At 55.3% G+C, this 56,803-nt stretch carries 54 protein-coding genes and 2 pseudogenes (1 of these 56 cut by a window edge); 27 read left to right on the top strand and 29 right to left on the bottom strand.

Translation table 11 applies throughout. From position 1 onward, the window contains the following. The 3 genes in view from merA to merT are tightly spaced (at most 13 nt apart) and all read right to left on the bottom strand, a layout consistent with a single transcriptional unit that may run on beyond the window. On the bottom strand, positions 1 to 1,314 hold the 5' portion of the coding sequence (merA, locus tag V8L71_RS01900) for a mercury(II) reductase (RefSeq protein ID WP_085682210.1). It extends 90 nt beyond the left edge of the window; the window shows 1,314 of its 1,404 coding nt (coding positions 1-1,314); it begins with the start codon at positions 1,312 to 1,314; its stop codon lies beyond the left edge, outside the window. Between the two features lie 5 nt (positions 1,315 to 1,319). Further along, a complete protein-coding gene (merP, locus tag V8L71_RS01895) occupies positions 1,320 to 1,616 on the bottom strand; it encodes a mercury resistance system periplasmic binding protein MerP (RefSeq protein ID WP_085682209.1) in 297 nt (98 codons plus the stop codon). 13 nt (positions 1,617 to 1,629) lie between these two features. Next, positions 1,630 to 1,992 carry a mercuric ion transporter MerT gene (gene merT / locus V8L71_RS01890; RefSeq protein ID WP_085682208.1) on the bottom strand — a complete coding sequence of 121 codons (363 nt, stop codon included), beginning with the start codon at positions 1,990 to 1,992 and terminating at the stop codon, positions 1,630 to 1,632. A gap of 164 nt (positions 1,993 to 2,156) precedes the next feature. Between merT and V8L71_RS01885 the strand changes: the two genes are divergently transcribed. From V8L71_RS01885 to V8L71_RS01860, 7 genes and pseudogenes are all read left to right on the top strand, one after another. Continuing rightward, complete coding sequence (locus V8L71_RS01885; RefSeq protein ID WP_198556035.1) at positions 2,157 to 2,831, top strand: MerR family transcriptional regulator; 675 nt, start codon at positions 2,157 to 2,159, stop codon at positions 2,829 to 2,831. Positions 2,832 to 3,059: 228 nt separating this feature from the next. Beyond that, positions 3,060 to 4,514, top strand: a complete 1,455-nt coding sequence (locus V8L71_RS01880) for a cytochrome D1 domain-containing protein (RefSeq protein ID WP_101146398.1) — start codon at positions 3,060 to 3,062, stop codon at positions 4,512 to 4,514. A 73-nt stretch (positions 4,515 to 4,587) separates the two neighbouring features. Continuing rightward, a complete protein-coding gene (locus tag V8L71_RS01875; protein ID WP_083024703.1) occupies positions 4,588 to 5,172 on the top strand; it encodes an RNA polymerase sigma factor in 585 nt (194 codons plus the stop codon). Then, positions 5,165 to 5,302, top strand: a pseudogene (locus tag V8L71_RS20720) (zf-HC2 domain-containing protein); the annotation flags it as partial. The gene V8L71_RS01875 and the pseudogene V8L71_RS20720, both read left to right, overlap by 8 nt. Before the next feature lie 156 nt (positions 5,303 to 5,458). Continuing rightward, positions 5,459 to 5,980 (top strand): hypothetical protein, encoded by a 522-nt coding sequence (locus V8L71_RS01870; protein ID WP_241524640.1) that lies wholly within the window; start codon positions 5,459 to 5,461, stop codon positions 5,978 to 5,980. A gap of 27 nt (positions 5,981 to 6,007) precedes the next feature. Next, positions 6,008 to 6,487: an MFS transporter gene (locus tag V8L71_RS01865; protein WP_198556036.1), complete on the top strand. Its 480-nt coding sequence runs from the start codon at positions 6,008 to 6,010 to the stop codon at positions 6,485 to 6,487. Between the two features lie 18 nt (positions 6,488 to 6,505). Then, a complete protein-coding gene (locus V8L71_RS01860) occupies positions 6,506 to 6,883 on the top strand; it encodes a YkvA family protein (RefSeq protein ID WP_101146399.1) in 378 nt (125 codons plus the stop codon). Here the strand turns inward: V8L71_RS01860 and V8L71_RS01855 are convergent. Further along, complete coding sequence (locus tag V8L71_RS01855; protein ID WP_157826481.1) at positions 6,874 to 7,035, bottom strand: hypothetical protein; 162 nt, start codon at positions 7,033 to 7,035, stop codon at positions 6,874 to 6,876. The genes V8L71_RS01860 and V8L71_RS01855 overlap by 10 nt on opposite strands. A 165-nt stretch (positions 7,036 to 7,200) precedes the next feature. Beyond that, positions 7,201 to 7,983: pseudogene (locus tag V8L71_RS01850) on the bottom strand (ISL3 family transposase); the annotation flags it as partial. 244 nt (positions 7,984 to 8,227) lie between these two features. Between V8L71_RS01850 and merR the strand changes: the two are divergent. Further along, positions 8,228 to 8,692 (top strand): mercury resistance transcriptional regulator MerR, encoded by a 465-nt coding sequence (gene merR / locus V8L71_RS01840; RefSeq protein ID WP_063091985.1) that lies wholly within the window; start codon positions 8,228 to 8,230, stop codon positions 8,690 to 8,692. A gap of 160 nt (positions 8,693 to 8,852) precedes the next feature. On the opposite strand, the gene V8L71_RS20715 is transcribed toward merR, so the two are convergent. Next, on the bottom strand, positions 8,853 to 8,975 hold the full coding sequence (locus V8L71_RS20715; protein WP_422822249.1) for a hypothetical protein: 123 nt from the start codon (positions 8,973 to 8,975) through the stop codon (positions 8,853 to 8,855). Between the two features lie 232 nt (positions 8,976 to 9,207). Between V8L71_RS20715 and V8L71_RS01830 the strand changes: the two genes are divergently transcribed. Beyond that, positions 9,208 to 12,180 carry a Tn3 family transposase gene (locus tag V8L71_RS01830; RefSeq protein ID WP_317507698.1) on the top strand — a complete coding sequence of 991 codons (2,973 nt, stop codon included), beginning with the start codon at positions 9,208 to 9,210 and terminating at the stop codon, positions 12,178 to 12,180. A 219-nt stretch (positions 12,181 to 12,399) separates the two neighbouring features. Next, positions 12,400 to 13,440 (top strand): DNA-binding protein, encoded by a 1,041-nt coding sequence (locus V8L71_RS01825; RefSeq protein ID WP_336273066.1) that lies wholly within the window; start codon positions 12,400 to 12,402, stop codon positions 13,438 to 13,440. A gap of 102 nt (positions 13,441 to 13,542) precedes the next feature. Here the strand turns inward: V8L71_RS01825 and nfuA are convergent, their stop codons facing one another. Beyond that, positions 13,543 to 14,166, bottom strand: a complete 624-nt coding sequence (gene nfuA / locus V8L71_RS01820; RefSeq protein WP_336273065.1) for a Fe-S biogenesis protein NfuA — start codon at positions 14,164 to 14,166, stop codon at positions 13,543 to 13,545. Positions 14,167 to 14,459: 293 nt separating this feature from the next. Between nfuA and metH the strand changes: the two genes are divergently transcribed. The 4 genes from metH to V8L71_RS01800 all read left to right on the top strand — a co-directional run bounded on the left by metH (position 14,460) and on the right by V8L71_RS01800 (position 21,870). Further along, complete coding sequence (gene metH, locus V8L71_RS01815) at positions 14,460 to 18,155, top strand: methionine synthase (protein ID WP_336273064.1); 3,696 nt, start codon at positions 14,460 to 14,462, stop codon at positions 18,153 to 18,155. A 54-nt stretch (positions 18,156 to 18,209) separates the two neighbouring features. Next, positions 18,210 to 19,481, top strand: a complete 1,272-nt coding sequence (locus V8L71_RS01810) for an MATE family efflux transporter (RefSeq protein WP_336273113.1) — start codon at positions 18,210 to 18,212, stop codon at positions 19,479 to 19,481. A 180-nt stretch (positions 19,482 to 19,661) separates the two neighbouring features. Next, positions 19,662 to 21,314 (top strand): nitrite/sulfite reductase, encoded by a 1,653-nt coding sequence (locus tag V8L71_RS01805; protein WP_336273063.1) that lies wholly within the window; start codon positions 19,662 to 19,664, stop codon positions 21,312 to 21,314. Further along, positions 21,307 to 21,870, top strand: a complete 564-nt coding sequence (locus V8L71_RS01800; RefSeq protein WP_336273062.1) for a DUF934 domain-containing protein — start codon at positions 21,307 to 21,309, stop codon at positions 21,868 to 21,870. The genes V8L71_RS01805 and V8L71_RS01800 overlap by 8 nt, the downstream gene beginning before the upstream one ends. A gap of 70 nt (positions 21,871 to 21,940) precedes the next feature. Here V8L71_RS01800 and smrA read toward each other — a convergent pair whose 3' ends face one another. Continuing rightward, on the bottom strand, positions 21,941 to 22,531 hold the full coding sequence (gene smrA / locus V8L71_RS01795) for a DNA endonuclease SmrA (protein ID WP_008957944.1): 591 nt from the start codon (positions 22,529 to 22,531) through the stop codon (positions 21,941 to 21,943). A gap of 225 nt (positions 22,532 to 22,756) precedes the next feature. Between smrA and V8L71_RS01790 the strand changes: the two genes are divergently transcribed. Genes V8L71_RS01790 through V8L71_RS01780 form a run of 3 tightly spaced genes read left to right on the top strand, consistent with a single transcriptional unit; the run spans position 22,757 to position 24,295 of the window. Then, on the top strand, positions 22,757 to 23,227 hold the full coding sequence (locus tag V8L71_RS01790) for a gamma-glutamylcyclotransferase family protein (RefSeq protein ID WP_336273112.1): 471 nt from the start codon (positions 22,757 to 22,759) through the stop codon (positions 23,225 to 23,227). A 58-nt stretch (positions 23,228 to 23,285) separates the two neighbouring features. Next, positions 23,286 to 23,909 (top strand): NAD(P)H:quinone oxidoreductase, encoded by a 624-nt coding sequence (gene wrbA / locus V8L71_RS01785; protein WP_336273061.1) that lies wholly within the window; start codon positions 23,286 to 23,288, stop codon positions 23,907 to 23,909. Then, positions 23,906 to 24,295: a DUF2069 domain-containing protein gene (locus V8L71_RS01780; RefSeq protein WP_008957941.1), complete on the top strand. Its 390-nt coding sequence runs from the start codon at positions 23,906 to 23,908 to the stop codon at positions 24,293 to 24,295. The genes wrbA and V8L71_RS01780 overlap by 4 nt, the downstream gene beginning before the upstream one ends. A gap of 7 nt (positions 24,296 to 24,302) precedes the next feature. Here the strand turns inward: V8L71_RS01780 and V8L71_RS01775 are convergent, their stop codons facing one another. After that, a complete protein-coding gene (locus V8L71_RS01775; RefSeq protein WP_008957940.1) occupies positions 24,303 to 24,989 on the bottom strand; it encodes a cytochrome b/b6 domain-containing protein in 687 nt (228 codons plus the stop codon). A 237-nt stretch (positions 24,990 to 25,226) separates the two neighbouring features. On the opposite strand from V8L71_RS01775, the gene pdxH reads away from it, so the two are divergent. Continuing rightward, a complete protein-coding gene (gene pdxH, locus V8L71_RS01770; RefSeq protein ID WP_008957939.1) occupies positions 25,227 to 25,871 on the top strand; it encodes a pyridoxamine 5'-phosphate oxidase in 645 nt (214 codons plus the stop codon). A 58-nt stretch (positions 25,872 to 25,929) separates the two neighbouring features. Here the strand turns inward: pdxH and V8L71_RS01765 are convergent, their stop codons facing one another. Further along, positions 25,930 to 28,677, bottom strand: a complete 2,748-nt coding sequence (locus V8L71_RS01765; protein ID WP_336273060.1) for a bifunctional acetate--CoA ligase family protein/GNAT family N-acetyltransferase — start codon at positions 28,675 to 28,677, stop codon at positions 25,930 to 25,932. A 103-nt stretch (positions 28,678 to 28,780) separates the two neighbouring features. Here V8L71_RS01765 and V8L71_RS01760 point away from each other — a divergent pair, with 103 nt between their 5' ends. Beyond that, positions 28,781 to 29,722 (top strand): histone deacetylase family protein, encoded by a 942-nt coding sequence (locus V8L71_RS01760; protein ID WP_176302147.1) that lies wholly within the window; start codon positions 28,781 to 28,783, stop codon positions 29,720 to 29,722. 96 nt (positions 29,723 to 29,818) lie between these two features. Beyond that, entirely contained in the window at positions 29,819 to 30,451 is a 633-nt protein-coding gene (locus V8L71_RS01755) for a helix-turn-helix domain-containing protein (RefSeq protein ID WP_336273059.1), read from the top strand. Between the two features lie 17 nt (positions 30,452 to 30,468). Here V8L71_RS01755 and V8L71_RS01750 read toward each other — a convergent pair whose 3' ends face one another. The 5 genes from V8L71_RS01750 to V8L71_RS01730 form a co-directional block, all read right to left on the bottom strand. Next, a complete protein-coding gene (locus V8L71_RS01750) occupies positions 30,469 to 30,819 on the bottom strand; it encodes a TusE/DsrC/DsvC family sulfur relay protein (RefSeq protein ID WP_336273058.1) in 351 nt (116 codons plus the stop codon). A 3-nt stretch (positions 30,820 to 30,822) separates the two neighbouring features. Further along, entirely contained in the window at positions 30,823 to 31,113 is a 291-nt protein-coding gene (gene tusB, locus V8L71_RS01745; RefSeq protein ID WP_336273057.1) for a sulfurtransferase complex subunit TusB, read from the bottom strand. A gap of 10 nt (positions 31,114 to 31,123) precedes the next feature. After that, a complete protein-coding gene (gene tusC / locus V8L71_RS01740) occupies positions 31,124 to 31,489 on the bottom strand; it encodes a sulfurtransferase complex subunit TusC (protein ID WP_176302150.1) in 366 nt (121 codons plus the stop codon). A gap of 11 nt (positions 31,490 to 31,500) precedes the next feature. After that, entirely contained in the window at positions 31,501 to 31,890 is a 390-nt protein-coding gene (tusD, locus tag V8L71_RS01735) for a sulfurtransferase complex subunit TusD (RefSeq protein ID WP_336273111.1), read from the bottom strand. Between the two features lie 102 nt (positions 31,891 to 31,992). Beyond that, a complete protein-coding gene (locus tag V8L71_RS01730; RefSeq protein ID WP_336273056.1) occupies positions 31,993 to 32,673 on the bottom strand; it encodes a Bax inhibitor-1/YccA family protein in 681 nt (226 codons plus the stop codon). 173 nt (positions 32,674 to 32,846) lie between these two features. Here V8L71_RS01730 and V8L71_RS01725 point away from each other — a divergent pair, with 173 nt between their 5' ends. Next, entirely contained in the window at positions 32,847 to 33,605 is a 759-nt protein-coding gene (locus V8L71_RS01725; protein ID WP_336273055.1) for a dienelactone hydrolase family protein, read from the top strand. 47 nt (positions 33,606 to 33,652) lie between these two features. Here V8L71_RS01725 and V8L71_RS01720 read toward each other — a convergent pair whose 3' ends face one another. Further along, positions 33,653 to 33,823, bottom strand: coding sequence for a hypothetical protein (locus V8L71_RS01720; protein WP_198555995.1), 171 nt, complete (start codon positions 33,821 to 33,823; stop codon positions 33,653 to 33,655). Between the two features lie 150 nt (positions 33,824 to 33,973). Between V8L71_RS01720 and V8L71_RS01715 the strand changes: the two genes are divergently transcribed. Further along, complete coding sequence (locus tag V8L71_RS01715; protein ID WP_336273054.1) at positions 33,974 to 34,162, top strand: hypothetical protein; 189 nt, start codon at positions 33,974 to 33,976, stop codon at positions 34,160 to 34,162. 88 nt (positions 34,163 to 34,250) lie between these two features. Here the strand turns inward: V8L71_RS01715 and V8L71_RS01710 are convergent, their stop codons facing one another. Next, complete coding sequence (locus V8L71_RS01710) at positions 34,251 to 34,433, bottom strand: hypothetical protein (protein ID WP_101145552.1); 183 nt, start codon at positions 34,431 to 34,433, stop codon at positions 34,251 to 34,253. A 144-nt stretch (positions 34,434 to 34,577) separates the two neighbouring features. Between V8L71_RS01710 and V8L71_RS01705 the strand changes: the two genes are divergently transcribed. The 3 genes from V8L71_RS01705 (at position 34,578) to V8L71_RS01695 (ending at position 36,257) form a co-directional block, all read left to right on the top strand. Further along, a complete protein-coding gene (locus V8L71_RS01705; RefSeq protein ID WP_139041550.1) occupies positions 34,578 to 34,904 on the top strand; it encodes a hypothetical protein in 327 nt (108 codons plus the stop codon). Next, a complete protein-coding gene (locus V8L71_RS01700) occupies positions 34,901 to 35,044 on the top strand; it encodes a hypothetical protein (protein ID WP_008957925.1) in 144 nt (47 codons plus the stop codon). Before V8L71_RS01705 ends, V8L71_RS01700 begins: the two co-directional genes overlap by 4 nt. 151 nt (positions 35,045 to 35,195) lie before the next feature. After that, positions 35,196 to 36,257, top strand: coding sequence for an ion channel (locus V8L71_RS01695; protein WP_336273052.1), 1,062 nt, complete (start codon positions 35,196 to 35,198; stop codon positions 36,255 to 36,257). A 29-nt stretch (positions 36,258 to 36,286) separates the two neighbouring features. On the opposite strand, the gene V8L71_RS01690 is transcribed toward V8L71_RS01695, so the two are convergent. The 12 genes from V8L71_RS01690 to V8L71_RS01635 all read right to left on the bottom strand — a co-directional run bounded on the left by V8L71_RS01690 (position 36,287) and on the right by V8L71_RS01635 (position 54,523). Then, complete coding sequence (locus V8L71_RS01690; RefSeq protein WP_336273051.1) at positions 36,287 to 36,451, bottom strand: hypothetical protein; 165 nt, start codon at positions 36,449 to 36,451, stop codon at positions 36,287 to 36,289. An 84-nt stretch (positions 36,452 to 36,535) separates the two neighbouring features. Continuing rightward, entirely contained in the window at positions 36,536 to 36,730 is a 195-nt protein-coding gene (locus V8L71_RS01685; RefSeq protein ID WP_101145546.1) for a hypothetical protein, read from the bottom strand. Between the two features lie 238 nt (positions 36,731 to 36,968). Continuing rightward, positions 36,969 to 37,694: a hypothetical protein gene (locus V8L71_RS01680; protein WP_336273050.1), complete on the bottom strand. Its 726-nt coding sequence runs from the start codon at positions 37,692 to 37,694 to the stop codon at positions 36,969 to 36,971. Between the two features lie 57 nt (positions 37,695 to 37,751). After that, positions 37,752 to 38,885: an endonuclease/exonuclease/phosphatase family protein gene (locus V8L71_RS01675; protein WP_336273049.1), complete on the bottom strand. Its 1,134-nt coding sequence runs from the start codon at positions 38,883 to 38,885 to the stop codon at positions 37,752 to 37,754. A 292-nt stretch (positions 38,886 to 39,177) separates the two neighbouring features. Continuing rightward, positions 39,178 to 40,314, bottom strand: coding sequence for an NAD(P)/FAD-dependent oxidoreductase (locus tag V8L71_RS01670; RefSeq protein ID WP_008957919.1), 1,137 nt, complete (start codon positions 40,312 to 40,314; stop codon positions 39,178 to 39,180). Beyond that, positions 40,314 to 41,030, bottom strand: a complete 717-nt coding sequence (locus V8L71_RS01665; RefSeq protein WP_336273048.1) for a methyltransferase domain-containing protein — start codon at positions 41,028 to 41,030, stop codon at positions 40,314 to 40,316. Before V8L71_RS01665 ends, V8L71_RS01670 begins: the two co-directional genes overlap by 1 nt. Before the next feature lie 7 nt (positions 41,031 to 41,037). Beyond that, on the bottom strand, positions 41,038 to 42,090 hold the full coding sequence (locus V8L71_RS01660) for a type III polyketide synthase (protein ID WP_336273047.1): 1,053 nt from the start codon (positions 42,088 to 42,090) through the stop codon (positions 41,038 to 41,040). 263 nt (positions 42,091 to 42,353) lie between these two features. After that, the gene (locus V8L71_RS01655) at positions 42,354 to 43,094 is read right to left on the bottom strand and encodes a Crp/Fnr family transcriptional regulator (protein WP_336273046.1); all 741 of its coding nucleotides are present in this window, start codon (positions 43,092 to 43,094) and stop codon (positions 42,354 to 42,356) included. A 245-nt stretch (positions 43,095 to 43,339) separates the two neighbouring features. After that, complete coding sequence (locus tag V8L71_RS01650) at positions 43,340 to 44,683, bottom strand: HlyD family type I secretion periplasmic adaptor subunit (RefSeq protein ID WP_336273045.1); 1,344 nt, start codon at positions 44,681 to 44,683, stop codon at positions 43,340 to 43,342. Positions 44,684 to 44,692: 9 nt separating this feature from the next. Next, a complete protein-coding gene (locus V8L71_RS01645; protein WP_336273044.1) occupies positions 44,693 to 46,645 on the bottom strand; it encodes a calcium-binding protein in 1,953 nt (650 codons plus the stop codon). Continuing rightward, positions 46,642 to 48,390, bottom strand: coding sequence for a type I secretion system permease/ATPase (locus tag V8L71_RS01640; protein ID WP_336273043.1), 1,749 nt, complete (start codon positions 48,388 to 48,390; stop codon positions 46,642 to 46,644). Before V8L71_RS01640 ends, V8L71_RS01645 begins: the two co-directional genes overlap by 4 nt. Before the next feature lie 88 nt (positions 48,391 to 48,478). Continuing rightward, positions 48,479 to 54,523 (bottom strand): peroxidase family protein, encoded by a 6,045-nt coding sequence (locus V8L71_RS01635; protein WP_336273042.1) that lies wholly within the window; start codon positions 54,521 to 54,523, stop codon positions 48,479 to 48,481. Between the two features lie 1,060 nt (positions 54,524 to 55,583). Here V8L71_RS01635 and V8L71_RS01630 point away from each other — a divergent pair. Together V8L71_RS01630 and V8L71_RS01625 are read left to right on the top strand one after the other, a co-directional pair. Beyond that, the gene (locus tag V8L71_RS01630) at positions 55,584 to 55,874 is read left to right on the top strand and encodes a hypothetical protein (RefSeq protein WP_336273041.1); all 291 of its coding nucleotides are present in this window, start codon (positions 55,584 to 55,586) and stop codon (positions 55,872 to 55,874) included. A 16-nt stretch (positions 55,875 to 55,890) separates the two neighbouring features. Beyond that, positions 55,891 to 56,184: a hypothetical protein gene (locus V8L71_RS01625; protein WP_035586807.1), complete on the top strand. Its 294-nt coding sequence runs from the start codon at positions 55,891 to 55,893 to the stop codon at positions 56,182 to 56,184. Positions 56,185 to 56,803 lie beyond the last annotated feature (619 nt).

The following is a 56,803-nucleotide window of genomic DNA, read 5'->3' as shown; positions in this document are numbered from 1 at the left end:
CAGCTCATCGGCAATCTCGTTGACGGTCATGCGGGCGCGTAGCGCCATCACCGCGGTCTGGATCAGTTCGCCGGCCTCACCCGCCACGGATTGCACACCCAGTAACCGCCCGCTTTCACGTTCCGCGACCATTTTAATGAAGCCTCCGGTATCAAAGTTGACCAGGGCCCGTGGCACATTGTCGAGGGTCAGGGTACGGCTGTCGGTGACGTAGCCACTTGCCTCGGCGTCGGCCTCGGATAAACCGACGGTTGCAATCTGTGGCTCGGTAAAGACCACCTCCGGCATGGCGCTGAGATCCAGGCGGGCATCGCCGCCGGTCATATTGATCGCGGCCCGGCTACCACCCGCTGCCGCCACATAAACAAACTGGGGCTGATTGGTACAGTCGCCGGAAGCGTAAATGCCCGGCACCCGGGTCTCGAGTTGCTCATTGACGATAACGGACCCGCGATCAGTCTCGACGCCGATAGACTCCAGGTTCAGCCTGTCTGTGTTCGGTGTGCGTCCCACGGCCACCAGCAGCTGATCGGCCCGCAGTTCCCCGGCGTTCGTGTCGAGCACGAATTCCTCGTTGGTATAACTGATCTGGCTCGCCTGGGTGTCATTCAGAACCTTGACACCCTCGGCTTTGAACGCGGTTTGAATGGCCTCGTCAACAGCCGGGTCCTGCCGGGATAACAGTCGACTGCGCGCCAGGATGGTCACCTCGCTGCCCAGTCGGGCAAACGCCTGTGCCAGCTCCACTGCCACGACGGATGCCCCAATGACAATTAGTCGATCCGGAATGGTGTCACTGGCCAGTGCCGTGGCGGACGTCCAGTACGGCGTATCGGACAGGCCCGGAACCGGGGGGATGGTAGGCCGCGCACCGGTACCAATGAACGCTCTGTCAAAGCGTACCTCGCGTTCCGTACCATCAGGTGTAGTAACCTGCACTGTATTGGCATCGATAAAACGGGCCTCACCCCGCAGGACAGTAATCGCCGAATTGTCGTCGAGAATGCCCTCATACTTGTCGCGACGAAGCTCATCGACCCGGGCCTGTTGCTGGGCCAGCAACCGGGGCCGGTCAATGGTCGGCTCGACTGCCGCAATGCCCTCGTCGAACGGACTGCGGCGGCGCAGATGGGCCACGTGAGCGGCGCGGATCATGATCTTCGAGGGCACGCAGCCGACATTGACGCAAGTGCCACCGATGGTACCACGCTCGATCAGCGTCACTCGGGCTCCGCGTTCCGCCGACTTCAAAGCGGCGGCCATGGCACTGCCACCACTGCCAATCACGGCAATGTGCAGATCGTTATCACTCATAAACACTACTCCTGTTTCGCCCCGGACTGTATCAGTGTGGACGGGTAGCCCGCGTTGGTCGTGGCTTGAGTTATTGCGTCGACAGAGGTTTTGTCATCGTAGAAAGTAACCGTCGCATCACGTTCCTCATAGCGGACCTGGACAGAACTCACCCCATCAACTCTCTTGAGAGCGGCTTTGACGGTAATCGGGCAAGCCGAACAGGTCATTCCGGGAACAGACAGGGTCACCGTCTTTTGCTCCGCCAAGGCAGGCATGCTGAACAGCGTAAACAGTACGGCAGTGATCAGGGACTTTCTCATGGTGTATGGCCTCTCAGTAAAATAACGGTAAGACGAAAGGGAATGCCAACGCGATCAGTACGAGCAACGCGACGATCCAGAAAGTGATCTTGTAAGCGGTGCGCACTTGCGGTACTGCGCAGACCTCGCCCGGCTCGCAATCCTGTGCAGGCCGGTATATCCGACGCCAGGCAAAGACCATCGCCACCAGAGCAGCACCAATAAACCACGGCCGGTAAGGCTCCAGAGCGGCAAGATTGCCGATCCAGGCACCGGAAACACCAAGGGCGATCAGGACCAGGGGGCCAAGACAGCAGGCCGATGCGAGCAATGCTGCGACCCCGCCTGCAATTAATGACCCGCGACCGGATTTGGACTCTGATTTCAACTCTGACATTGCGACGGTTCCTTTCATGACTTTGCTGGCTATCTTCAAAATACTTCCGTAGTCGGCTACGGAGTCAAGCCCCACACTCCTATAAAATGTTCAGCACTCTTGACCCCGTACCGTGGTACGGGCACTAATCTTATTATTCGGATCTACTGGGTGGGAGTTCTGCCATGACAGACATGACCATTGGCAAAGTGGCTGACGTGGTGGGTGTTGGTGTCGAGACGATTCGTTTTTACGAACGCCGCAAGCTCATTGAACAGCCGCCACGTCCCAGGGAAGGTGGCTATCGGATTTACTCGGACGCCACGGTAAGGCGACTGCATTTTATTCGTCGAGCGCAAGAGCTGGGCTTCTCACTGCGTGAGATCGCTGAGCTGCTCGCGTTGCGTGATGCCGAAAGCAACCAGGCAGACGCAAGTGATGTACGCCAGCGGGCGATGGCAAAGCTGCACGACGTAGACCAGAAAATTGAACAGTTACGGCGAATCCGCCAGGGGCTGGCGGCACTTGTGGACTGTTGTCCCGGACAGGGGCCGTTGCAGTGTTGTTCCATATTTGACGCCCTGGAGCAGAATGCGGGGCCTACAGGCGAGCCGATCATAAGTGAGGAGACAGACATGCAGACAATCAGGCTTTCAATCGGCGGCATGCACTGCGGTGGGTGCGAGGAAATTGTTCGTCATGTTCTCGAACAGCAAACCGGCGTCAAGGGGTGTTCCGTCTCCCATGAAAGCGGTGAAGCCCGGGTGGCAGTTGACGAATCAAGGATTTCGGACGAACAACTTGCGGAGGCTGTGCGTGGTGCGGGGTACTCCGCAAACATCATGAACACGACAGAATAACCCCTTGGAATTCTCGGCGGCCTTGCCCTTGGCCGCGAGCCTCGGGTTACTGGCCTTCGTTGAGCCTTGGTCCGCGGGTAGGGGGCCGGGCCGAAAGTTTCGGGAATAAATCCCGGCCCGGTGACGCCTTTGGCTTCACAGATCGTTTTCGACCGGTGCTTTGCTGGCAAGAGGTCTTGCCAGCACATGAGTCCGGCCGAACTTCTTTTAGCCTTTGGAGTTTGTAATATGCGTCCACCGATCCCCCATGCCATCACATCATTCGTCGCCGCAACCCTGCTCAGTGTCAGTGTGCCCGTGAGCGCGGCGGAAAACACCCGCTTTGAGCGCGGCAGCGAGGTGTACAACCAGCAGTGCGCTGCCTGCCATCAGGCTCAGGGTCAAGGCATACCGGGGTCGTTTCCCCCGCAAAAAAACCACACCGCTCAAATGTACAATGCCACTGACGGTATCGGTGGCCGCCGCTATCTGGGGCATGTGCTGCAGTACGGCCTGACCGGCCCCATCAAAGTCGACGGCACAAGCTACAACGGCAACATGCCGGCCTGGGGCGGTGCGCTCACTAACCAGCAAATGGCGGATGTGCTGAATTACGTGCTGACGGCGTTCGGCAATGAAAAGCGGGTTGCTGGTGAGTTTCAGCCCTACACCCCTGAAGAAATCGAAGCGATTGCGGGTAAGGACCTGTCCGGCAAGGATGTTTACCAGCTGCGGCAGACCCTGCTGGGCCAATCGCCTGAGCAGTCGCGGACCAAAGCCACTCCCGTGCGGTCGGCGCCCGAACTAAGCCTGGAAAAGTCCATTCGCGACCCTCTGTATGTGGCGGTCCAGAACAGCGGCATCGTGAAAGTCCTACCCTCAAAGCAGGCCTGGCCCGGCGTCGCGGGCGCTCACTACAATGCCCTGAGTCCTGATGGTTCCCGGCTGATGGTGTCCGGCTTCAAAACCGGCAATGTCTACGTTTTGAATACCGCCAGCGGTGAGGTGATGGCCAGCGTACCGATCGGTGAGGTGGCCCAGGGCGTAAAAATCTCACCGGATGGCCGTTACGGCCTCGCCGTGGCGCCGACCCAAGGCGACGTTGCGGTGATCGATATGAATACCCTTGAACTGGTCAGGAAAATTCCAGTGGGCAAGGTACCCCACAACCTCGTTTACAGCGCCGACGGCACACTCGCCTACGTCACGCTGCAGGGCGAAGGCGCGCTGGCGGTAGTGGATATGCGGGCCCTGGAAAAACAGCGTCAGATCCCCACTCCGGGTCTCAAGACGCCTCACAACATTGACATCAGCGCCAACGGTCAACGGCTATGGCTGCGCGACTTTACCGGCAACGTGGGGGTACTGGACCTGGCTAGCGAAACCATGCTGAAAACTTTTAAAGTGGGTAGTGGCCATGGCGGCATCGACGTGGTGCCTGGCGAGCAATACGTCGCAACCGGTGCGATTTCTGCGTCCGTGGTCACTATAATCGACTCCGAGAGCCTTAAAATTGTCAAAAATGTCGACGTGGGCGTTGGCCCCCACGGCGTTCGGGCAAGCCGCGATGGCCAGTTCATTTACGCGTCGGTCACGGCGGATAACCACATTGCCGTTATTGATACCCAGTCCCTCGAGGTGGTCCGCCGGGAGCCGGTTGGAGGCCAGTTCCCCTTCTGGCTCGCGGTACCGGGCAATCCATAAAAAAGTCGGGAATAAAAGGCGACCCGGTGACGTCCTCCAGTGAAGTGACCATAAATAGGTAGCGGGCAGCCCCATGCGCAGCACCGGAAGCAGGCAGCAATTCGACACACTGGTACGGCCCTGGCGCTACCGCCTGTACGGTGTTGCGCAACGCCAGGCCCCCTCACAGGAAATGGCGGAGGACTGGACCCAGGAGACCTTGCTCCGGGCCTGGCGGGACTTTGACCAACTGGACGATCACGTGGCGGCCTACGCCTGGCTGCTAAGGATTCTCAACCGGGTGGTTGCCGATGACTATCGGCGGGATGGGCGCCGGCAGCAACTGGCTCCGGTGCTGACCACCGGTGACGCGGTGTTGAATGAGTATCCCTGCAGTGCCCCGGGCCCCTTCGATCAGCTCCTGAAAAACCAGAGCGATGCGCAGGTCATGGCTGCGGTTCACGCCCTGCCGGACAGCTTTCAGCAGGTCATTCTGTTGCGGGACTTTGAGGAGCTGAGCTATCAGGATATCGCACAAATTCTGGACCTGGCACCGGGGACGGTCATGAGTCGCCTGTCACGCGCGCGGCGCCTGCTCGCTAAGCGACTGATCAAGGCAAGCCCGAGGTCCCTGGCTGCCAGCCACACAAAATACACATCGGTGAATTCCCATGAGTGATCTCAAAAACACAGACGCCCACGAATGGTCCGACCTGCACGCCGAAATCCAGGATTGGCTGGCGGGCTATGCCGATGGTGAGTTGGATGAGCATCACACCGCCCTGGTCGAGGCCCATCTTGCTGGATGCGAGACCTGCCAACACGATGTTGAACGTCAGCGAATTCTTTCCGAACGACTGCAGATGATACCCACTCCGGGACTGTCCGCCGATTTTGACGGGCGGCTCGATATCGCCCTTGCGAACGCCCCCGCCGGTGGCAAGCGCCCATCCGGTCGTCGCCGCATGACGAATCTGAAACGCTGGCTGAGCAGCCTTCGCCCGTCGGTTGTGATTGGCAGCGGCGGTTGGGCCGTTGCCCTGGTACTGGCAGCGGTACTGCTGATGCCCAGCCTGACGCCGGATAATATCAACAGGATTCCCATGGTCAGTGACGTGCTGAGCGATTATCAGCGTGTCGCCCTTGAGGAACTGCCTCGCCAGGCCGGCGGCTCGGAAGTGTCTCCGCCATTGCCGTGGGCAAACAGCCGGGTGCTGGCAACCTGGATGACCCGAGTGGGGGGCGAGCCTGCCCAGGCGTACGCCATGCGCCAGGGTAACAGCCTAGTCATCCAGTATCGTATCTCGGAGCGCGTATTCTTCCGGGATCCGGATGTGCGACAGGCGGTGGCCCGAGCCGGCGACTTTCGTACCCGGGCCGATCAGTTGGAGGTGCTCGGGCTACCCATGGAGGACTCGGGATTGCTGGTGGTTGCGCCAGCCGGGAATATGCCGGCGGTAAGCGAAGCCACGACGGGGGCCTCCTGACACGCTGTCAACGGTGATTATTTGACCATGACCTACTACACTGAATCAAAATCAGGTTTGTCACGAATTCATGGCACCGATGACCACCGTCGGCAAGTGCAGGTCGCGATGTCCTACCCGGTCGGCGCTATGGCGGATCGCCTCGGCCATCTCCCCATGCTGGTCGGCGGGTATGTTCTGGGAACGCTCACGGCCGTTTTGACAGCACTGGCCTTCTGGCTTTCGGTAGACAGCGTGCCGCTGCTCGCCGTCATCTTCTTCGTCGCTGGCTTGTACGTCACTGTCGAGGAAGCGTTGGAGTCCACGGTGACAGCCGAAATGGTGCAGGCCGACACCCTGATGATCAGCTATGGTGCGCTGGGGACGGTCAACGGGACGGCCAAGTTCGTCTCCAGCGCCACGGTCGGTTTGGTGTGGACCGCAGTCTCGCCGACTCTCGGCTTTGGCTTGGCGGCCCTGCTGATGGCGGCCGGGACATTGGCTATGCTCCGCGTCCGTAATGCGTAGCGTACAGAGACACTTACTATGACAATAAAACTGGTTTCGAACGCCAAGCAATGGGCACGAACCATCAAGCGTGACGTACACGCGGTCTGGCTTTCCGCTCGTGATCCCTGCACCCCGTGGTTCGCAAAGGCGCTTGCGGTGGTTGTCGCGGCCTATGCTGTCTCGCCCATCGACTTGATCCCCGACTTCATTCCCGTGCTCGGCTACGTGGATGACATCATCATCGTGCCGCTCGGAATCATGCTGGTCGTGAGGCTTATCCCGCCAGAGGTAATAAGCGAGCACCGAGAAACCGCCGCCAAAGCCACCGAGCGTCCGGTAAGCCGCATGGCAGCGGGGGTATTTATCACCCTATGGATCGTCTGTGCAGCCCTTCTAAGCGCCATCTACTTGTGATTAATTATAAACACCGGGAGGGCGAGTTGTACTTGGCGGATGACGCTGGCCACTGCCCAATTCTGGGGGCCGCGCACGCTCTCCAAGAATTTACCCCGGAGAACATCATCCAGGCCAGCACATACAATGGTGACCGCATAATTGTTGCTCACCTTCGTCCTCCGTTACCCAGCATTGAAGTGTGAGCCATGATAAATTATCCGAGTGTCATACATGACGCTATTGCGCATCTCATTTGAGATACGGTCAAGCTGTGGCCATTAGAAAATGGGTATCCGGATTAATTGGTTGACGATCCCTGTAGGCCCACCGATATCTTAATTTTCCCAGAAGGTTGATAGATCGACACCGAAGTTCTTCTCGGGCTCGGGTAGACCCATGCCGTAGGTCATGGTGGCCTTGCCCAGGAAGGGGGATTCCTTGGTCTGCGGCACCTTCTTCTTGTGCTTGGTGGTGTAGAGCATCCGGGCCCGCATCACCTCGAATGAGTAGCCCCGGCCATCGCGGTTCTTGTCCTTGGCCAGCCGGTTGATCGACTCCGTGAAGGCATTGGTGACTGGGATGTCGTCAATCCAGGCAGCCAGCGCCTGCTCAGCATCTCGCCGGCTGGCACAGTCCCAGATGTGGTAGAACCGCTCCTTGTGCTCGTAGGCTGCCAGGAGCTGGGGGAAGGCCCCCATTCAGGTTTCCATGATGAGACGTTCGCGGTCGGAGACGTCGTGAGCCCGCTTCAGCAAGGTCTTCCGGTCACCCTTGAGGGTTCGGCGTTGGTTGGCCTTCAGCTCCTTCCTGAGCCCCTTGCGGACCTTCTCCAGGGCTTCGTTGGCCATACGCACAACATGGAACTTATCGACCACGATGCGGGCCTGTGGCAGCGCCGCCTGGACGGCACGGCGATATGGCTTCCACATGTCCATGCTGACGATCTCGATCTTGTCGCGCTCGGTCATGCTCATGAGCCGCTTCGTCACTGCCTCCTGCTGACGACCGGGCAGCAGGTCTAACAAGGTACGCTCCTCCAGGTTGGTCAGGATGCAGAGGTAGCGGCGGTTCAGGTACAGCTCGTCGATACCTAGGTAGCGGGGTGTCTCGAAGCGGTGCGCACTTGCGGTACCTCGCAGACTTCGCCAGGTTGCCGATCCAGGCACCGGAACCCCCCAGGGCGATCAGGGCCAAGGTGCCCAGACAGCAGGCCGACGCGAGCAGGCTGCAACCCCGCCTGCGATTAACGACTCGCGACCGGATTGTGACTCGGAATTCAACTCTGATATTGCAATTACACCTTCTACGGCCTTGTTCGATAGGTTAAGCTTGAGGCCGTAGTCAACTACGGAGTCAAGGCAAATGCCGGATGAAATGAACTCATTGACCATCGGGGGGCTGGCTAAGGCGGCGAACGTCTCAGTTGAGACCATCCGCTACTACCAGCGACGTGGGTTAATACCTGAGCCCCAGCGTCCTCTCGGGGGTATTCGACGCTACGGTCCCAGCGATATCGGCAGGTTGAGCTTTGTGAAAACATCGCAGCAGTTAGGCTTCAGTCTCGATGAGGTCAGCGACCTGCTCCGACTCGAAGACGGCACCCACTGCCAGGAAGCCAGCACTCTCGCGGAGCGCAAGTTGCACGACGTACGTGGGAAGATCGAAAAGCTACAGCAAATTGAGGTTTTACTGAGCGCCATGGTTGATCGGTGCTGCGCCCAAGAGGGCAATATCTCGTGCCCCTTAATTGCGTCATTACATGAAGGGGTTGGGCGAAAATTTTGTACCTACCCTAGCCAGAGTGGGCCCCCTGCCAAACCTCAGTGACAAAGGGCAACCCCGCAGGCCCTCAGAATGTCCAGTGTGACCAGCAGAGTACGGCGGGGAAGTTTTTGGGCAACAGCCCCAAACAGAGGTGCTATTAGGGCGTAGGCAATCATCTTCAGGGCCAGCGCAATGCCGAGCACCTGGCCCGCACTGCCGCCCGTCAGTCATGGGCCAGCGGCGCCAGCGCCACCGTCGTTAGCCCGGTCCCTGCCAGAGCGATTAGCTGGGCACTAGAAAGGCGTTGGTAGGTGTGAATGATCAGTGGGGGGGGAAAGATGCTCAATGGCCATAGCTCGAATCAGTCTGCGGTGTGGTGTAACGATTCAATAAATCGGGGAACCGGCGATCGATGACCGAATAATCCCGTAACGTAAAGCGAGCGTGGCGTTCACAAAATAACGGGCGGTTCCTTTGGTCTTGACGAATTGCTGCCTACTATAAGCAATGCCCCCCTCAAGAGCGAAAGTACTGTGGGCTAATGCCTTTCACTGGAACCCCATAGCGAAGGACTGCGTATGAGTAGCCTCCATGAAACCGCCTATCCGCGATTGAAGGCGGTGGTCTCGGATCAAGAACTGGCAGAAATTTATACACCCTCTACCCAGGAACGATCCTTTGCCCGAAAGCACGGTCGAACTCCGGCTGCTCGTGGCGCCCTACTCATTCTCCTGAAAACAGTGCAGCGTCTGGGCTACTTTGTCCATCTCAAAGCCGTTCCCCAATCCATTACAACGCACATTCTGGCGTGCGACGACCTTTCACATCTCGCATTGAGCCAGCTCAGGGTCTACGACCGCAATGGCGGCGCCCGTCAGCGGATGCTGGAGACGGTTCGTCAACAGGTGGGCATCAAGGCGTTCACCGTTGAAGGCAAGGCAATTGTACGGGAACTAGCGCGTGAAGCGGCCACCACCAAGCAGGACCTGGCGGACATCATCAATGTGGTGATTGAAGAGCTGGTGCGCCAGCGTTTTGAGTTACCGGGTTTTTCAACGTTGCAACGGACCGCGCGTCAGGCTCGCAGCACGGTCAATACCGGTTACTTTCGGACGCTCAATGTGGGTTTGACAGCGCATCAAAAAAACGAATTTGACCAGTTGCTGCAAGTGCCGGATGATTCCCCTCATACCAGTTGGCATAAGTTGAAACAGGAACCCAAAAAGCCGACCAATACGGAAGTGAAGAAGTATCTTCAGCACCTGGAATGGCTTCAGGGTTGGTGTCAACAATTGCCCGCTGTTGATCACATTCCCGCCGCCAAATATCACCACTTCATACTGGAAGCACGAGCGCTGGGCGCGGCCAACATCAAGGCCATGCAAAGCACCAAACGCTACGCTTTGATGGTTCTGCTGGTCCATGCCCAATTGCGTCGCGCGATGGACGATGCGGTCGACATCTTTGTTCGCAAGATGCGCAACATCAAGACCAAGGCAGAAGCCAACCTGAACCAGTATCACCTGGATCACATGAAACGCATGGACAGGCTGGTGGCTCAACTGCGTGACGTACTGACCGCCGTCCAGGAAGCGCCAACGGACTCCGAGCGAGGTGCCCGAGTGGCGGCTGCCATCCAGAGCGATCCTGATGAATTACTGGCAGAGTGTGAGGAACACATGGCCTATGCTGGCAATAACTTCATCCCGTTCATGCTGCAACCCTACCGCCCGTTACGCCCCCTGTTATTCAATTGCCTTGAACTACTGGATCTGGCGGCAACCAGCCACGATCAATCTTTGATTGAGGCGATTGCGACTCTGAAAAAGCACCGGCACAGCCGTAAGGAATGCCTTGTGCTCAGTACTCAACCCGTCGACGTGTCTTGGCTACCGGAGCGTTGGCGCCGTTTGGTATTGGGGTCGGGGCCAAGCCAGCTACCGCCCGGCATGGTCTACCGGAAGTATTTCGAGCTGGGCGTACTGACACAGGTGAAGCGTGAACTGATTTCCGGCGATCTCGCGGTCGCGAACAGCGACCAGTATAGTGACTACCGCGATCAGCTGGTGGATTGGAAAGTCTATGATGCCCAGATAGCGGACTACAGTGCGATGATTGATATCGAATCCGATCCAGCCGCTTTTGTGGCACAAGCCCACTCTCGGTTGAGCGAAACGGCCGACCGCATTGACCGTGGCTTCCCGGAGAATGAATACGCCGTCTTCCATGGTGAAGAGCTGGTGATCCGGAAGCACCGTCGTACGGCGCCTCCGGATGGGTTAGCTGAGATCGACAAGCAGTTATCCCAGAATTTGCCCGAAAAGAATATCCTCGACATCCTGGTGGAAGCCGAAAAATGGCTGGGCCTCCACAAACGCTTTGGACCACTTTCCGGGTTTGAGAGCAAGCTGGAAGACCCCCGTACCCGCTTTGTTTCGACCTTGTTTTGCTATGGCTGCAATCTCGGGCCAACTCAGACCGCCCGATCCATCACGACACTTAATCGCCGGCAGGTGTCCTGGCTCAACCTGCGGCATGTCACCGAAGAGCGCTTGGAGCAGGCCATTGTGCAGGTTATCAATGCCTACAACCGCTACCGGCTGCCGCGACACTGGGGAACTGGCCAGCGGGCTGCCGCCGATGGCACAAAATGGAACCTGTACGAACAGAATCTGCTATCGGAATACCACATACGGTACGGTGGCTACGGCGGGGTGGGCTACTACCACGTCTCCGACAAATACATCGCGCTGTTCAGCCACTTCATCCCTTGCGGCGTTTATGAGGCCATTTACATCCTTGACGGGCTAATCAAAAACGATTCCGATATCCAGCCTGACACCTTGCATGGCGATACTCAGGCGCAAAGTGCGCCCGTCTTCGGGTTGGCTTACCTGCTGGGTATCAACCTGATGCCCCGCATCCGGAATCTGAAGCAGCTGGTGTTCTACAAGTCTGACAAACGCCAACGGTATGAGCACATCAATGCTTTGTTCAGCGAGACTATCAACTGGAAACTGATTGAAACCCATGTGCCGGACATGCTCCGGGTGGCGCTATCGATTAAGGCTGGAAAAATCGCACCGTCCACGGTACTGCGACGTTTAGGTACCGCAAGCCTCAAGAACAAACTCTACTTTGCTTTCCGGGAACTGGGGAGGGTCGTTCGGACAACCTTTCTTCTGGACTACATTGGCAGCGTGGAGTTGCGGCGAACCATTCATGCGGAGACGAACAAAACGGAAGAGTTCAACCAGTTCGTGAAATGGCTGTTCTTCGGCGGCGAGGGGGTGATCGCCGAGAATATCCGTCACGAGCAACGGAAGGTGATCAAATATAACCACTTGGTGGCCAACCTGGTCATTCTTCACAATGTGGAGTCGATGACGTTAACCCTTAAAGATCTCAAAGAGCGCGGTCATCATATTGATCACGATATTCTCAAAGGGCTGGCCCCATACCGCACGGACCATATCAACCGATTTGGCGATTATACGCTTGATTTTGATCGGCAGGTTTCACCCATGAGCTACAACGCCAAAATAATTTAAATACAATAGGTTAAGGCACATTTTGGAGGATTTCGTCAGAATCGTTGCCGACCCTCAGAGTGTGCCGTTGTAGCGGCATAAATTCAAGATAAGACGGGTAATCTTGAATTTATAGCCTATTTAATAAATAAAATTACGTATTATGTAATACGTAATAATTGCTTTTTAAACCTTAAGTACCGACAATGGCGGCTATAAAATTCCCAGCAAGGATGTCATATGGCCCGCAACGGCATTCAGTACAGCGATGTTCAACACGCCATTGATGAGTTGCTCGCCCGTGGTGACACACCCAGCGTGCAGCGTATCCGCGATGTGTTGGGCACTGGCAGCTTTACAACGATTAGTGATCACTTCCGCCTTTGGCGCAGCGAGCGCGAAAAAAATCGTGATGTGCCGCCACCCAAAGGTGTGCCGGAAGTGGTCGTCACCATGGCCAGCGAGCTGTGGCGTGAGGCACAAAACGTGGCCAATCAAACGCTGCTCCACTACCGCGAAGATGCCAATCGACAGGTAGAGGACGCTCAGCGATTAGCGGAAGAAGCTAAACAGCAGGCGGCAAACGCCGAGCAGCGTGAAAGCGCCCTGGCCGAGCACTTACGTCACATTGAGCAACGAATGGAGGCACTTAATCGTGAACTAGCCGCCAGCCAAACCAATGAACGCCACTGGCATCAGTTGGCCGAAGCGTCGCAAGGAGAGGCCAAACAACTCAAGCAAGTTCAGCAACAGTTAGAGAGTCAGGCAGAAGCGCAGCGCGAAGCCCATCACCTTGCTCTCAACGAACAGCAAGCAGCCTGGGAACAGCGACTGTTACAAGAAGAGCAGCGTCACGAAGCGGCTGAAGGGAGGTTGATGGCGATGCTGGATAGCGCCCAGCAGGCACGTGCACAAGAAGAAAAGAGTTTCCAGAAACGGCTCCAGCAGGCAGAGCAGCGGATTGAAGGATTAAGCCAAGAGTTAAAATCAAGGCAGCAGGCATTACATAAACTACAGCTGGAAGCCGGCGAGCGGGATCAGCAGCTTAGTGAGGCTCAGCAGCAAAACAGCGCGTTGGAAAAGCAGCAACAGGCACTTGCAAAGCAGTTTGAGGAAGCGCAGTCGGCGTTAAAACGCCAAGCGCAACAGCATGCAGATCAGGAAACAGCGCTACAACACGCCTGGCAGGAGAAACTTTGGGCACGAATGGAAGCACTCCAGCAGCAGTTAACTGATTTGCCCTCCTCGTTGGAAGATAAACAGCCAACGCCAAAGCGTTAATATAGCTAGCAAACTTTAGCCAAAACCGTAGGCTCGCGCACAAAAAAAGCCCAGCACGAGGCTGGACTTTTCTGATTTGGTATCGTGGTATTGCATTTAAATTTAGCGGTAGTAGGCGTTGGTGGTATCGGTATGGTCGGTCACGTCGCGAATACCCGCAAGCTCAGGGATTCGCTCCATTAACGTCTTCTCAACGCCATCCTTAAGGGTTAAATCAACCGCTGCGCAGCCCTGGCAACCGCCGCCAAAAGCTAAGACAGCATATTGCTGTTCAGTCAGCTCAACCAGCTTGATTTCCCCACCGTGGGCCGCGAGCCCTGGGTTAATCTCGCTGTAAAGCACGTAGTTAATACGGTCTTCCAGCGGACTATCCGCATTTACCTTGGGCATCTTGGCGTTGGGCGCCTTGATGGTTAGCTGGCCGCCCATACGGTCGGCGTTGAAATCCACCACCGCGTCTTCCATAAAGGCCAAGCTGTTTTTGTCGAGATAAACATTGATCTTCTCGAGTTCTAGCAGCACATCCGTCGGCTCTTCTTCACCCGGACGGCAGTAAGCCAAGCAGGTCTCTGCGTAAGGCGTGCCCGGCTGGGTAATGAAGATGCGTACGGCGATACCTTCAACATTCTGCTTTTCCAGCAGTTCTGCCAAGTATTCTTGCGCGCTATCTGTAATATCAATACCTTGGGTATCGATTTTAGTATCTGCTTCACTAGTCGTGGTCATGAGGGCTGTCTTCCTCCCGTGGTAGTGGCGGACGCCACTTCACATGTCATTTGTCACTATGGTAAGCAAAACGGCGCGCTGACACAATCCCGACTGTTTTAGTAGACTATTTAAATGCTGTTTCTCAAATGCGTGTATTGATTGTCTTTGCTTATGCACCGTATAGCGCTCCCTGGGGGCGCCTTTTGCTATGCCTTTTGTTATCATTATGCGCCTTATTACGACAGATACTGCTTTTCCGACGATAACAACATCCCCTTTGACGACTGTGACGCTGGAGAACTCCCCCTGCCATGGCTGATAGTGCTTTGACCGCAACCCTCACCCAACGCCTTGCCGAACGTATCCTAATTCTGGACGGCGGCATGGGCACCATGCTGCAGAATGCCCAGCTGAGCGAGGAGGATTTTCGTGGCGAACGGTTCAGTGACTGGCCCTCGGATCTCAAAGGCAACAACGACCTGCTCGCGCTCACCTGCCCTGATGTTGTCACGCGGATTCACCGCGACTATTTAGAGGCCGGTGCGGACATCATCGAGACCAATACTTTTAACAGCACCCAGCTGTCTCAGTCCGATTACGGTATGGAAGCGCTGGTGGTGGAACTCAACCGCGAGTCAGCGCGTCTCGCCCGCGAGGTGTGTGATGCTGTTGCCGCCGAAACCGGCGTGCCCCGCTATGTCGCTGGGGTGTTAGGCCCCACTTCGCGCACCGCGTCGCTATCGCCGGATGTTAATGACCCGGCCAAGCGCAATGTCACCTTTGATGAGCTGCGCGAGAACTACTACGAAGCCGCGGAAGCCCTGATTGCTGGCGGTGCCGATCTGATCATGATTGAAACCATCTTCGATACGCTCAACGCCAAAGCGGCTATCTATGCCCTGGAAGAGCTGTTTGACGCTCGCGGCGAACGCTTGCCGGTAATGATCTCCGGCACGATTACCGATGCTTCAGGCCGTACCCTATCCGGCCAAACCACCGAAGCGTTCTGGAACTCGGTGCGCCACGCCCAGCCGTTATCCGTTGGCTTGAACTGTGCCTTAGGCGCCGAAGAGCTTCGCCCTTACCTGGAAGAGCTTTCCACCAAGGCCGACACCTTCGTCTCAGCGCACCCCAACGCGGGTCTTCCCAACGAGTTTGGTGAGTACGACCAAACACCGGAAGAGATGTCCGAGATCGTCAGTGAGTTCGCATCTAGCGGGCTGGTCAATATTATCGGCGGCTGCTGTGGCTCCACACCTGAACATATTCGCGCGATTGCTGATTCCGTTCGGGATATGGCGCCGCGCTCTATTCCCGAGCGCAGCCGCGCCTGCCGTTTATCCGGTCTTGAGCCGTTCAATATTGAGGCCGACTCACTGTTCGTCAACGTAGGCGAGCGTGCCAACGTCACCGGCTCGGCGCGCTTCAAGCGCCTGATTGTAGAGGAAGACTTCACCACCGCCTTGGAAGTTGCCCTTGAGCAGGTAGAGAACGGCGCCCAGATCATCGATATCAATATGGATGAAGGCATGCTCGAGTCCAAGGCAGCCATGGAGCGCTTCCTTAACTTGATCGCCGGTGAGCCCGATATCGCCCGTGTGCCGATCATGATCGACTCCTCCAAGTGGGAGATCATCGAAGCCGGCCTGAAGTGCGTTCAAGGCAAGGCGGTGGTGAACTCCATCTCGCTCAAAGAAGGAGAAGACGCCTTCCGTGAACAGGCAACCAAATGCCGTCGCTTTGGTGCTGCCATTGTGGTGATGGCGTTCGATGAAGAGGGCCAGGCAGACACCTTTGCGCGAAAAACCGAAATTTGTCAGCGCGCCTACCGCCTTTTGGTCGATGAAATTGGCTTCCCCGCCGAAGATATCATTTTCGACCCGAACATCTTCGCCATCGGCACCGGGATCGAAGAGCACAATAACTACGCAGTCGACTTTATCGAAGCCACTCAGTGGATTCGCGACAACCTGCCCCACGCCATGGTATCTGGCGGCGTTTCGAACGTCTCGTTCTCGTTTCGTGGCAACAATCCGGTGCGCGAAGCGATTCACTCAGCGTTTCTTTATCATGCGATCCGCGCTGGCCTCACCATGGGGATTGTTAACGCGGGCCAGCTCGCCGTTTATGACGACCTCCCCGCCGAGCTGCGCGATGCCGTTGAGGATGTGGTGCTCAACCGCCGTAGCGATGGCACCGAGCGCCTGCTGGATATTGCCGACAAGTACAAAGGCGACGGCAGCGGCGCTCCCAAAAAAGAAGACCTTGAGTGGCGCAGTTGGCCGGTTAACAAACGTATTCAGCATGCGCTGGTTAAAGGGATTACGGTGTATATCGAAGATGACACCGAAGAGGCCCGCGCCCAGGCTGAGCGCCCTATCGAGGTCATCGAAGGCCCGTTGATGGACGGCATGAATGTCGTCGGCGATTTATTTGGCGACGGAAAAATGTTCCTGCCTCAGGTGGTCAAGTCCGCACGAGTCATGAAGCAGGCCGTGGCCTACTTGATTCCTTATATCGAGGCTGAGAAAAGCGAAGAGACCAAAGCCAAAGGCAAGATCGTCATGGCCACGGTCAAAGGCGATGTTCACGATATCGGTAAAAACATCGTTGGCGTTGTGCTGCAGTGTAATAACTACGAAGTAATTGATCTGGGCGTCATGGTGGCCGCCGATAAGATTCTGCAGGCGGCCAAAGATCACAACGCGGATATTATTGGTCTTTCCGGGCTGATTACTCCGTCGCTGGATGAAATGGTGCACGTGGCTAAAGAGATGCAACGTCGTGGCATGGATCTCCCCTTATTGATTGGCGGTGCCACTACCTCTAAAGCGCATACCGCGGTGAAAATAGAGCCGCAGTACGAGCACCCAGTGATTTACGTTACCGATGCCTCGCGCGCGGTGGGCGTTGCAGGCCGTTTGCTGGCACCCAATCAAAAAGCCGCTTATGTCGCTGAAATTCGTGAAGAGTACGAAAAGGTCCGCGAGCGTAATGCCAAGCGCCGCCCCAAAGCAGCGGACCTGGATTACACCCAGGCGCGCAAGCGGCGCTTCCGCACCGACTGGAACGCTCATACCCCAGCCGAACCCAATATGCTGGGGCTAAAAACGTTCGACGACTACGATCTTGAAGAATTGATTGAGCGCATCGACTGGACCCCCTTCTTCATGAGCTGGCAACTGGCGGGCAAGTATCCCAAGATTCTTGACGACAAGGTGGTAGGTGAAGCAGCCCGCAATCTGTTTGAAGACGCCAAAGTCATGCTGCGCAAGTTGGTAGAAGAGAAGCGCGTGCAGGCCCGCGGCGTCATCGGACTATGGCCCGCTAATAGCGTGGATGATGACGTAATCGAGGTGTATGCCGACGAGTCGCGCAGCGAAGTCATTGAACGTCTATTCCACATTCGTCAGCAAACAACGAAAGGACGCGACGGTATCTGCTATAGCCTGGCCGATTTTATTGCGCCGAAAGAGAGCGGCAAACCCGACTGGATTGGTGGTTTCGCAGTCACTACCGGTCACGGTGTCGATGAGCTCTCCAAAGCGTATGAGGCGGCCGGTGATGACTACAATGCCATCATGGTGCAGGCATTAACGGATCGCCTGGCGGAAGCCTTTGCCGAACGTATGCACGAACGCGTTCGCAAAGAGTTCTGGGGCTATGTGCCGGATGAAACGCTGGACAACGATGCTCTGATCGCCGAGAAATATCAGGGCATCCGCCCTGCCCCTGGCTACCCCGCCTGCCCGGATCATACCGAAAAAGCGGCCCTCTTCCGGCTGCTGGACGCGACTGAAAATACCGGGTTGGCGTTGACTGAAAACTTTGCCATGTGGCCAGCGGCCGCGGTTTCCGGTTGGTACTTTGCGCATCCCCAGTCGAAGTACTTCTCGACGGGCAAAATCACACGGGATCAGGTAGAGGCTATTGCCGCCCGTAAGCAGATGCCCCTTGAGGAAATGGAGCGCTGGCTCTCGCCGGTGCTCTCCTACGACCCGAGCTAACCATTGCCGTTTGCACAACGCCATGGCCGGGTATTACGCCTGGCCTTTCCCATCATGTTGGGCATGCTGTCGCAAAGCGTGCTCAATTTGGTCGATGCTGCCCTGGTCGGTCATTTGGGTGACGTGGCACTGGCCGGCGTAGGCGTGGGTGGTTACGCCATGTTCATGTTAAGCGCGGTCGTGTTTGGCCTCTCTTCCAGTGTGCAATCGCAAACCGCGCAACGCTTGGGCGCGGCCCGATCAGGGCTCTGCCACCCGCTTCAGTCAGGCTTGGTGCTCGGTCTTGCCGTGGCCCTACCGCTTTCCCTGTGGGCATGGTGGCAGGCACCGCTGCTGATTGGCTTGATCACTGACGCACGGGACGTACACGGCGTTGCCGTCGACTATTTCCGTTGGCGCGTCGTGTCGCTGGCGGCCATCGCTTTGACGCTTTGTTTTCGCGGCTACTGGAATGGACGCCAGCAGACACACCTCTATTTGCGTATCATCGTGGTGGTTCACCTGCTCAATGTGGGGCTAAGCGCCGGGTTGATTTATGGCTTGGCAGGTTTACCCGCCTTGGGGCCTAATGGTGCTGGTGCGGGCACTACGCTATCGCTGTGGGCAGGCTTGATGGCGTGGTATTGGGTGACGACAACGCATGTATCCTTGCCATCCGTGTTGACTCAATTACCGTGCCTGATCACGCTACGCACTACCCTACGCCTTGCCGTGCCTCATTCAATGCAGCAGCTTTTATTTGCAGCGGGCTACGCGGTACTATTTTGGCTGTTAGGCCAGCTAGGAACCGCTAGTGTCGCGGTTGGCCATGTGCTGGTTAATTTGTCATTGTTACTGATCTTGCCGGGCGTGGGCGTTGGGGTAGCCGCGATGAGCTTAGTCGGTGAAGCGCTAGGCCGCGATGCCCAACAAGAAGCTCATCGCTGGGGCTTGGATGCATTAACAATCGCTTGGTTGCTGCTGCTGTTGCTGGCATTACCCATGCTGCTGTTGCCAGCGTACGTATTGAGCCTGTTTTTCAGCGATCAGGCGCTAGTAACCCTTGGGGCCCTGCCTCTGCAGTTAACCGGCGTGATGATTGTATTCGATGCGGCAGCATTGGTGCTTGCCCAGGCGCTGATGGGTGCGGGGGCTCAGCGTACCGTTATGCTGCTGACCCTGGGGATGCAGTGGCTGCTATTTCTGCCGTTGGCTTGGTGGGTAGGCATCAGTCTTGAATACGGGTTGCTGGGTATCTGGCTGATGCAGCTACTTTACCGCTTGATTAATTCAGTCGGATTTTTATGGGTATGGCAACGTCGCCGTTGGGTCGCGCTGGCTGTCTAGTCCCGCTGCCTAACCGCCGGTCTTTTGGCCAGCCCTTTGTTTGATTATCATCTAAATAGCTTTTAGTGATAAAAAGATAATTATATATTCTTTTGTAGAATATGACGCCCGCGTTAAGGTGACGCTACATTAACGTCCGTCTCAACGTGACCATTTCGCTTTTTAGCAGGATCGTGCCACATGTACCGTTATGATATTCACGACCAAACACTGGTTGATGAGCGTGTCGCTCAGTTCCGCGACCAAATGGAACGCTACCGCGCTGGGCGTTTGGGTGAAGAAGAGTTCCGCCCATTAAGGTTGCAGAACGGTCTCTATATTCAACGCCATGCGCCCATGCTGCGTATTGCGATACCTTACGGCATGCTGGCGGGTAATCAGCTACGTGCCCTTGCTGAGATTACTCGTCGTTATGACCGTGGTTACGGCCACTTCACCACACGACAGAATCTACAGCTGAACTGGCCCGCCCTTGAGGATGTGCCGGATATTTTGGCAGATCTGGCCAAAGTACAAATGCACGCAATTCAGACCAGCGGCAACTGTATCCGTAACACGACCAGCGACCAGTTTGCTGGTATCGCCAATGATGAAGTGGAAGACCCGCGCCCCTGGTGCGAGCTGATTCGTCAGTGGTCTACCCTGCATCCTGAATTTGCCTATTTGCCGCGTAAATTCAAAATCGCCGTCAGCGGTGCCGCACAAGATCGCGCTGCGATTCAGGTACACGATATTGGCCTACGCCTATGGCGCAATGCCGATGGCGAACTGCGCATCAAAGTCTTGGCCGGTGGTGGGCTTGGCCGCACGCCCATGATTGCGGACGTGGTACGTGAAGACCTGCCCTGGCAGCACCTGCTGACCTATCTGGAAGCTTGTGTGCGGGTTTACAACCAGTTCGGCCGTCGTGACAACAAGTTCAAGGCGCGGATTAAAATCTTGGTGAAAGCGTTAGGCATCGAAGAATACCGCCGCCGCGTCGATGAAGAGTGGGCGCACTTGAAAGACGGCCCTCAGACGCTTAACCAAGCCGCGGTCGATGCCGCGAAAGGCCACTTCCCCGAGCCGGAGCGTCGCCCGGTGGCGGAAAACGCCACTGAAGCGTTTGATCAACTACGTGCTGAGAATCGCAGCTTCGCCCGCTTTGTGACAAACAACGTCTCGGATCATAAGGTGCCTGGTTATAAAGCCGTCACGCTTTCCTTGAAGCGCCGTGAACATGCGCCTGGCGATGTGACCGCTGATCAGATGGAAGCCGTCGCTGATCTGGCCGATCGCTACAGTTTTGGTGAAGTGCGCGTTACTCACGAGCAAAACCTGGTGCTTTCAGACGTGCCGGTCGATGAGCTGGAAGCACTGTGGAAAGAGCTTGATGCGCTGGGCATGGCTAATCCTACGGTCGGTACGCTCAACGATATTATCTGCTGCCCTGGCGGTGACTACTGCAGCCTAGCCAATGCGGTGTCTATCCCCATCGCTCAAGCGCTGCAGGAGCGTTTTGAAGATCTGGATTTCCTTTACGACCTTGGCCCGCTGGATCTGAATATTTCCGGCTGCATGAATGCCTGTGGCCACCACCACGTGGGGCATATCGGTATCTTAGGCGTCGATAAAAAAGGCGAAGAGTTCTACCAGATCTCCATTGGCGGTAACTCCACCGATGATGCGTCACTGGGTAAAATTCTAGGCCCATCATTTTTCCGCTCTGACGTGCCGGATGTCGTCGAAAAAGTATTAGAAGTCTATGTGGCGCAGCGCCATGAAGACGAGCGCTTCCTGGATACTTATCGCCGTATTGGCTTAAAACCCTTTAAGGAGCGTGTCTATGCCTAATAGCCCTGAGCCTAATAAAACAGATGAGACGCAAACTGAAGCAGTTGAGCAGACGCCAGTACATGTTGATCATTTGATAGCTAACGGCGAGCTAGCGGCAGAGAACGCTTGGTGTGTCTCCTACGATGTGGAAACGCTTCCTGAACAGCGCCCGGCGTTTGTACCGCTGGCGCTGTGGCAAGCCAATCAGGAGGATGCCGAGTTGGCGCCACTGCTCACCAGCGACACCGAACTGACAGCCGAGTTGGCGCAGCAGCTTGGCAACGCCCAGGCTATTGCGATTGACTTTCCTGCCTTCACCGATGGGCGTGGCTACAGCCTGGCGCGCCTGCTGCGCGAGCGCTACGGTTATGAGGGCGAAGTTCGTGCCGTGGGCGATGTGCTGGTAGATCAGCTGGACTACATGCGACGCTGCGGGTTTTCGAGCATGGCATTGCGCGATGATCAGCACCCAGAAGATGCCCTGCGTGCGCTAAGCTTTATCAGCGTTCGCTACCAGCCTGATGTGGAAGAGCGTCAGGCGCTGTTTGAACGCCGCTTAACCGCTAGCGAGTAGTTTTAAAATGACATAAAAGGGCAGCTTCGGCTGCCCTTTTTGCTGTCCTTTTGACGGTTAGGCCAACAGATTAGCCTCGTCGCTTCTGCTGGCGTTCGCGGTTATTGGCTTTGGCACGGTCACTCTTGCGCAGCATGACCCAGGTGGCGCCTAGCCCCCCTTCTGAAGACTGGGCGGACACATACGCCTGGACTTCCTCAAACTGGCTGAGCCACTTGGCAAGATAAGAACGCAGCACGTTGGCAGGGCTGTCGATTTCGCGCCCCCGGCCATGAACAATCATGACTGAGCGCAAGTCATGGGCATAGGCTTCCTGAATGAACGGGAACAGCATTCGGCGGCACTCACTCAAGGGTCGCCGCAGCAGATGCAGCTGTGATTGAACGCTATAACCGCCATGCTTTAATTTATCGACCACGCCTTGTTGAATACCCTCACGCCGATACTCCATCGGGTCGAACGGAGGAAGCAGGTCGACAAAGTCATCGGATAGAAAGTTGCGCGCCCCCATCTCCTCTTCCGCCCATTCACGGCGAGCCAGCTGCGCCTCAGAAGGCCTTTTGCGATTAGCGCCAGGGTCTGCACGATTGCTTGGTGGTAGTGGCTTAACGTCGCCGATTAGATCACGAAAATCCATATCATCACGAAGTGGCTGATTCATTGCAGGCTCCTCCGGCAGGATCAAAAGACCATCTATGTTACAGAGATAGCCTAGCAAATCTGACCACTTTGCTTAAGCAGATAAAATAAGTCGATTACTCAGGATGTGAAGCATAGCGCTCAAAACATGGGGCTTAAATTATAGAGCTTGTTTTCACCACGTTGGCACGCCAAGCTATGCAGCCACTTTTTCATCATCAATCCGAGGCGCTTTGGTTTGGCTAAAATGGTGTGGCTTAAACGCCTTTTTGTTATCGCTGGTGTGGGGTTGCTCAGTCTAGCGGGATGGTTATGGTTAACCATGCTGAGCCCGTGGTTTTACGACCGCCCGGAGGATCTGGCCGACATCGAACAGCGCCCTCATCAGGTCTTCGTATACGGCACGCTGCGCTATGCGCCCATTCGCCTGGTGGTTATGGGCAGCTTCGGCGCCCCTGAAAAGGCCGTTCTTGAGGACTACCAGCGAGATGGACTGGACCTTTCCCCCCAGCCTGGGAGTGATGTAGAAGGCCTGCTGCTCCATGTGGATGCTGATGAACTGGCCCGCCTTGACCGCTATGAACGGCTGGGTATTCGCTATGAACGAATGGAAATAACCCTCAGCGATGGCACCCGCGCCTGGGTTTATCTGCGTTTACCGGTGCTAGAAAATACGTTTGTACCGGACGCGGACTTACCAATAGCTCTGGTACCATAGGCAACCATGTTATGTGCTATTTGCGTGACAGCTTCCATGATCCTAGCCAGGAATAATGATGAGTGAAATGACTCCGTACGTTTTGGTGCTCTACTACTCCCGCTCTGGAGCAACGGCCACTATGGCGCAGCAAATCGCCGCAGGTGTAGAAAGTGTGCCCGGTATTCAGGCGCGCTTGCGAACAGTGGCACCGGTTTCAACCACCTGTGAAGCCGTCGATCCCGAGATTCCTGAACAGGGCGCGGTCTACGCTGACTTAGACGATTTACGTAACTGCAGTGCACTGGCGCTCGGTAGCCCAACACGGTTTGGCAACATGGCCGCGCCGCTGAAATATTTTATCGACTCTACCAGTAGCCTCTGGATGAACGGTGCGCTGATTGATAAACCCGCCTGCGCTTTCACCTCGACATCAAGCCTGCACGGTGGCCAAGAAAGCACACTGCTGACCATGCTGGTACCACTCCTACATCATGGCATGGTCTATGCGGGCGTGCCGTACAGTGAAACCACGCTGCTGGAAACCCGCACTGGCGGCACGCCCTATGGTGCCAGCCACTTGGCCGGTACGCGCAGCGATCGCTCGGTGGACGAGCACGAGCGTGGGCTATGCGTGGCCCAGGGCAAACGCATAGCGCGGCTCGCCCTCGCCCTGCACGCTATGCGTCAGGAGGCATTATGAGACAGTGGTTAGAAGACGTAGAAGCCCGTCATGGGATTGATAAGCTCACACAGCGAAGCCGCCAACTGGTATTGGCCAGCTTTGCTATTTTATTGGTGCTAGTTATTTACCGAGGCTTTCTAGTACAAGGCGACGAGTTTAACTGGCGCCCGGTGTTAGCCTTTGTCCTGCCCCTGGTACTGTTCTTGCCCTCTATCATTGGCCAGCGAGCACGTGGTCATGCGTGGCTGGCATTTGTCAGCCTGCTCTATTTTACCCAGGGGATAATGCTGGCAACGTTGCCTGGGCAAAGTATGCGCGGGCTGTTAGAAGCGGCCGTTTCGCTGGCTCTATTTGCGGGGTGCATGGGCTATGCGCGTTTCCGTAGTCGTCAGCTACGCCAATAAATAGCCGTTAAAACCAAAGCCATACGACGACGCCAGCAGCTATTAGCAGAGCACCCAGCGCTCGTAAACGCAGCATGGAGGCAGTTAACGGCTCATTGTGAGCATCGATCGGCTGCTGGTGAAAGCGCTTGGTACCTCCCAGCATCGCCGCTAACAGCGGCTCTCCAAGCAGCCGATGGACTACCAACCCGACCAAGTGCAGCCCAATTAAGATGATCAAGAGATCGCTATTCCACTGATGCAAGGTTCGCAACTGGCTGCTAGCCCCTTCCCCAAACAAGCCATAGAGTGGCGCCTGAAAAAAGATGTCGTCGCTCAAAAACAGACCGCTGACTGCTTGAAAAGTGAGCGAGAGCAGCATGATCACCACCATCCAGCCGCCTAACGGGTTATGGCTGGCATAAGCACTCGGCTTTCGCTGGATGAGTGCCTTTGAATAGGCCATTGTTTTAGCCGGTGGATACAAAAATGTCTTGAATCGCGCATAGACACTACCCAGCACGCCCCATAACCAGCGAAAGACAAGCAACCCGAGTATCAGGTAACCTGCCTGGGCGTGTACCTCAATGGGAAAGAGAAAAGGCGCACCGCTGGTCTTGGTGGTATAAAATGAGATCAACACTGCCAGCACCAATCCCCAGTGAAACAGGCGCATCCAACTATCCCATACTTCAATTGCTACCTTGCCACGCATAGCCCTTTCCTCTATCAGCAGTGATGAGCTAACCGGTGGTGAGCCCGTATGGGTGAGACAGCTTCGCATTAATTCTAACTTTCTCATAGAATGCGGGACAGTTAGTCGCAACCAAGTTTGTCTCTACGGGAGAAGTGACCGTCGTGAATAGTTGCGTTAAACATTCATTGATGGCGATCACTTGAGCTTTAAAGGCAGACCAGCGAACATGGATTAAATTCAAGGGAGAAGCATTCGATGACACGTAATATAGCCGATATCAGGCGTGATTATGAAGGCGGCAGGCTTGATGAATCCCAGGCACCTGACGATCCATTCGTGTTATTCGATGAGTGGTTCACTCTTGCGCTGGAAAAAGAGGGCAAGGATGGTAACGCCATGACGCTTGCCACCGTTGACAGCCAAGGCAGGCCCCACGCCCGGGTAGTACTATTAAAAGGGTTTGATGAGCGTGGCATGGTCTTTTTTACCAATTACCATAGCCATAAAGGCAGCGAGTTGAGCAATGTCCCCTTCGCTGCCATGACATTCTGGTGGCCTTCGCTCTCTCGTCAGGTGCGTATCGAAGGCCCCGTTGAGCCGGTGTCAGCCGAAGAGTCCGACGAGTACTTTGCCAGCCGCCCACGCGGCAGCCAGCTAGGCGCGTGGATTGCGACTCAGAGCGTTGTGATTCCCGATCGCAACTGGATCGAAGAGCGCCAAAACCGTTTCGAGCAAGCCTACGATGGTCAGGACATCCCTCGCCCTATCCATTGGGGTGGCTATCGCGTCGAACCGGAAATGATCGAGTTTTGGCAGGGTCAGCCTAGCCGCTTGCACGACCGGCTGCGCTTTGAACGCCGCGATGGTGGCGAATGGGGCCGCTTCCGGCTGGCGCCATAAACCAACACGATACGCCTAAGGCCTGACGATAAAACGCAGGCCTTTTGGGTTGTGCATCTTAGTCTGGCAAACTTTCCAGGCGGTGCCGCTGCCACTCGCTTTCGGGTTCGTTGAGACGCAGCACGGCATCTATGACCTGCTCTTCCATGTTGTAACGGCTCTTGAATCCCAGATGTTTCATCAAGGCCCGCATCGGGTGGTTGTCGACCATGATTTTGCCGATCATTTCCAGCGTGCCGATGTTGGTGCAGTAAGCAATCATCTTATTCATCAGCAGGCTGCCAATGCCCAGCCCCTGTAGATCATCACGAATGATGACCGAAAACTCGGTGCGGATATTGTCCGGGTCGTTCCAAACCCGCACTACCCCTAGCATTTCCTTGCTGCCATCTTCGCTCAAGTGTTCGGCGATAAACGCCATCTGGCGGTCATAATTGATATGCGACAGGATCGACAGATCGCGCTGAGTAAGATTGGACTTATTGTGGAAGTAGCGGAAGCGAATACTCTCTTCCGACAACTGGCGGTGGAAGGTGGTAATCAAGTGGGCATCTTCAGCGCGAATTGGTCTTACTTCCACCTTCCAGCCATTTTTGAGTGTCACCCATTCACGCAGCTCTTCTGGATACGGCATGATCGCAAAACGCGACGGCGTACCAAGATCCATGGCGAAATCCACAGCGACCATGCCATCGCGATTGAGCAGCAATGGGTTCACTTCCAGCCCACGCAAATCGCCCAAATCCGATGCCATCTGCGATAGTTTCACCAGCATTTGGCACAGGTGCTGTATATCGCGATCAGGATCAGCGGAGTGTTCACGGATTAGCGAAGCGGCATGGGTTCGGCCCACCACATCGGCTGCCAGGCTCATATTAAGCGGTGGCAGCGCTACTTGGCGGTCAGCCAGCACGTTAACCTTGTAGCCGCCGATACCAAAGACGATCAGGGGCCCGAACACAGGGTCGCGAGTGATACCGGCGCAAATTTGCATTGAGTGTTTGCCACGCTGCATAGGCTGCAAACAGTATTCGCGTATCGCATACTCGGGGAATTTCTCGGCGACCTTCTCGCCCAGCCGCCGCACGCCCTCAGCAACCTGTTCGGGTGTTTCCAAATCCTGCAGCAGGCCTGCCGAAATTTTATGCGGATGTTTACGGTAGCGATAAGGGCGGCAGTTGCCTTCATGAACCACCTTAAGCGCTTTGGTGCCGGGGATTTCGGTCGCTCGGGCAAGCGCTTCGTCCGGGTTGGCTAGATAGACGCTCGGCGCGGTTGGAATGCCATACGCCTCAAGCACCTGCGCGGTTTCCGAGTGGGTCAGCGTTTGCCTGCCCTGCTCTTTTGCCCCTTTAATCAACATGCGGCACTGGGCACGAATTTCCGGGCTGGTTGAAAACGGCAAGCTGGGCGGGATTTCCTGCAGCAGTGCCTGAACGCGCTGGTAAATCACCATATGCATAAACGCCTTGACGGCTTTTTCAGGCGAAATATAGGTCGGAATTCCGGCTAGATTACAGGCGTGTCTGGCGTTGAGTGCCTCTTTTAGGCCCATCCAACTAGTCAGCAGGTTGCGGCGAAACTTCTTGCGGTTATCGATTAAGGCCTGGGCCGTCACCAGCGAAGGGGCCATGCGGGTGGGGGCATGAACCACTAATACGGCGTCTACGTTGGCGTCGGACGCGACAATCTCCAGTGCCTGGACAAACCTCTCGGGTGAGGCGTTACCGCCCAGGTCCACCGGATTCTCGCCTGGTTTACTCATATCGACTTCGCTACGGTGTAGCGCAGCCTGGGTTTCGGCGCTAAATTCAGCCAATTTGCCGCCGGCACTGATCAATTTATCGATGGCCAGCATGGCAGGACCTAAACCATTCGAGACAATCGCCAGGCGGTCGCCCTTCAGCGGCTTCATTCGCGAGAGGGTTTCCAGCGCGTCGAGCAGTTCGTCGGAGTCATCAACCCGCACAACGCCCGCACGGGCAAAAGCGGCATCAAACACCACGTCGCGGTTGGCGATACCAGGCGTCGGTGCCATGCCGGAAATATCCGACTCTGGTGTACGGCCGCTTTTGATGGCCAGCACCAAACGGTTGCGTGAGGCGTCACGTACGGCGGTCATAAAGTGCTGAGCGTCACTGATCCGCTCCAGATGCAACAATATGGCTTGCGCGGGAGAAAACTGGTTAACGTAATCGATTAGATCCGGCAGCAGCACATCAACGCTGTCGCCAACCGTAATCAGATGTGAAAAGCCGACATCCCGCCCCGCGGCCCAATCGATCATCGCATTGGCAAGCATACCGGACTGGCCAAGGTAGGCGACCTTACCTGCCTTCACCGGCTGACTGGCATACGAGGCGTTGAGTTTTTTACCCGGGACAATCAGCCCCATGCACTCCGGGCCCAGCACACGAATACCGGAGACGCGTGCCGCACTCAGCATGCGTTCGCGAATCGAGCCCTTGTTGCCCTTGTCGCGATCCAGATAGGCGCCTCCGGAGAGCACCAGGGCAGCCTTGACGCCGTGCTGACCAAGCTTTTTGATCAGATCAGGCACGCCCTCGATAGGCGTGCAGACCACAGCCAGATCAGGTACCTCAGGCAGTTCACTCACCCGGCTCATGCAGGGGGCGCCGAATACCTGCGGGTACCCCTTGAGATTGACCGCCCAGAGCGCCCCCTTGAAGCCGCCCTCTTGAATATTTCTCAGCACTAAACCGCCCAGCGATGAGGACTTTTCAGAGGCGCCAAACACCGCTAGTGTATGAGGTTCAAAGAAATGGTGTAAAAAGCGCGTGCTCACGAACGAGTCTCCCCTGACTAAATAGCGGCTGTACGACTTATTGACACTGTCGCGTAGGGCATGGAGGCGATTAAGGTGGCATCAATAATAATGGAGCGTTTGAATGATTACCGCCTACCTTACCCACCCAGACTGCTCATTGCACCATATGGGGCCGGAGCATCCCGAAAGCCCTCAGCGTCTGGAGGCTATTCGCGCTCGCCTATCGCTTGCTGGTCTATTACAGCAGACCATGCAGGCAGATGCCAAAGAAGCCTGCGAAGAAGCCCTGGCTAGGGTACACCCCTTGCGTCATTTGCGCGCCCTGGAAAAGTGCTTGCCCAGCGAGGGCATTGTTACGCTAGATAGCGACACCATGATGAATCCAAACAGCCTGAAAGCCGCGCGCGTGGCTGCGGGGGCGGTCATTCGTGGTGTTGACCAGGTATTTAAACGTCAGGCGGATAACGTATTTTGTGCCGTAAGGCCGCCCGGCCACCATGCCGAAGCCAGCGATGCCATGGGGTTCTGTTTTTACAACAATATTGCCGTGGGCGCGGCTCATGCCAAGGCCAAGTATGGCGCCAAACGTATTGCGATCCTCGATTTTGATGTACACCAGTGCAACGGTACCATAGATATCTTCAAAAATGACCCTGAGGTGCTGATCTGCACCAGTTTCCAATACCCATTTTACCCCTGGCGCTATTTGCGCAGCGAGTGGCAAAACGTCGTCAATACGCCGCTGGAAGTGGGTAGCGACGGACGCGAGTTCCGTCGCGTAGTGGAAAACCATTGGCTGCCTGCCTTGCACGCCTTCAAGCCCGATCTCGTCATGATTTCCGCTGGGTTCGATGCCCACCGGGATGACCCAATGGGGGATCTCTGTCTGGAGGATGAAGACTTCTATTGGGTAACGCACCTGGCAATGGAGATCGCGACACTCTATGCCGACAATCGCATTGTCTCGGTTCTTGAGGGGGGCTATAACCCTAAGTCGCTGGCCAGTGGTGTAGAGGCGCATCTCAAAGCGCTGTTGGGTCTGCCCTTTGCAGAGGTCCCCTAGTGCTGGCATCTGATTGGCAACCACTCTTGGCGGCCTGAAGGCTGTGATATCATGGGCGACTTCCAGCCCAAGCCAACGCAGCCGATTTGACAATTTATGACCGCTACTTCTGAACACCATGCCGCGCTGCGTATCGCATCGGGAAGCAAACCGTTTGTTGAGCCGCTGCGCCTGGGCGAACGGCTCAAGCAAATCCGTCTTGCCAATCAATGGACCCTGGAAGACGTTAGCCAGCGCACGGGGCTTGCCCGCTCGACGCTCTCTAAAATCGAGAACGATCAGGTTTCCCCTACGTTCAGCGTGGTACAGAAGCTGACCACCGGTCTTAACATCGACCTCCCCCAACTGCTGACACCGCCCAAGCGGGAGCGTTACACCATGGGGCGGCGCGATTTAACCCGGAAAGGAAAAGGTCAGCTGCACCCTACGCCGACTTACGAGCACGAGCTGCTGGGGCATCAACTAGCCCAGAAACGTATGATTCCTTTCAAAACCATTGTGCGGGCACGCAGCTTTGACGCGTATCACCAGTGGGTGCGCCATGATGGCGAAGAGTTCTTGATGGTGCTGCATGGCGACATCATGCTCTACACCGAATTCTACGCCCCATTGGTACTGGCAGAAGGTGACAGCATCTACTTTGATAGCGACATGGGGCATGCGCTCGTTTCCACCAGCCAAGACGACGCAGTGGTGCTGTCAGTTTGTACCCGTGGCGACGTGGCGTAGGAAACGCAAATAGTGCGTTATAGGCAATTGGTAGGCTTGGGCAGCCCGGCTAGGCGGGCAATCCTTTTTGCCGGGCTGCCAGGAAAGAGCTGCATAAGATAAATCGAACGCCCCTTCTCCTCTCCCAACGCATTTTTCGTTGCCTTGACGAGTGGCCGCATGGCCGGTGCCATTTCGTAGCGTTGGTAGAATGCCCGAACGACTTCAATAATTTCCCAGTGAGCAGGCGTAAGCGGCAAGCCTTCCTCTTCTGCCATCAGGCTAGCGACGGTATCGCTCCACTCTGACTGATTAACTAAGTAACCTTCTGGGTCTAGCCCCCACTTTTTTTCTGAATCAAGATAACGGTATATTTTTGAATCTAACATGAGTTAATACCAAGTAACTGTCTTTGTGTATTGCTCCGTAAGGGCTACAAAGCCGTCCATCTCCAGAGTAGGCAATTGGTGCTCGGCCGCAATGCTGGCAAGGCCACGTGACCTCAGATCCTCCAATAACAGGAAGATTCGTGAAGGGCACTGCTCCCAAGCCGCCCAAGCAGGGGCAAGCGCAGCAGTGACTCCTTCTTCAATCAACAGCACGCTATCCTGCGGCCCTACTGCCTGCTGCATTTGAGCAGCTGCACTGCTATCAGGCGCTTTGGTGAGGATGTGTAGAATCATAGTGGCCCCACTAAAAATTAAGAATGTTGCTGTGCTGTTGCAATAACCCTGGCACTTGCTGTTCCGCTAGGAGAGTAACTCCTTCTACTAGGGAATCCGTGGTTAAGTGCATGCCTTGCAATGCCTCTTCCGTTACCCATAGTTTCTCAATATCGTACATTTCCAACATGTCGATAGTGGGCAGCGTCGCTTTTTGCCCAGCAGCCCCACTGCCCTGCTCTTTCAACAAAGCCAGTATCCCCTGCCCCATGAACAGTAGATGCACGGGCTGGCCAAATGCCGCAGCCACCAAGGCAGCATCTAACCCTTCACGCAACCAGTTTGAGTTGTGAGGAGCGTGTCGAATAATCACTAACAGCGCATTGGGCGTCGTCATGGGGTCTCCTTTCAAGCAAAGGTAATGAGGCGATCAGCACGTTGCTGGAACTCAAGCAACTGGCCAAGACCGGTCAACTCAAAGGGAGGAGAGAGATTAAACGCTTGTTTTCCATGACGCTGCGCTTCCGACTCATCCATCAACCCACGCCGCAGAGCAGCGGCAATACAGACATCCAGGGGAACCGCATGTTGCTGGTGCAGCTCAGCCCAGGCGTCGCGCATATTGAGTTCGTCCTGCGGTGGCGCCATCAGAGAAGAGGCATTATGAACGCCGTCGTGATAGAAAAAAACACCTGCGAGTTGATGCCCACGCGCCAGCACGGCATGGGCAAAACGCAATGCAGAGTGAGGGGCCGGGCTGCTGTACGGTGCGCCCATTACCAATAAGCCGTACTGCATCATTTTAATACCTAGTTGTTAATACCTAGTGACGGTGGCCCTAAAAAAAAGACAGACCCTAAAAATAGGGCCTGTCATATCATCTAGTAGCGCTGCCAGAGATCAATCGTTGCTCATGATACCCAGAATTGAAAGCAGGCTCACAAACAAATTGTAGATCGAAACGTAGAGCGTCACGGTGGCGAGAATATAGTTGGTCTCGCCAGCACGGTGAATGATCTCGCTGGTTTGATACAGGATGGCAGCTGAAGCAAACAGCACAAAACCAGCCGATACCATCAGTGAAAGCGCAGGAATGTTAAAGAAGAACCCAGCAATCATGGCAAGAATCAACACGATGGCGCCTGCCATCAAGAAGTTGCTCAAGAAGCTAAAGTCTTTCTTGGTGGTTAGTGCTACCGCTGATAGACCCACAAACGTCAGACCGGTCATGGCCAACGCGTTCATAATCAGCGCACCGCCGTTAGGCAGGGTCAAGTAGGCAGAAAGGATCGGCCCTAGCGTAAAGCCCATGAAGCCGGTGAAGGCAAACGTTGTCAGCAAACCCGCTGCAGAGTTAGCGGTTTTGTGGACAAGGAACATCAGGCCGTAGGCACCAATGAAGAACACAAAGATGTTCATCTGTTGAATACCAAGTGCAACTGCGGCACCTGCGGTTACTGCCGAAAACAGCAGTGTCATTGCCAGTAGCGCGTAGGTGTTTCGCAACACCTTGTTAGTACTAACACTATTAGCAACGCCGCCCGACTGGGGACGTGCCATACGTGAATCGTTGTAAGCCATGTGTTCATGCTCCCTAATGGTATTTCCAACAACTGACAAGCATGCCGTCACCGAGTTCCAGACGCAAGCCTTTGTCTATTTCACACTATTTTCTTTACAAATGGTTATTCAACGTTGAATCAGCTTAGAAAGCATTGTCTATGCTTCCTGAACACTCAATTGGACACGCTATTATGAAAAAAATTCTAATCTGTGGCAGCACGTTAACTCTCTTGGCCCTGGCACTGCCTGCTTTAGCATTCTCCCCTGCGGGTGAAGATATCTCGTACAGCGTGAATGGAGAGGACTTTCAAGGCTATTTTATCACTGGAGGAAATAACGCAAAGGGCAGCGTACTGATCGTTCATGACTGGGATGGCCTGGATGACTATGAGCGCCAGCGCGCCGACATGTTGGCCGAACGGGGCTACGACGTCTTTGCTGTTGATCTCTATGGTGCAGGCAACCGCCCCCAGGCGGTCGACGATAAGCGAGCGGCCACTAACCGCCTCTACCAAGATCGAGAGCGTATGCGTGCCCTAACGCTGGGCGGTTTGGCGCAAGCAAGAGAACAGGGCGCCGCCGAACAAACCGTGATCATGGGCTACTGTTTTGGCGGTGCAGTGGCACTAGAGATCGCCCGTTCTGGCGAGGCAGATAATATCGCTTCTTATGCCAGTTTTCACGGCGGGCTAACGACACCGGAGGGCCAGGACTATTCCAGCGAGACGCCTCCCATTTTCATCGCCCATGGCGGTGCTGATAGCTCCGTAAGCCTGGAGGATGTTGCCAACCTGGCGGAGAAACTGGAAACCACAGGGATCACCTATGAGGTGGGTATTTATTCGGGCGCTCCGCACGCTTTCAGCGTGTTTGGTAGCGATGCTTACCACGAACGTGCCGACCAACGCTCATGGACTGCCTTCAATGCCTGGCTGGACCAGAGGCTTTGAGGACTTCCCTGACGGCACTCTCGCCGCCAGGGAAGTCATGCTCGTTTTCAGCTTTGCGCTTCTTCTTCGTCATCGGTTTCGTCTTTATGCGGCGTCACTGCGGTAATCGCCGTTTGACGAATATCCTGGGAGGAATTATAGAGACGAGCATCAATCACATGCAGCACCGCCAATTGCGCAAATAACACCGCAAAACAGACGATCAGACCTTTTAACATGGCGGTTTTTCCAGAGAGTTAACGTTAATCGCATAGTAGCCGATTGTTGACTAAACACAATCGCTTTAAGCGACAGATGTCGCCCTCCCAGCCCCGCCTTTCACAAAGATGGTCTACAGTGAAGGTGACTCAAAAACCAAGGAGAGGATTATGGCGACGTTTATCGTCTACAGAGCTGTCAAGGAAGGTGCCGAGATTGATTCACAGCCCGAATGGTGGGTGGTTGATACGCGTGAGGCAAGTGATAGAGATGGCGAGCTTGTTAGACACCGCTGTACAACGAAGCCTGAGGCTGATCGAGAAGTGCGCCAGCTCAATGAGCAATATGACGTTACTTGAGTTTCGCTGGATAAATGCCTAACAATAGCGGTGGAGGCCACTTTGGCCTCCATTCCGCTTGTTGGATCGAACTGATTATTCGTACCTGTTAATCTTTAACCGAGACGGTACGCAGGTCCTCAACGGCCACGCCTTCTGGCAAATCCGAGACTTCTGCAGGCAACCACACGGGTGAAAGATCACTGTCTTCTCTGCCATCGTCAAAATGATGGCCAGGAATTCGATAAACAACTCGATTGTGGTGATGATCCCATGCAAATACACGATCCATATGCTTATCCTGGTAAATGAACACAACTGTTATGACCTCTAGGTTCAGCGCGACGTTCCCTGGGCGATGATCAATAACCGTGACCCGATGTTGTTGGGTCGTTTTTGCTTGATGAACTTTGCTAAATAAGTAATGGGGGGTCGCTTGAAAGAACCTCATGATGGTAAAGACCCGCAAGAGGCTCTACGCGCTAGGCTCAACAAAAGCTTACAGGAACGCAGGGCCTCTGCAGTACGCAGGAGAATAGGCGCCAGAGCAACCCGGCAGCAGTTCCTGGAAGCGACACGCAACGTGGGTGTGATCGTAGTGGCCACTTGCTTCACCGCGGGCTGGGTAGTCACTAATCCCAGCTTAAACACCGATAATGTTTGGATGGGCGTGGGACTGGGTATACTCTTGATCTTTGTCGGGTCGTTCGGCTATGGTTATGTAGAGCGGGACAAAACCTCAGATGAGGAAAGTAAGCCATGAATGAACTTATTCTTGCCAGCATGTTGATGAGCCTTGCGGTAGTATCAGGCGGTATGGTCTGGAGTCAGCACCGCGAGCACCACGGTAAAAAATCACTTACCGAAAGCGCTTTTTCCTGGATTGCCAAGCGCTTCGCCTAATCACTACTATTTATGAGCAGCTACAGCTTATAAATAACAAAGGGTCGCTACTAGCGGCCCTTTTTGTTTATTCCATAGACGCTTAAATACTCAATTCTCGACTTCCGCGCCAAACAAAGACTATGCGCACTTATTACTCTAAGAGACCTAAATGCCTGTAATTCAGCGACTGCTTCGCGTCCTCAAAGCATCAACTCTTCAAATCTCATGGACATTTCTTCTGCTAGTAGTGCTCGCCCACATGGGCACTACTTGGGCGCTTTTTTCCATGGTCGGCGAAACAATGGCCGACTCCATTTCCGATTGGGTTTATTTTTATGTGGTGGTTGCCAGCACCGTCGGCTTCGGTGATTTCAGCCCCGAAACAGTGGCCGGCAAATGGATCACCACGCTCTATCTCATTCCAGGCGGCATTTCGCTGTTTGCGGCATTGATTGGTAAAGCCACTGTCACACTTTCAGTTTTTTGGAGACTGCAAATGCAAGGAAAAGGCGATTTTAGCCACCTAACCGGCCATACCCTCGTTATCGGCTGGCACGGCGAAACCACAGAACGCATCTTGGATATTCTTAAAGCCGACAAAAGTTTACCTGACGAAATAGTGCTTTGCGTTACCAAAGAGATGAGCAATCCACGCCCAGCCGATCTGAAGTTTATTAAAGGCGAGAGTTTTTCCAATGCTGATCTTCTCAAGCGGGCGGGGGTTGAGAACGCCAGCCGTATTATTATTTATGACACAAGCGATGATCGGGTGGCCACTGTCGCACTGAGTGCCTACAGTCTAAAAGGAAAAGGTGCCCATATTGTCGCCCACTGCGCAAATCCTGACACCGCAGCGATGCTACGTCGCACCTTACCCGGTATCGAATGCACCCAAGCGCTAGCACTTGAAATGCTGGTACGCTCCGCTTCAGATGCCGGTATTTCGCGAGTGGTTAATGAGCTACTTGCCGTCGATCGCGGTGCTACGCAGTATCAAACGAAGATAAGTAACCCGCCTACTGGTGTCACTTTTGGCGACCTTTTTATACAAGCGAAAAAGATCTGCAACGCCACCGTTTTAGGGCTCGCTAGTAACCAGGACGATAGTGAAGGCAACATGCTCAACCCTGCCACGGACCGCCCACTACAAGATGGCGATATCGTCTACTACATGGCCAATAATCGGCTTTCGGAACAACAAATGGGGGAGTTACTCGGTGAGTCCCGATAGCAAGCCCCCCTTCGCCCCGCCTAACGCGTCTAGCTGTCAGCTAGCTTGATGTTAAAATCGACTGCGCGGATTTGCTCGCCGGTGACACCGTGTCGCTCAAGCTCTGTTAGCGTCTCCGCGATAAGCCGCTCGCAAGAGGACTCGGCGGGTGAAGGTGTAAGGGTACAATTAATTGAGAATGCCGTGAGTGTCATGACTTACCTCCATGTGAATGACATTTCCATCACTAACTTTATGGGACGCTCTAGCCACGCGAGGGCCGATGAGTTGAACAGCGGTTACTTCTTACGCATAAAAGGAAAAATCTTCGCCATCGTATCAGCCAATACTTGATCCAGTGGTTTATGATCCAAGCTAATAGCCGCCCTTGCCGCCGTGTAGGTTCCTTTATACTCTTGGGCAATTTCGCTATCCGTCATCGTTTCCGGTAGCTGCTCTTTGGCTCGGATAGCATCGATGACCTCCTTATCCATGTGGCCTCTCCTTTAAACTGGGCGTGCTATCAAGCCTAGTACAGAACGAGACTGGGGGATGGAGTAAAAAGGTTAACAAATTTTAGAGTTTAACTTTGCTCCTATCTGCACGCTCTAACTGCCCGCTCTAACTGCCCGCTCTAACGGCGATTAACGACAGGGCTTATTGATAGGGTTTAAAGACAGGGTTTAAAGACAGGGCTTAAAAATAGAATTATTAGAGAGCGACTCAAACGTCTTAAATCAACAGCAAGAGCGAAGAATAGAGAGCCGCGCCTAAAACGAAAGGCCATAGCCGACTCTGCCTTTCTTCAGGAAGTTCTTCTTTGAGTACATTAAGTACCACTCCACCCGCCAAGAAGGCGAATAGCATGCTTGTCGCCGCCTCCTCCACTTCGACCCACTGCCCAAAACCCCAGCCAACAAGCACCGCTAACGCCAATACCCAACGGCCCTTATGCAGGTAAACTTCACGATGACGAACCACTAATCCATAATCGTTGACGAGGAAGTGGAAGGCCATGGCCAGGGAGTATAAGACCAATTCGTGCAACGACGATTCTCGGTAGACTAATAGGTAACCGATCAGGGCGTTATAAAGTGCAAATATTCCAATATGAAGCCAGAACATGTACCTGCCAGACCGGGGGTGCTTTCCTCTATCCGAGGTTCCAGCGCACGCCTTATTTTGCGAAACCCAATGCTCAAGTCCATAAAATAGAACCAAACCTACTAGGGCTATCAAATAAGCATGGTGCTCCAGAAAAGCCACGGCGCCGTGCCCACTAATGGCTTGCTGTGCTTCTTCAAGTTCGGGAAAGACATGTACGAACACATACGAAACGGATATACCACCGGCAAAGGAGAGCCAGGCACTACGCGGCCACGCTTGAAGAAAGCGAATTTTTCCTGCAGCGAGATGGACAATAACCAGCCCCACGACGGAAAGTAACTGGAACCACATTAGTAATCCTTATATAACAAAAGTAATACTCTCCTTTAACCAGGGCTCTCCATATTCCTATTCTGAAGCACCCGCATCATGTTCAGCGGCGTCTTCTTCACCTTCTTCAACCATTTCCTGCGCTTCTTCCTCTTCCTCCTCTGACGCTTCGGGCTTTTCCTGGTCTTTACGCCCAACGGCAAGTGTCGTAACGATGCCGAAGTGGTCGGAGCCAATCACTTTGATACGTTCAAGATCAACCAGATGAAGCCCGTCAGAGACGAACAGATGGTCGATTGGGTAGCGCCAAAACGGGTACGCCGAATGGTAAGTACTCAGCAATCGTCGGCCACGACGTGGGTCTTTTAGATCGCTCAAATCGGCAAACAGCCGCGTGGTATGCGACCAGCCTACATCGTTAAAATCACCAGTAACGATCCAGCGATTATCCGGGTCTTCTTGCACATGCTCGGCTATCAGCATAAGTTCCGCATCGCGTTCACGGCTGTCCCGTCTTGCCTCGGCATCCTCGCTCTTGATATCTTCTTCAAAGCCGGGAGGTACAGGATGAGCGCCAACAAACTGCACGGGCCCTATGCCCGGTACATCAAGAGTGGCGAAATCCGAAGGCCTGCGCTCTGAGACCAAGTGTTCAACCTGCTCTTCCAGAAGCGGATAACGCGACCAAAGCACTAGCCCCTGACCTTCGTCACGCACCTCTCCCACCCGATAATCGTAATAGTCGTCCAGCGGTGCCAACCCTTCTTCCCACGCGCTATCAACTTCAATCAACAGCAAGAGATCTGGATCCTCACGCCGCACCATATCTATCAATTCGGCATAGTGATTGTTTTTGAAGGTAATATTCGCGGTCAGCACTTTTAATGTTGTCCGGTCATCATCGGACCTCATCTCCGCCGACGGAACCTCGGTGGGCCAAACGGGGGTAAAGGGCAAGATGTGGTAAAGGTGCCACCCAGCAATGGCCAGGATAACGGCTACCCAGGCGGCATGCTCTTTTCGTGGACGCTTGAGCCACGCATGGATAGCTAACAGAAGAAGCGGAAACACCAACGCGGCGGTTAACTGCAAACGAGGAAAATCCCACAGTCTTACCCACCACTGACCACTAGGTAACAAAGGTAGAAGGCATACCACCACCATCAAAAGAACCAGCACACGGCTGGCCCACAAAAGAAGCTTTAAAAACATGAAACCTCTCAAACGCAGCAACGGCGACCGAAGGAGTCCCGGTCGAGCTTAGTCAGGTTGCCGCAAATATTGTACGATTTATGCATTCCACTTTAGTGAATGCTCCATACACTTATGATGGGGCTTGCTTAATGATAGGCCGCTAACCTCGCATAAATGTAGTCTAATGCGTAGTAATTAATAAGAAAAAATCGTGAATTCCACAACCTGAGTGATGATCACTGACCTGCATAGATTTGGTAAGCTAATCGCCTTAGCAAATCGCTTCAATGCCGATTTTACAAGCAGGCAGCTATCGACCGCGGTGAGACAGGCCAACCCGCGTCTGAAGTATCGTTTCTCTCAACACTGTTGGCCATAGCCGTGCACATAGGAAGGCTGCCTTTCGGCCTAAGCGATAAGTGAGCACGCTCGCCAGTAGCTCCGCATTGCGGACTGGTCGCGTTAGATCGGTGTAGGCCAAGCGTTGATACATATTGGAATCGCCACCTGAGGCGTGAACGCGGGCTGCAAGGGAGGCCGTGTGCAGAGCAATCGCAATGCCATCACCAGCAAACGACGGGATAACCGCTGCTTGATCCCCCAGCGGGAACAGGCCTGGCTGCGAGTCACCGGGGGAGCGGAGATAACCATAAGGAACACCGGAAACTGCCAAGGGCTCACGCCAGCAAGGCGTTAAACTGGCAAGGCGCTGCTTCATATGGGATGACGTATTACTCAACCAATCAAGCAAACCAGGCCAATGGCTGCCACACGTCTTGTAGATATCCTGCCTAACTAAAAAACTAAGATTAACACCACCCTTCTCTATCGGCTCCAAGCCGGCGTAACCCCCTTCAAATAAATGAACCTCAACCGTTTCCTGCCATTGGTCCTGCTGCATTGCGCTGAGGCTAAAGTGCATTTTAAAACCAATGAAATCATGGTGGCGAGTGGCGCTGACCCGGCGCTTCCAATCACGCAGTTCATGCTTGCCAGTGGCCAGAAACACCGCTTTTGCTGAAATCGCTGAGCGGGTGCTATGTCGGTTTCTGGTAAGCAGCCTCCACCCATCGCCAGTGTGCGTTAAATGCCTGACTGTCGTGCCACGTTCAACGGCTGCTCCCGCAGTTTTAGCCTGCTCAAGCAGAGCGTTATCCAATCGGTATCGGGATAAACTCCACGCGGTAAAAGGCAATTCGAAGCTAAGCTCACTCTCGCCATTGTAAAACCGAGCGTAGCGAATGGGTTCGGCCCCTAATGCCGCTAAATCTATCCCTAGGTCTTCAAGGTAGTGAGCGGCTTCAAAGCTAATGAACTCGCCGCACACTTTGTGGTGCGGGGCCGGTTTACGTTCCAGTACACGTGCCGGAATACCGTGCCTAGAAAGCTCAATTGCCACCGCCGACCCCGCTGGGCCGCCGCCTATAATGACTGCTTCTTCATTCATCAGCAGCGAGCTTCTTTTTGGCAAGAAACACAGATACGAAACGGAAAAAACCACTTTACACGCACATGCTCATCAAGCCCCGCTTGGCTGATCAGGCGTTGCCAGTCAGCCATGCTTAAGGCACGTGCTACCGAGACGGCGGCGTCATGACGAATCAATCGGTTACGGCTAAACAGGGCAGTCGCTGATTTAATAAAATAATAGGGAACAGGGTGCCGATGTAGATCATTGATAAACCAGCCTTTCCGCGCGCGATGGTTCATCCAGCGCATAAATTCGACAATCTGCTTATCGGTAAGATGGTGCGTAAATAACGACGATATAATCAGATCAATGGATTGGTCTGGCTCGAACTCAAACACATCCGAGGTTTGATAACAGATTGCTGAGGAAGACGGCCATGATTCAGCAGATTTTTTAGCCCAGGGGTTTAGATCAACACCGACCATACGGTAACCGTTTGCGGCCGCTGTTCGTTCAGGCCACTCCTTGGCGATCTGTCGCAACATATCACCACCTCCGCTGGCTACATCCAATACAAAGAGCCGTTCACTGTTTTCGACCCAAGGACGAAGCCATTGCAAGGTAGGACGATACGCTAACGTTAGATGATTGATACGCTCAAGACCGATGAGGCAATCGTGGAATTCTTCGAAGGAGATATCTTCTTCATCCATAAGCTCCTTCTCATCGCTGCGCTGACTGAAATCCGGCATGACTGCCTTATCCCTTAAGGTCAAAAAGCATGCTTTCGACCGTTAGCCCAGGCCCAAAGGCCATGGCGAGGCCTGGGCCCGGCTTCTTGGGGTTGTTCATCATTGCCTGAAGCACAAACATGATAGTGGCCGACGACATATTGCCAAACTTTCTAAGCACCTCCCGCGATGCCAACAGTTGATTCTCCTCAAGCTCTGCCCCTGCTTTTACAGCATCTAATACCGTGCGCCCACCGGGGTGAATAGCCCAGTGCGCGATATCACTGCGTTGATAACCATCCAGCAGCTTAGTCATCATCAGCGGTAAGTGGCTGGCGATAACGCCAGGTACCTTCCCTGATAACTGCATATCGAAGCCTTGGTTGCCAATACGCCAGGTGATTAATGCTTCCGTTTCCGGTAGCACATCCGTGTTGAAACCCTGTATTTCAAGACCAGCCGGCTCTGCCGTCACGATGCTTGCGGCACAACCATCGGAAAAAATGGCGAACGACAAAATCTCTTCGAGCGTTCCCGTGGGTTTAAGATGCAAGGTGCAGAGCTCAAGATTGAGTACCAGCACTTTAGCGTCTGGCTCCGAGCGAACAATGTGTCGAGCTAACTTAAGCGCATTAATCGCAGCGTAACAGCCCATGAAGCCGACATTGGTGCGTTCGACACTCCCTGGCAGCCCATAATGGTGAATCAATTGATGATCCAGTCCCGGCGCATAAAACCCAGTGCAGGTAGTCGTCACCAAGTGGGTGGTGCTAGAGAGGTCAAGTTGACCCAGTGCGCGCTTCGCCAAGGTGAAAGCGAAGCGTTCGTAAAACTGCATGCGCGCCTGAGTGTCAGGAAAAGCTTCATTTTTATAGAAGCCTCCTAGGTCCAATTTATCTTCATCTAAATGGGGTTCCAGGAACGAGTATCGGTGCTCTATCTGCGCCCTTTCCGCCATGCGCTGAAACACTTTTACCGAACGTTTATCCGGCAGCAGGCGCGGACAGTATTCGATAAATTTGCTATGTATATCAAAGTCCGGAACAGCAGTGGCAATGCGATTGATAAATACTGAAGTCATTTCACCGCTCCTTGATTACCTCAGGCTTATCCGCTGTGTCAGTGATTCAGAATGACCTGCTCGGTAAGATCCAGTCCATTTTGCATTTTGCACATCAACCCAAGTCTTGCTGGGGAATTAGGGATGCTACTGACCAAGGCAGCCCTATCAACATCGCCCTATCAAGATAGTTCTATCAACGTAGCCCTAGGACATTTAAAAGGAAGTTACACTCTCACTATTTAGCATATTGATAATATATAGGAAAAAAAGTTAAATGAATCTTATGCAGTTTCTGCCACTAAATGCAGATAAAGCGGATCGAACTCCCCCGCTTCCTTGAGTTTTTGCCAATCAGGTACGGTTATCTGGTTTTTATTATTACTAATTAACCCATCAGTACGAAGCGCCTGGAGTACTCTATTCATGTGAATATGCGTCATACCTGTCGCATCCGCTAACTCGGCCTGGGTTACAGGCATATCAAAGGTGGATTCTGTCGCCAAACCCACCGCTTCAAGACGTACTAACAGTTCGCAGATAAGGTGGGCAATTCTGTTATAGGCATGCCGCTGCCCGTTATTCAAAAGCCACTCTCGTGTGATAGAAGCGCTCACCAATGTCTCGCGCCACAGTGCCGCAGCAAGGCGCGGTTGGAGCGCACAGAGGTTATGTATATCGTCGTGCTCAATTAAGCCAAGTATACAGGGGGTGATTGAGGCAATATTTATATCCAGAGAAGACAAATGTAAGCTTTGCAGATCAGGAATGTCGCCGGGTATATAAAGGGATGTTATTTGGCGCTTCCCTTCAAAAGTCAGCTTATAAGCGCAGGTAAATCCGTCAATAACTAGACAGCATTGAGTAGGTTGATCGCCAACTTTCAGTATATCTTGGTCTGAATGAAGAGATATTGTCTTTATTGACAACTCTTTTATTGCTTTTTTCTCTGCATCTCTGAGAACAAAAATGCTTTCCAACTTACGGATAATAAGGAGGTTAGGGGTAAGGAGTAAGGTTTCCATAAGGGCTCCATAATTTGCAGATATGAAGCTAAATGCAACATTTTAACTGCTCGTCAGTAGACGATTAAACGTAGCTTTCATCATGCGCTCTATAAGTACAAATTGATAGCGACAATATTAACTGGCTTGCCTAAGTACGCCTTGCCAACATGAGCATTGCGTTAAGCCAGCCCTGAGGCTGGCAATCCTGGCTCGCTTACAGCTTCGTCTGAGAAAAGCCTAGCTCCAAAGCAGATGACGCTGCTTTACTCTTCTCGGAAGGCCCTGCTGAACTGATCGGTAATAGGCTTAACAAAGTACGTCAGTGCGGTGCGCTCTTCGGTCGTGATAAAGACTTCGACTGGCATACCAGGCAGCAGCGTGGTAACCCCCAGCTTCTCAAGTTCTTCTGCAGAAACGTCAACATCGCCCAGGTAGTAGATCTCGCCAGACACGTCATCGCGTGTCGTCGCTGGAGAAACATAGACGATCTCGCCTTTGAGCTCCGGCGTCGTTCTCTGGTTGAAGGCAGTGAAACGGAGCCTGACCGGCTGGCCGACCCACACTTGGTCGATAGTTATCGGCGCCAGTTTCACCTCAACCTTCAATTTGGCGTCTTCGGGAACGATGGTGGCAAGCTCTTCGGCTGGCGTGATCACGCCTCCTACCGTGTGGATGTTCAGCTCATTGACGGTTCCAGAAATCGGCGCGCGAATGTCCGTTCGCGCCAGCCGATCCTCGATGGCAATGTGCCTGTCACGCAGCTCCGAAAACTCCGCCTCTACAGCACTTAATTCCCGCTGCGCCTCGGTACGGGCGTTCTCGTCGACCGCAATAATCTGGAGGCGAATTTCACTCATGCGGGTTCTCGCTCTGGCGATGGATGCGTGAATCTCGCCGCGCTCACCCGAAATGCGTGCTCTGTCACGCGCCATCGGAACAAGGAGTGTGCGTGCGATCATCCCTCTCTCAGCGAGGCCTCTGCTCGACTCGTATTCGGACGCGACGAGACGGAACTCCTCGTCTTTCGATTGCTGCTGAGCTTCCAGCCCCTTTATCTCCTCCTCGATCTGCGCGATGCTGAGCTCAAGCTGCTGCTTTTTACTTTGGCGACTGATGCGATTACCGTCGAAGAGGCGTGTTTCGCCGAGAAAGACATCCGGCGCTTCGTCTGCGGCTAAATCGGACGGGAACTCGATGGCCGCAAGCCCGTCCCGCTCTGCCAGAAGGCGCGCTCTCCTGATCGCCAATTCCATGAGTTTGGAACGCACGATCGAAAGCTCCGCCTTCGTCTGTGTGTCTTGGAGCCGGATCAGTACCTCTCCAGCATTTACGAAGTCCCCCTCTCTAATGCCTATCTCACTGACGATGCCACCGTCACGATGCTGTATCGACTTAAGGTTCTGATCTACCGTCACAGACCCCTGCGCGATGACGGCCCCACTTAGCTGAGCGCTCGCGGCCCAGCCACCGGCGCCCAACATCAGAAACAGGGCGAGCGCGGTGCCCACACAAACGCGCGGGCCGAGCCGAAAAGCGTTTTCTGGATACGGTAAGCGCTTGGCTTTTTCCTCTAAAAGAGGCGTGCCGGAAGGATCATATGTGCTCATTGTGTGCTCCTAAGATAGCCATTCGAGACCATCGTCACGCTCTGTTGACCACGACAGCTTGTGCCTTCCGTGCAGCGTGACGGTTGTCGCCCACATCTCATCGTCCTCAAAGTCGGTCTCGATCACGGTCCACTCGCTTCCATCGTCCCGATCGTGCCGATAGCGTATTGGCGAATCGTCATCGTCGTTATCGCGGTAGATGTGTTCGAAACGGTCTTCCGGCTCGTCATCGGCCTTCCAGAAAATATCGTATTCAGATATCCGGATACGGTCTCCGACCCCAAAGTCCATGATCACGTGCGAAACGGCGTTAGGTTGAACCCCACCGGCGCTGGCGAACGCAAAGACGTCATCACCCGTGCCGCCCGTGAGCGTGACCGATTCACTGCCGAGAATGAAGTGATCGGCTCCTCGGCCACCAAGCACTTTCTCGAAACCGGTGATAGCGTCATGGCCGATTTCTACGCCGCTGGCGACACCGTTCATAAGATCCACCACGAGACTTTCCGTCGCGTGGCTGTAGTCGAGGGTGTCCGTGCCCGCGCCGCCGTCGTACACGTCATCGTCCGCGTCGAGCGATGCCACGATCCGATCGTTTCCCATGCCGCCGAACACCTTGTCGCTTCCTGCTCCATCGCTAATCACGTCGTTACCCTCGCCCCCGAGCAGCAAATCGTCGCCGTCTCCACCGCTCAGGTGATCCCCACCGGTGTTCCCGAAGATCACGTCATCGCCGTCACCGCCGAAGAGCCTGTCGTCGCCGGATCCGCCGAAAAGATGGTCGTTTCCCGCGCCGCCGAAAATAATGTCATTGCCATCGCCGCCGAACACCACATCGTCACCGTCTCCAGCGACGATGTGGTCGTCCCCCGCTCCTCCATTAATAACGTCATTGCCGGCCCGTCCATCAATGTTGTCATCGCCGCCTGCGCCGTCGATCTCATCGGCACACAGGCTGCCGAGAAGCATGTCGTTCGCCGCGCTTCCTTCAATAACGGGCTGTTCGACAACGGAAAAGTGGGCGACGGCTTCGATCGTAAGGTCGCCGTCAGTGATCTCATAGCGGAGGGTCACCGGCCCCGGTTGCCCGCTGCCGCTCTGGAACACCCAACCGCCGTCCACTTCTGTAAGCTCGCCGGAGGACACAGCCAGGTTTTGAACCGAGAGGACGTCGCCATCGGGGTCCTCTGCCTTGCTCAGCAGATCGCCCAGGGCGATGGCGAGCGCCGCACAGGGTGCCACGTCCAGCAGATAAACGGGGCCTGACACGCGAGGAGCACGGTTGCCCGTCGGTGAGACCTCGTCATCGTCGTCCTCATTTACGGGGTCGAGTGGGTCGCCATCCTTGGAACTATCGGTATCAGTCGGTCTCTCGCTATTCGTAGAACTATCGTTATCCGTGGCATCCTCACTAACCGCAGAACCATCGGCGTCCGTGGGATCATTGCCTTCAACGAGCGGATTGTCGTTCGGTGGTGAAGGGAAACGATGACCGGCGGGGTTAGCAATGTCGATAGGCGATATGCTGGGGCTGATGCCCATTCGATCCACCCTCTCAGCGACTGCATTGCCGCTTGCCGGTCTGACTACTGCGGGTGCGCCTTCGCTTTCGCCCTGATAGCGTAGGGGCGATGATCCGGGAGCATCGGCGACCGGCGGCCTTGTAGAGCCGGGAGGTTCGGGATCGGACATATCAGGGACTGTTTGCGGGGAGGCGATGTCGTCAACCATGCCCTCTTGGCTTTCGGCCTCCGCCGCACCGGCGGCTGGCTCTTCCGGCTGCGATTGGGGTTCGCTCTCCCGGCCCCAGGAGAAGATCGAGCCCAGGTAAGCAGCGATCCCCATGAGTAAGCCGACGATCACGCGAGGCGTCCCAGAGACCTCGTCCCCGCTTTTCAGAACGTAGCGCTGAGAGGTATCAGTTTCAGGTAAGGCGTTCTTGGTGCCTTTCACGTTAATCATGATCCGACGGACGCCTCCTTAATCGGCGGCTTGGCAGAATGCACCGCTCGCACGTTGGACTTGCCAATGACTTCGTCCTTCGGTCCAAAGGCGGCCAACCGGCCGTTCTGAATAACCGCCACAAGATCAACGGCAGCCAGAGCGCTTGGCCGGTGAGCCGCCACAACGGCGATGCCGCCACGCTGCTTAACGCCTTGAATGGCCGCTGTCAGCGCTGCTTCGCCTTCGGCGTCGAGGTTGGAATTGGGCTCGTCCAGCACCACGATGAAGGGGTTGCCGAACAGTGCGCGGGCGAGTCCAATCCGCTGCCGCTGGCCGCCTGATAGAGAGGTACCCAGCGAGCCGAGCTGCGTTCGATAGCCGTTGGGCAAGCGCACGATCATCTCATGGACGCTTGCGGCCATCGCCGCCTCCACCACCGCACGGGAATCCGGTGTTTCCTGAAACCGCGAAATGTTCTCTTCGATCGTGCCATTAAGCAGCGCGACCTCTTGAGGCAGATAGCCGATGAATTGACCGAGAGCTTCGTCGTGCCATTGCGAGAGCTCTGCGTCGTCAAGCCGCACGCTTCCTCGCAGCACGGGCCAAATGCCTGTCAACGCGCGAAGCAACGTGGTCTTGCCGCCACCGCTAGGACCGATGATCCCAATCGCCTGGCCGGCCTTGAGTTCGAAGCTCAGCTCGCTGAGCAGCACTTGCCCTGAATCGGGTGCTGCGACGGTGATGTTCTCGACCTTGAGGGATGAATTCGGGCTGGGCAGCTCCATCGGTTCGTCAACGTCCGCCAGCGCCATGACGGTTTCCTTCAGGCGTGCGAACGCGGTTCGCGCAGCGACAACGTTCTTCCAGTTGCCGATGGCAAGATCGATGGGGGCGAGCGCCCGCGCGGAGGCAATGGAAGCGGCGATGATCGCGCCAGCGCTAAGCTCCCCCTGAATAGTGAGCAGCGCCCCGAGGCCAAGAACGGCCGACTGCAAGACCATCCGCAGCACCCGTGAGACCGCTCCGAAGGTGCCGCTGACATCGTTGGTTCGCGTCTGCAACTCCAGATGATCGTCGTTCGCTCGATTGAAGCGCGCCACCGCACGACCAGCAAAGCCCATCGCCTTGAGGATCTCCGCATTACGAGCATTGGAGTCGGCGATAGTATTGCGGGTGACGGCAGCCTGCTGCATGGCGCTGCTCAGCTTGGACGTCTTCAGTTCCGTGATAATCGCAAGCATGGCCAGGATGAAACCACCGAGAAAAACCAGCGCGCCAAGGTAGGGGTGCAAAATGTAGACAAATAATAGAAAAAGCGGCATCCAGGGAAGGTCCAGCAGCGCCACAGGGCCCTGGCTTCCCAGAAAGCCACGCACCGTATCCACGTCGCGGCCCCGCTCCAGTGATTCAGCGGTCGAAAACCCGAAGCGCGGCATATCGATAGCCACCCGATGGGCCAACGGCGCGACCCTTCTGTCGAGGCGCGCGCCGATGCGAACAAGGATTTGGGAACGGATGGTATCGAACATTCCCTGAAAGCAATACAGACCAAGCGCCAGCACGGAGATGGCAACCAGCGTCGAAATGCTCCCGCTGGTCAGCGCTCGGTCGTAAATTTGTAGCATGTAGAAGGCACCGGTCAGGGCGAGGATGTTGATGATCCCTGACATGCCGAATAAGAAGAAAAAGATTCCTCGGAAACCTTTGGTCAGCTGTTCTGCGCTCTTGCGCTTAGCCGACGTACTGGCGTCTTTTTTGCGCATGTGAACTCCCCTTGCACCCTATGTTGAACGGGCGTTCCCTGCGGGCGGGTACGCCCGCAGGGTTCGTTATTGTTATAGCTGTCGTTCGTTATAGGTTGAAGTCGCTCACTCCCAGCTCATGCCGACCCTTGATGCTGATGGAGAAATCCGCATCGTCGTCTCCGGTCGTGTTGCCTTCAACGACGGTGTAGTCCTCGCCGTCGCGGGTTTGATGGCTGAACATCAGCTGGCCAACGCCGGTGAAGGCCTCGGTCACTAACGTGAAGCTCTGGTTCCCCGTTGCACAGCCATGCGCATCCACACCGCTGAGATCGATACGGTCGCCCGGCTGAAATCCCATGATGGTATCGCCGTCCGCATCCGCTGCGGAGAGGAAGCGGAACGTGTCGTTGCCTGCCCCGCCATCCATCACGTTAGCCGCGCGGCTCGCTGTGATCGTATCGTCTCCCGATCCCGTGACGATGTTCTCGACACCCCACAGCCCATCATTGCCAGTCTCAGCGCTCGAGACGCTGCCGCGCCCCATGAAACCGGTACCGAGATCTGCCGTGATCGCTGACATAATGGCTGACATATCCAGAGTGTCGCTGTCGCTGGCACTGCCGCCCACCATGTCGTCGCCGTAGTAGGTATCGTCGCCGTCATCGGCTTCGGCCACGAACATATCGTCTCCCTCGCCGCCGAAGACCGTGTCATCGCCAGCCCCGGCATTGATGAAGTCGTTGCCGTCCTCGCCAAACACCCGATCGTCGCCGTCATCGCCGTAGAGCATATCCGCGCCGTCGCCGCCGAGGATGTCGTCATCGCCGTCATGGCCGAAGACGACGTCTCGACCGCCCAAGCCCATGATGGTCTCACTCTCCGCCGTTCCGATCAGCGTATCAGCGCCTTCGCCGCCAGCCATGGCCGCCGCCGGTATCACTTGCGTTCCGTCTTCCTCCTCGTACTCTTCTTCTCCTTCCTCATACTCTTCTTCGTCTTCCTCGTACTCTTCCTCGTCTTCCTCCTCGTATTGTTCTTCGTCTTCCTCGTCCTCCGATTCATCGTCGGTTTCGGTCTCGTCTTCGTCTTCTGGATGTTCCGACTCGGGCTCGACCTCGAAGCGGACGGAGTTCTCGTCGTCGCCCACTAGAGCCTCGCCCGCTTCGTTGGCCTCGACGGGGTGGTCAGCGAGCATCGTGCCGTCGGCAAGTTCGACGACATCCTGCTCCCGAAGTGCGCCCACCACCGTGTCGTGGCCGCCCATGGTTTTGAACACCACCCGATGCGCAGAACTCAGTGCCGAGATGTCCAAGACATCGTCATCCTCCGAGCCCATCACGTGGATAGTACTCATCGCCAGACTGGTTCCAGTGAAGTCGCCGGCAATCGTAAACGTGTCGCCGCCTCCCTGACCGTCGATGACGATTTCCTCGATGTTGGCGAGCTCCGCCATCACCACCCCGTTGCGAACGATGACGATCTCTGTTCCGGCGTCGAGGTCGGCAAAGCCCTGGGCCAGGGCATTGGTCCGATCGAGAATCGCGAAGGATTCAGCTTCACCGGCGCTGCCGAGGATTTCTGCGGTATCAACTTGGTTGCCGCCATCAAGGATATCGCGCCCGCCATCGGCCTCGGTGATCAGCAGGTCATCACCGGCACTACCGAACAGGATGTCATCGCCCTCGCCGCCGTTCAGAACGTCGTTGCCACCACCGCCGTTGAGGTCGTCATTACCGGCGCCACCTTCAAGAGTGTCGTTGCCAGCCAGCCCGAAAAGTAGGTCGTCGCCGTCTCCGCCCTCAAGGGCATCATCACCAAGCCCACCGCGAAGGTCGTCCGCACCGGCGCCTCCCAGCAGCGTATCGTCGCCATCCCCGCCGTTGAGGAAGTCATCTCCATCACCGCCATCGAGAGTGTCGTTGCCGTCCGCGCCGATCAGGCGATCATTGCCTGCACCGCCGTAGACAAGGTCGTCGCCGCCGCCTGCGAGCAGGTTGTCGTTACCGGCAAGGCCGATCAGTATATCGGCCGCCTCAGTGCCCTCAAGGCGCGTTGCACCAACGTCGTTGCCGTTGGTTCCGGTAATAACCTGCAGGTCGCTATCCCCGAAGGACAGCACTTCGATATTGCTGACGAGGTCGGTGCCATCGGAGACACGGTTCTGCCCGCTTACTGGGTCCAACGCTGCATCGTCCACATCAACATGTGCTACGGTGAGCCGACCGGTATCTTCATCCACCGCAATCTCATAGGCGGCGCGATCGCCCCAATAGACGGCCGTGTCGATACCGGACTCATCCTCAAGGATCTCGCGAACCATCTGCAATTGCCCGGGGTTGATCCGGCCTTCGACCATCCACGCCGACAGCGGACGGGTGACCTCCGCGCCATCGATAGTGAGAGTCACCGGCCCGTCCATGCTATCGACCGTCGCGATCTCGTCGCCGGTGCCATCGCGGTTCGTCATGATGGCAATGCGCACGTTGAGCCACGCGTCGCCGTCGATAACATCGTCGCCACCGCGCCCCTCAATCGTATCGCTGCCGCCACCGCCCAGCAGGATGTTGCCGCCGATAAACACCAGCTTTTCATCACCGGAGCCATCAGCCCAGTACTCCGCGTTGCGCATCATATCGGGGGTAATTAGCTGGTCGAGGCCGTCGATCCGGTCAATACCTGCCTGGTCGAGTTCGTTATGGATGAAGTTGCCCTCAGGCGTCGGGTCGGCGACGATCGGCGTGGCGCCCTCTTCCTCGTTGCTCCGGTTGTCGCCGCGCAGGATGTCGTCCTGCACCCAGCCAGACAGCGCCTCCACTTGGCTGAAGCGGTCCCGCAGCACTTCCAGCGGCAGCGTGGTGAATACCTCCACGTTCATATCCGCGTCGGCCGCCACGTTTTGGCCTTTGTGGATGACCCAATCGTGCCCCCACATACCGATGTTCTTCTGAATACCCTCTCCCGCCACCATGATGTCGTCGCCTGAGTCGGCGTCGTAGTCGGTGTCACCATTGCCGCCGTTGAGGATGTCGTGGCCGATCACCGTGGAGTTGAAGAAGAGTTCGCCGTTGTCGCCAGCGATGTATTCAAAGCGACTCTTACCCTCGACCCAGTCGTGGCCTTCGTTGCCGAAGAGTACGTCAGGGCCGTCGCCACCGAGGAGGAAGTCATCCCCCATGCCAGCGCGGATCTCAGACCCGTCCGGGCCGGTGATCAGGAAGTCCTTGCCACGGCCACCGAAGATCAGCGCCGCGCCGCTGCCGCCATGGATAACGTCGTTGCCCTCGTCTCCCTTGAGCATGTCGACTTCGCCGATATCGGTCCCGGCGTTGGTGATGATGTCGTCACCCTCACCGCCGTTGATCTTGTCGACGCCATACCCGGCCTCGATGCGGTCGTCGCCCGCGTCACCCCAAACGGTGTCGTCGCCACCGCCAGCGACGATGCGGTCGTTGCCGTCCGTCCCCTGGATGACGACGTGGTCGGCACCGTTATAGCGCAGGTAGGCACCGTCGCCTTGCGCGTCAGGCGCCCCGCGCTCGACCAGTTGAGAGGCGGACTGAAGGAACGGATCTTCGTGTTGAGGATCATCCACTCCGGTCATCTGCATCTGCTTGGCGTAATCGACATAGAGGATGTGATCCGGTGTCGAGAAGATATCGCCCGGGATCGCAAAGCCGGTCTCCCCAAGGTCGGTATTTGCCAGGGCCATCTTGGCCAGAGAGTTATTCTCCAGCTCCGTCAGCAGGTTCAGCCCCTGGGTGCGCGACAGGTAGTAGAACCGGTCAGCATCCTGCAGGTTCTCGAGCTGCATTTCGAAGACGAAGGCGAAGGTGGAGCCGAGCATACCGCCGAAGGGCATCTTCTTCTCAGCGAGGCCGCCCATCCACAGGTCGATGTCGTTCACGCCTGTCTGCTCGGCTGGCGCATTAAGCCAGTCGAGGCGCGCCTCCCGATCAGCTGCGCTCTCGTTCGGAGCACCGAGAACAAGATCAGTGGCCGCCGCACGCTTGCCAGCGATGGTCTCTTCGGAAGTAACCGACTCATGCGTGCCGTAGGCCGCGATGAAGTTGATGACCGAGGCGGGGTTCTTCATGTTCTCGGCGAAGTCGGCCCAGCTGGTGTACGGCTTGAGCTGCGTGTCGCCATCCGCCATCTCCATAAACTGCGCCCGGGCCTCGTTGAGGGTGGGCATGCCGGTATCCCGCCCACGGGCGATGTTGATCGCGGGAAGGTCAAGCGGAATACCGAGGAGCTGGTTGCGCAAGGTGTTGGTGACGAATTCGTCAACCTCGTTGCCAACCTGGGCCGTCATACCGCGCAGGATCGCGCCCGCCGCTTCGTCATGGCTCACGGTGTCCGAGCCGAGAGCCAGTGGGTTCAAGAAGGCATCGAACAGATCCATGTCATCACGGCTGCCATCCGCGTTGATGCGGTCAACCGTCTCGTTGAGCATCGAGTGCCCGAACCGGTAGACCACGTGCGCGAACTCGGAAAAGATAACCGGGTTCAGCTCGGCGTCGGGCTGCACCATGAAGACATCAATATCTGGCTGGATCTTCCGCGCGAACTCCTCGAAGACGAGGTGCTGGTACTCCATTTCGGTCGTGAAGCGCGCTGCCTGGAAGATTCTTTCGCCATCCCACGATAGCCCCTCAATCTCAGCCGCGCTGGGCCAAGAGGTAAGATCAGGGCCGGCCAGCCACTGGTTCAGGAAGTCGAGGTCCCCGCTCTCAAGCACCAACTCCTTCACCTGCTCCGCAATGCGATTGTGCTCGGAGTGGAAGATGTGGTGGATCGAGGTCAGGCCGATATTCTCGTTGCCACGGCCGTCGCCGGTAATGTAGTGCGCGTCCAGAAGCTCGTTATCATAGGCAGTTTGAGCACCACGGGGGCCGAACTCGCCGCTGTAGCCGGGCTCGGAATCGTCGTCCGCTTGCAGTTCGCCATTAGCGAGCACAGGGACGGCGGCATGGGCGATGTCGTCCAGGAATGCCGCACCGGCGCGTGCCGCGCCGACCGCAGACGGGTCGACCGGCTCTGCTAGGTTCCCCTCGGTCAGGATGGGGTTACCCGCGCCGTCGAAGCCGGTGATCAGTTGGGGGAGCCCGTTCTCGCCGCGCAGGAACTCGCCGTAGGGGTCGACCGCCACCAGCGGGACGGCGCCCACATCTTTATCGGTAAGTTCAATACCCAGCAGCGTGCGCGCCTGAGCCTTGATGTCAGCCCAGGTCGGCAGGCCGCGGTCGCCGTCGAGCAGGTTACCCGTCGCCATAGGGCGGCCATCGACCATCGCGTATTCGCGCAGGAAGACTTGGTGCGAGGGATGCGAGGTGTAGGTCTGGTTCTGGTCCACCCACGGTGTGGTGACATTGCCCGCCGCATCGTCGGTGGTGGCGCGAGTCATCACCATAAAGTTGGTATGCGGGCTCGCCGGGTTATACAGCGGGTCGTCCGGCGACAGCGGCATGTAGACCGTGCCGTTGCCCCCTTTTGCCACCAGATCGAGCCCGTGATCGAAGAACTGGCCGAACAGTGTGAAGACAGAATTATAGGAAGCCGAGAGCCCCTCGTCCGGGGAGACGTTCGGCAGCATGACGCTGACACCATCCATCTCAATCCCGTATGAGATGAGCAGCGTGTCGAGCTCCTCCTTCTGCGCCGCATAGATAGACGTCTCCTCAAGACCGGCATCGCTCAGTGCCTGCACGAGGATGTGCTGCTCGCGGATCTCGCTCAGGGCGTCAAGCATCGGCTGGCCGTTCAAACCCGCATGCTGGAGCGCAGTCGCGATCACCGCCGGATTGTCGAGGGTCTGATCGACGATCAGGTTAGAGATAAGGCGCGGCTCGGCATCGACCACGTCACCATTTTCGCCATAGTCATTGTTGGTTGGGTAGCCGGGAAATGGAAAGGCACCACTTCCTTCCCTGAACGACCCCTCGGTAATCGGACCGAAAATCTCTCCCGCAGACCCCCACTGCTCACGGCCAATCCCAAAGTTGTTGTAACTGCCATCGACCGTTCGCAGACCCGAAGGCAGAAGCGGGCTATCGATGAGCTCCGAAAGGGGCGTTCCCGCGGAATGCGCTTCCGCGATCTTGATCTGGTCCAGAATGAACTGCAGATCATGTTGGTTCAGTTTAACGGCCATGTTCCCTCCCAGGCCCCACCGGGCACTGATACTTATTTTTTTAAACGAAACGTTGTTTTGCGGCCCATCAACTTCACCAGCGGGCTGCGGTTTTCTGTCTTTAAAAGCCGACAGGCATGTCGTCGCACCTCGACGGACACATCAGCTAAGGTAACTTTCCCCACACCTCTCGCTTACACAAGATTACATTCAGAAATATATTTTCACCTCCTCAAAATCATAATTAGTTAGCTTTGGGAAATTTAATTAATAAGGATTAATTCACTCATCCAAAAAGAAGTAGATGTAGCGGTGAGAGAAAGCACTAAACTCATCAGAAATTGAGGTTTTAGCTTGGTCAGAAAACCCTAATTTGATAATGGCGCCTATGCCGCAGCAGACGATGGGCAGCCCATTACAACGACTGTTCGGTGTTGAACGGTATCTTCTTGATCTTGAACCTTTGCTTTGGCGATAAGTGGCGGGATCTTGCAGGGTGTTAATTCCTTGGCGGGGGCGGTCCATGACCGCTTTAAGTAATGGCGAGATGACGGCACGTGGGACGATTTGTTACCGGTCGAATATGAACGGCGTTATTTTAAGAACCTAACATGCGTTTAGAGTAGCAGGGAGATTAATTTGCCTGGGCTCTCTGATATACCCACTCCATGGATGAACTATTAAACTTCACTTATTAGCATTGACGAATATTGCTCATTACGGTCGAGGCTGTGTTAAAACCTAAAAATCAGTTGGCGATTACAGCGTTCAGCCGTATTGGCACGACTATCGGCTAGCAATACGCTTCAGAGTGCCTTCCTTTATTATTTCCACATCTGAGATAAAGCCTAAAAAATACCTTCTATAGAGCGTCACCGACTTCTACTAAGTCCGGTAGAGCCAGGATCAGCTGCCCTATGCTCGTATCGCCTGGATTAAACTCTTGGAACCGAGGATATTCAGGACGCGTTTTATATTGCAGGCAAGCACATGAATTCTGCCAGCTATTTACCTGTTCACCGACCAGCCTGTTATCGAGTTAGTCGTAGCAACATTTAACTGGGCCGCTATTGGCTGGCTTATGCTGGCTGGGGTCACCTTCGCCTTCTGTTATGTGTCTTGGTACAAGTCATTTCCGCTCATTGGCGTGGGCCGAGGACAGGCAATTGCTTCACTTTATGGCCTTTCAGCGGTGATCTTCCTGGCTGTCTTTACTTTGGAGCTTCCAGAGTGGAATTTCCTGGCTGGGCTGGCGCTGTTTGTGACTGGTGGCTTCGTGATGTATACCGAGAACGACGAGGTTCTTGAAGTCGTGCGAGCGGTCTCGAAAAATACCGATGCCGAGGGTAACCGCACACCTGCTCACTTATGAACTGGAGCACCAGTACGTGAAAAAATTACATATGAAAGGCCGAATACTTCAGCTAATCAACGCCAAGCGCGATGAGGGCATCTGGGACTGGGAACTCACTGATACCATAATGGGTGAGTACGGTCTTTCCGGCCCTTATTGGAAAGGCAATACACGGGTGACGCTAACAGATCTATTTTCCACTGGCATTATCGAAAGTGTGGAAGAGAAACTAGACGATAAGGGCTATTTTGGTGTCGGCCGAGTACTGTTCAAGTTCCGGCTTAATGCCTTCGGTAGACAGCGCATGCTGGACACCGAACTGGCATGACGATTGGGCTTTACCCAATCATTCAACTAGAGAGGAGTGAATTATATGTCTGAGTTCTGGGGTTTTCCGGATGCCGATATCTTGGCTGTAGCGGTAATCATTATTTTGAGTAGTTTAGCTTTATACCAAGCCCGTACTTTCGTCACGAAGATCTGAAGCTTAGCCAAAGATACCGATTTTTCACGCACGATGCATAGCGCGCGTCCGTCTTCACAGCGCCCGCTTATCGCCCTGCTCAACCACTGTTGAGCATTATCTTCCTCGCCTACCGAGCCGCCCTCGATGGACTCGCCATGCCCGGGGCAATCACCGAAAGGGGTAGTTGATGCCCTTTTTAACCTAAGCAATACTCATTACAAACAAAGACAAGCATGTCGGCATTATCTATTTAGCAAATGATTAGCTTGAGTTGAGCCATACTTTGTTCTCAACGTGGGGAGGATCATGACCTGAACGTTTCGACTGACATCTCCTTTACACCTTGGAATAAAGGCAAGTTGAATCGCCCCGGATATTCTAGACACCCGTTAGGCTCTTAAAGTAACGCCTTTCATACTCAACCGGTGACAAGTTATCACTTGTGCTGTGTCGGCGCTTTGGGTTGTAAAACATTTCAATG

Origin of the sequence: Vreelandella indica (assembly GCF_037070225.1) — a bacterium.
GTDB lineage: Bacteria > Pseudomonadota > Gammaproteobacteria > Pseudomonadales > Halomonadaceae > Vreelandella > Vreelandella arctica.
The sequence above is the reverse complement of the archived record's forward strand: the minus strand, read 5'-3'. Positions and strand labels throughout refer to the sequence as shown.

What these genes read in the sequence shown, in the direction of transcription:
- merP (WP_085682209.1), bottom strand. Translation starts at nt 1,616, where the DNA reads ATGAGAAAGTCCCTGATCACTGCCGTACTGTTTACGCTGTTCAGCATG.
- merT (WP_085682208.1), bottom strand. Translation starts at nt 1,992, where the DNA reads ATGTCAGAGTTGAAATCAGAGTCCAAATCCGGTCGCGGGTCATTAATT.
- V8L71_RS01885 (WP_198556035.1), top strand. Translation starts at nt 2,157, where the DNA reads ATGACAGACATGACCATTGGCAAAGTGGCTGACGTGGTGGGTGTTGGT.
- V8L71_RS01880 (WP_101146398.1), top strand. Translation starts at nt 3,060, where the DNA reads ATGCGTCCACCGATCCCCCATGCCATCACATCATTCGTCGCCGCAACC.
- V8L71_RS01875 (WP_083024703.1), top strand. Translation starts at nt 4,588, where the DNA reads ATGCGCAGCACCGGAAGCAGGCAGCAATTCGACACACTGGTACGGCCC.
- V8L71_RS01870 (WP_241524640.1), top strand. Translation starts at nt 5,459, where the DNA reads ATGACGAATCTGAAACGCTGGCTGAGCAGCCTTCGCCCGTCGGTTGTG.
- V8L71_RS01865 (WP_198556036.1), top strand. Translation starts at nt 6,008, where the DNA reads ATGACCTACTACACTGAATCAAAATCAGGTTTGTCACGAATTCATGGC.
- V8L71_RS01860 (WP_101146399.1), top strand. Translation starts at nt 6,506, where the DNA reads ATGACAATAAAACTGGTTTCGAACGCCAAGCAATGGGCACGAACCATC.
- merR (WP_063091985.1), top strand. Translation starts at nt 8,228, where the DNA reads ATGCCGGATGAAATGAACTCATTGACCATCGGGGGGCTGGCTAAGGCG.
- V8L71_RS01830 (WP_317507698.1), top strand. Translation starts at nt 9,208, where the DNA reads ATGAGTAGCCTCCATGAAACCGCCTATCCGCGATTGAAGGCGGTGGTC.
- V8L71_RS01825 (WP_336273066.1), top strand. Translation starts at nt 12,400, where the DNA reads ATGGCCCGCAACGGCATTCAGTACAGCGATGTTCAACACGCCATTGAT.
- nfuA (WP_336273065.1), bottom strand. Translation starts at nt 14,166, where the DNA reads ATGACCACGACTAGTGAAGCAGATACTAAAATCGATACCCAAGGTATT.
- metH (WP_336273064.1), top strand. Translation starts at nt 14,460, where the DNA reads ATGGCTGATAGTGCTTTGACCGCAACCCTCACCCAACGCCTTGCCGAA.
- V8L71_RS01810 (WP_336273113.1), top strand. Translation starts at nt 18,210, where the DNA reads ATGTTGGGCATGCTGTCGCAAAGCGTGCTCAATTTGGTCGATGCTGCC.
- V8L71_RS01805 (WP_336273063.1), top strand. Translation starts at nt 19,662, where the DNA reads ATGTACCGTTATGATATTCACGACCAAACACTGGTTGATGAGCGTGTC.
- V8L71_RS01800 (WP_336273062.1), top strand. Translation starts at nt 21,307, where the DNA reads ATGCCTAATAGCCCTGAGCCTAATAAAACAGATGAGACGCAAACTGAA.
- smrA (WP_008957944.1), bottom strand. Translation starts at nt 22,531, where the DNA reads ATGAATCAGCCACTTCGTGATGATATGGATTTTCGTGATCTAATCGGC.
- V8L71_RS01790 (WP_336273112.1), top strand. Translation starts at nt 22,757, where the DNA reads ATGGTGTGGCTTAAACGCCTTTTTGTTATCGCTGGTGTGGGGTTGCTC.
- wrbA (WP_336273061.1), top strand. Translation starts at nt 23,286, where the DNA reads ATGAGTGAAATGACTCCGTACGTTTTGGTGCTCTACTACTCCCGCTCT.
- V8L71_RS01780 (WP_008957941.1), top strand. Translation starts at nt 23,906, where the DNA reads ATGAGACAGTGGTTAGAAGACGTAGAAGCCCGTCATGGGATTGATAAG.
- V8L71_RS01775 (WP_008957940.1), bottom strand. Translation starts at nt 24,989, where the DNA reads ATGCGTGGCAAGGTAGCAATTGAAGTATGGGATAGTTGGATGCGCCTG.
- pdxH (WP_008957939.1), top strand. Translation starts at nt 25,227, where the DNA reads ATGACACGTAATATAGCCGATATCAGGCGTGATTATGAAGGCGGCAGG.
- V8L71_RS01760 (WP_176302147.1), top strand. Translation starts at nt 28,781, where the DNA reads ATGATTACCGCCTACCTTACCCACCCAGACTGCTCATTGCACCATATG.
- V8L71_RS01755 (WP_336273059.1), top strand. Translation starts at nt 29,819, where the DNA reads ATGACCGCTACTTCTGAACACCATGCCGCGCTGCGTATCGCATCGGGA.
- V8L71_RS01750 (WP_336273058.1), bottom strand. Translation starts at nt 30,819, where the DNA reads ATGTTAGATTCAAAAATATACCGTTATCTTGATTCAGAAAAAAAGTGG.
- tusB (WP_336273057.1), bottom strand. Translation starts at nt 31,113, where the DNA reads ATGATTCTACACATCCTCACCAAAGCGCCTGATAGCAGTGCAGCTGCT.
- tusC (WP_176302150.1), bottom strand. Translation starts at nt 31,489, where the DNA reads ATGACGACGCCCAATGCGCTGTTAGTGATTATTCGACACGCTCCTCAC.
- tusD (WP_336273111.1), bottom strand. Translation starts at nt 31,890, where the DNA reads ATGCAGTACGGCTTATTGGTAATGGGCGCACCGTACAGCAGCCCGGCC.
- V8L71_RS01730 (WP_336273056.1), bottom strand. Translation starts at nt 32,673, where the DNA reads ATGGCTTACAACGATTCACGTATGGCACGTCCCCAGTCGGGCGGCGTT.
- V8L71_RS01725 (WP_336273055.1), top strand. Translation starts at nt 32,847, where the DNA reads ATGAAAAAAATTCTAATCTGTGGCAGCACGTTAACTCTCTTGGCCCTG.
- V8L71_RS01720 (WP_198555995.1), bottom strand. Translation starts at nt 33,823, where the DNA reads ATGTTAAAAGGTCTGATCGTCTGTTTTGCGGTGTTATTTGCGCAATTG.
- V8L71_RS01715 (WP_336273054.1), top strand. Translation starts at nt 33,974, where the DNA reads ATGGCGACGTTTATCGTCTACAGAGCTGTCAAGGAAGGTGCCGAGATT.
- V8L71_RS01710 (WP_101145552.1), bottom strand. Translation starts at nt 34,433, where the DNA reads ATGGATCGTGTATTTGCATGGGATCATCACCACAATCGAGTTGTTTAT.
- V8L71_RS01700 (WP_008957925.1), top strand. Translation starts at nt 34,901, where the DNA reads ATGAATGAACTTATTCTTGCCAGCATGTTGATGAGCCTTGCGGTAGTA.
- V8L71_RS01695 (WP_336273052.1), top strand. Translation starts at nt 35,196, where the DNA reads ATGCCTGTAATTCAGCGACTGCTTCGCGTCCTCAAAGCATCAACTCTT.
- V8L71_RS01690 (WP_336273051.1), bottom strand. Translation starts at nt 36,451, where the DNA reads ATGACACTCACGGCATTCTCAATTAATTGTACCCTTACACCTTCACCC.
- V8L71_RS01685 (WP_101145546.1), bottom strand. Translation starts at nt 36,730, where the DNA reads ATGGATAAGGAGGTCATCGATGCTATCCGAGCCAAAGAGCAGCTACCG.
- V8L71_RS01680 (WP_336273050.1), bottom strand. Translation starts at nt 37,694, where the DNA reads ATGTGGTTCCAGTTACTTTCCGTCGTGGGGCTGGTTATTGTCCATCTC.
- V8L71_RS01675 (WP_336273049.1), bottom strand. Translation starts at nt 38,885, where the DNA reads ATGTTTTTAAAGCTTCTTTTGTGGGCCAGCCGTGTGCTGGTTCTTTTG.
- V8L71_RS01670 (WP_008957919.1), bottom strand. Translation starts at nt 40,314, where the DNA reads ATGAATGAAGAAGCAGTCATTATAGGCGGCGGCCCAGCGGGGTCGGCG.
- V8L71_RS01665 (WP_336273048.1), bottom strand. Translation starts at nt 41,030, where the DNA reads ATGCCGGATTTCAGTCAGCGCAGCGATGAGAAGGAGCTTATGGATGAA.
- V8L71_RS01660 (WP_336273047.1), bottom strand. Translation starts at nt 42,090, where the DNA reads ATGACTTCAGTATTTATCAATCGCATTGCCACTGCTGTTCCGGACTTT.
- V8L71_RS01655 (WP_336273046.1), bottom strand. Translation starts at nt 43,094, where the DNA reads ATGGAAACCTTACTCCTTACCCCTAACCTCCTTATTATCCGTAAGTTG.
- V8L71_RS01650 (WP_336273045.1), bottom strand. Translation starts at nt 44,683, where the DNA reads ATGAGCACATATGATCCTTCCGGCACGCCTCTTTTAGAGGAAAAAGCC.
- V8L71_RS01645 (WP_336273044.1), bottom strand. Translation starts at nt 46,645, where the DNA reads ATGATTAACGTGAAAGGCACCAAGAACGCCTTACCTGAAACTGATACC.
- V8L71_RS01640 (WP_336273043.1), bottom strand. Translation starts at nt 48,390, where the DNA reads ATGCGCAAAAAAGACGCCAGTACGTCGGCTAAGCGCAAGAGCGCAGAA.
- V8L71_RS01635 (WP_336273042.1), bottom strand. Translation starts at nt 54,523, where the DNA reads ATGGCCGTTAAACTGAACCAACATGATCTGCAGTTCATTCTGGACCAG.
- V8L71_RS01630 (WP_336273041.1), top strand. Translation starts at nt 55,584, where the DNA reads ATGCTGGCTGGGGTCACCTTCGCCTTCTGTTATGTGTCTTGGTACAAG.